We start from the raw sequence: 57671 nt of genomic DNA on the forward strand, positions 1-57671 counted from the left end.
CGGCACCAGTCGCTAAAACGCACCGGACGCTAAAACGTTAGGTAAGGCGCTAAACCCCACCCAGTGGGGCTGGTGCTAGTCGAGTGCGACCACCAGCCCACCACTGGGCAGGTCTTTAGATGCTCTTTTAAGCATCACGTGCAGGCCGCGCTTACTTTAGACACTGCGCACTGCTGTATATGATGAGAAAGATGATTAGTGACGATCTCTCTGCGCTCGCGTATACGCCCTTCACGCTTGCAGCTGCCCCCGCTACTCCCCGGAATATCACCATTCCGGTGGGGGTCGTCACTACCCTCTTGAGTCTTGTCTGCTGGGCAATCTTTATTCGCGGCATTGTCAACCTGGTGGAAATGATAAAGCTGGGGCAGCCAGACCATACTCGCACGGATCACCCTTGGCGGCGTCTCTGGAACCTACTTAAAGAGTTCCTTGCCCACACCAGGCTTGTTCGCAAACGCCGCACTGTTGCTGTTTCGCACTGGTTTGTGATGGTTGGCTTCATCGTGGGGGCTTTCATTCTCCTTGAGGCCTACATTCAAATGTTTGACCCGGCCGGCGGTTGGCCTGGTATCCATGACCAGCGAGGCTTCCGCGGACTGGTTGAGTTTATTGGTATTACCACTGTTATTGGTGGCCTCTACCTCACTCTTACCCGTATCCATAACAATCCCCACCGGGGCAAAAATAGGCATTCGTCACGCTTCTACCGCTCCAATATGGGAGCCGGCTACTTTGTGGATGCTGTGGTTATCCTTGAGGGCCTTGGCATGCTTGCGGTTAAAGCCGGCCAAATTGCCACCTACCCCGCTTTAGGCGGCGGGGACCCGCACGTTGACTGGATCACCTATAAGGTTGCGCAGTCTCTCCCCGCCAGCCCCACTATGGTGTGCATTCTTGCGGCAGTAAAACTGCTTATCGCTATGCTGTGGCTACTGTTGGTTGGCGTCAACCTGAACTGGGGTGTGGCGTGGCATCGCCTGGGCGCGTTCTTCAATATTTACTTCAAACGTGAATCTGACGGCCGCACCGCGCTGCGTGATATTCACCCCATGCAGAGTGGGGGTACTGTCCTTACCTTTGACAACATCGATCCGGAGAAGGATCTCCTGGGTGCAGGGCGTATTCAGGACTTCACGTGGAAAGACTGGCTCGATTTTTCTGTCTGTACAGAATGCGGTCGCTGCCAGGATCTGTGCCCGGCGTGGAATGCGGGAAAGTCGCTTAACCCGAAGCTCATTATTACTGGGCTGCGTGACGTTGCCCAGGACAGTGCCCCCTACCTGCAGGCTGCCCGTAAAGAAGGCCTTGTTGATTCTGACACCGGCCGTATTGCTGACGATGCTTTCCCACGGCTTGTCGATCTTCTTCCCGCTAAACCTGCGAAAAAACGCGCCCACCAGCGTGCGGAACTAGAACGACTCTCCCACCCCCTGGTGGGCATCAACCCTCACCATGCGGATGCTCAACGTCACCCGGAGCGTATTGGCCTCCTCGATGAAGAGGATCTATGGGCGTGTACTACGTGCGGTGCCTGTGTTGACCAGTGCCCACTCGACATTGAAATTGTCGACCATGTTGAGGATATGCGCCGCCACCAAGTATTGGCCGCCGACAATTATCCCCCGGAGCTCGCCAGTCTCTTCAAGAACCTCCAAAGTAAAGGCAACCCGTGGGGCCAGTCCCCCACTGCCCGGGAAACCTGGATCGACGAGCTGGAGGAAGAGACCGGGTGGCGTGTTCCTGTCTGGGGCAAGGATGTGCATGACTTCGCTGCCGAGGGAATGGAGTACATCTTCTGGGTTGGCTGCGCCGGCGCCTACGAGGATCGCGCTAAAGAAGCCACCAAGGCCACTGCCCTGCTTCTTCACCTGGGGGGCGTGAAATTCTGTGTCCTGGGTAATCAGGAAGCCTGTACGGGGGATTCCGCCCGGCGCGCCGGTAATGAATTCCTCTTCCAGGAGATGGCTAACCGCAATATGGAGCTTCTGGATTCTGTGTTTGGCGATAGCCCTAACCGGAAGATTATTGCTACCTGCGCGCACTGTTTTAACACTCTTAGTAATGAGTATTCCCGCCCCTACACGGTTATTCACCATTCGGTGGTGTTGAACCAGCTGGTGAACCGGCATCGTCTTATCCCCACAACCCCGGTGGAGGGGATAACCACCTACCATGATCCCTGCTATCTGGCGCGTCATAATCACTTCTATAGTCAGCCGCGGGAATTGGTGGAGTCCACTGGTACCCAGGTGACGGAGATGGACCATACTCGTGAGCAGGCCTTCTGTTGTGGCGCGGGCGGGGCCCACTTCTGGATGGAGGAGAAGCCCGGTACACGCATTAACCTCATGCGGGTGGATGAAGCCCTCAGCACGGAGGCCACTACTATTGCTACCTCCTGCCCGTTCTGTGCGGTCATGTTGTCTGACGGTGTGAAGCAGCGCATGACGACGTCGCAGAGTCGGCTGGTGAAGGCGCGGGCGGGGAATACTCGTGTAGCAGATATTTCTATTCTTCTGCTGGAATCTATCCGCCGTGGCGATAAGCTCCCGCAGCCACTGGCTCCTATTCCGGTGGGGGATATTGATCTTACAGCGGAGGCTAATGGTTTTAGCCATACTGCGTCCGTACCGGCTGAGGAAGCAGAAACTGTTAAGGACTACACCGCTACACTGCATGAAAATGAAGTGGAGGAAAACCGTGCAGCAGCCGCCGAGCAGGAGGCTGTGGACGATGTTCTTGCCGAGTTGGAGGAAGAGGCTGTTATTGACGATGCGTCCCTTATTGATGCGGGCGCGTTGACGATTTCCCTGCAAACTGTGGGGCTTCCCCTGCTTGGCTTGATAGAGCGTAGTGATAGTGTCCCCACTGCGCAGGCTCCTGGCCCTGAACCGGTCATAGTACTTCCGAGTTCTTTGGCTACCTATGAGGCTGAAGAGCAGCAGATAGAAAAAGAGCGGAAGGCGGAGAAGGAGAAGCTGGCGCAGCGTAAGGAACGCATTGAGCGTGCCGGCGAGTCTGCTCCCGCTACGGGTAAGCCGTTGGAGGGTAAACCCTCCGTGGGTAAATCCGCAGCAGGTAGTGGCAGTGCTGCTTCCACTGGCGATGCTGTCCTAGGCACAACTCTAGACGCTGGTCTAGATACTGCTCTAGGCACTGCCGTAGATGCTGCCCTGCCGCACGACGAGCAAGGGGACACAGCCGGTAAGGCTAGTACTCCCGGCGAGGTTGACCTGGAGGTACCAGGTTTGGCACTGCTGGGTATGTTGGCCCGTGCAGATGAGATACCTCCCGCTTTACCCCCTATGGTTGCTGTCACTAAAACGATTGTTGCGAAAGCTACTCAGGCCGCGCAGCCCGTCCATATTAATGATGACAACACTGACAATGACGATAACGGCGACGTTGTAGCGGCTTCCGCTTCACCTACCGGTGTGGCTATTCGCCCGGGGGTTTCTGCTCCGCAGGACTTTTCCGCGTTGTCGTAGATTCCTCATATTTTTCGTATGAGCTATCTCTCACCAGCATGAACCAGTAGAAGGCATTCCGCCCCACGGGTGTAGTCTTGCTTTTTATAAAGACCTTGAATAGTAAACAGAAGAGATAACAATGAGCCCTCGCCGCCTCTGCCAGTCGACAAAACTGGAGAATGTCACGTATGACATCCGCGGCCCTGTCCTAGACCGCGCTAATGACCTTGAATCTCAAGGTACTAAAATTCTTAAACTCAATATCGGTAACCCCGGCAAGTTTGGTTTTCTAGCACTCCGGAATGTTACCGACTATATGGGGGAGACGCTTGACGCCGCCGTCGGTTACAGTGATTCGCACGGCACTGTTCAAGCCCGTCAGGCTATTATTAACCGCTATGCCGCTATCCCTGGTTTCCCCACTATTGATATCAATAGTGTCTATACGGGGAATGGTGCTTCTGAGCTAATCACTATGGCGTTGCAGGCGCTGTGCGATCCGGGCGACGAAGTTCTTATTCCGGCACCCGACTATCCTTTGTGGACGGCGTCTACTGCTTTTGCGGGCGGCACCCCCGTCCATTACCTGCTGGATGAGGATAATGACTGGAACCCCAGTTTGGAGGATATTGAGGCCAAGATTACGGATAGAACTAAAGCTATCGTCATCATTGACCCGAATAACCCCACTGGCGCAGTTTTTTCGAAGGAGATTCTGGAGGGTATTGCCGACATTGCCCGGCGCCATGATCTTCTTATCTTCTCCGACGAGATTTATGACCTTATCCTCTACACTGACGCACCCCACTACAGTATCGCGGCACTAGCCCCTGACCTGCTCGTATTCACGTTTAACGGGCTTTCTAAAGGCTATCGTTCATGCGGTTATCGCGCTGGCTGGGTTGTGATTACCGGGCCGAAAGACCACGCCAAGGATTATCTTGCCGGTTTCCATCTGCTTGCGTCTATGCGCCTGTGCTCCAACGTTCCGGGGCAGTACGCCATTGTTGCGGCATTAGAGGGTAAGCAGGATATTCAACTGTTAACCACCTCGGGTGGGCGCCTGTACGAACAACGCCAAACTACTGTGGATACTCTGAACGCTATTCCCGGTGTTTCTGTTATGCCGCCCAAGGGATCCCTGTACGCGTTCCCACGGTTCGATCCCGACCTCTACCCCATTGCCGATGATGAAAAGTTTGCGCTATCTCTCCTGGAGAATGAGCACATTCTTATGACGCAGGGTACCGCATTCAACTACCCCACTCCCGACCACATGCGTATTGTGATGCTGCCGGAGGTGCCAGTGTTGAAAGAAGCCATTGAGCGTTTAGGGAATTTCCTGTCCACCTATCGTGGTTAATGCTCTCGCACTGTGAGCGCTACTAGGTACTACTGAGCGCTACTGAGTACTACTGAGCTATGGGGGAACAGGCGGGGAAGATAACGACATAAAAAGTGGGCTACCGAGATTACATGAATCTCGGTAGCCCACGTGGGGAAAGTGACAAATTATAAGGAAGTGTCAGAGGCAATCATTTAGGCTTTGTTGTCGGCCTTATTGTCTTTGCCTTTGCCACCCTTCTTCTTATTGACACCAGCGTAGATGCCGTAGCCAATGCCGCCAGCTACAACGAGGCAGGCAATAACGATGCCGGTGATAGCACCGCCGGAGAGACCGTCCTTACTGTCCTCCTCCTTGTAGGGATCCTCATCGAGAACCTCCATGCCGGAAGCGTCAGTGGAGCGAGCTGCGGACTTATCGCCCTTCTTGGCGTCCTTCTTGTTGCCCTTCTTGGCGTCCTTCTTCTTATCGCTCTTCTTCTTGTCCTTGCTGGCCTTCTTATCGTTAGCCTTGGCAGGGCCACCGGCACCGCCGGCAGCGTTAACAGCGAGGAGAGTGCCCTTACCGGAGAGAGCCTGGCAGTGCAGCTGAATGTGCTGGGTACCAATAACCTGGGTACCAACAACGTTCTTCATGGTGACGAAGTTCTCGGGGTTGTTGAACTGACCAGCAGCACCTTCCACGGCGGGGTGGACAGTGCCAATCTTGCCGGACTTAGCGGCCTTCATCTTCATAACGATGGTAGGAACGGCCCAGTGAGCGTCCTTGCCGTTGACATCAACGTCGAAGCCGGACATCACGAGGGTCTTACCACCAACGAGGGAGATCTTCGGGGTGCCGATGAGGCGAGCACCCGAGCCCTCAAGGCTGGCGGTAACGAAGGAGGCAGGATCATCAATGGTGAGACGCATAACGACGTTCTCAGCACTCTTAATAACTGCGATAGATTCCTTACCGGGGATCATCTCCGGCTTGTAGTCGACGCGTACCTCGTACTCCTGGCCGGCCTTCACGGAATCGGGGGCGGTAACCGTCATGGTGTCGGTCTTGCCACGAGTCTGGTTGAAGTTCATGGGGGCACCGTTGGTACGGCAGCTGGACTTAATGGTCTTGTTTACGGTAGCGGCTGAGGCAGTGGCTACTGTGAGCGGGGACAAGCCGAGGCTCATGCCTACGGCAGCAGCGAGGGCCAAAGCCTTCTTGGTGATCGTTGAAGTTGACATGCCATTGATTTTACGTAGGTAGAGACAACATGTCCCTGCTATTGCACGTCATCTAGCAGGAAAAATGAGATCTTGCCCACGCAAACCCTATTTTTGGTCTATTATCCAAAAGGATCGCCATTATAGAGTTTGTTGCTCATTCTTTCTTCATAATTCACTCTTTTTTCATGTAACCGCTCTGAACTGCAAGAATTCGCAATATGGTGAAAAAGCTGTCTGATTTGTTCACATGAGGAATTTTTATAACGTCAATAAAAATTTCTATTAATGGTCAATTGTCAAGGGTTTGTGAAAAGCACTACATCTGCCAATTTTGCATTTTTTATTGCCATATACCTCCCCCATACTCCCATTTATGAGGTAACCCTTATTATATTTTCAGTGATCCGCACAACATTCCCCCCGCCTTGTACGATAGAAAGTATCGTATGAGCACAATCAAAGGACACACGCGACATGACATTTGAGGTACTCACTCCGGCCCAAATTGCTGCCGGACACAAAGCCGACCACATTCTCGACACCGTCAAAGCCAGGCCCATCGACTGGAACAACATCGAAGACCCCAAAGACAAAGAAGTATGGGATAAACTCACCGAAAACTTCTGGCTCCCCGAAAAAGTACCACTCTCCAACGATGTAAAGTCCTACAATAATCTCCCCGAAGCGGAGAAGAAGGTCATGCAGAACACCTACGGCATGCTCACCCTTCTGGACACCATCCAGTCCACCGTAGGTGCCACCGCCATGGTGGGCGATGCCCTCACCCCCCACGAGGAAGCCGTCTACTCCAACATTGTGTTCATGGAGTCCGTACACGCTAAGTCCTACTCCTCCATCTTCTCTACCCTCTGCTCCAAGGAAGAAAACGACGCTATCTTCGAGTGGACTGAAAATAATGAGCTGGTGCAGAACCTGGCCCGCATCCAGATGAACTTCTACACCGACATCGACCCCATCAAACGCAAAATTGCCGGCACCATGCTAGAGGGATACCTCTTTTACACTGGCTTCTTCACCCCCTTCTACATGGGCTCCCGCAACAAACTCCCCAACACTGCCGACCTCCTGGGCCTCATCTTCCGCGACGAGCGCGTCCACTGCTACTACACCGGCTACAAGTACCAAAAGATGCTGGAACGCGTCTCCGCCGAAGAACGAGCACACTACAAGGAGATGACATTCGACTACCTCCTTGAACTCACCGCTACAGAGGAAGCCTTCCTCCACGAGCTTTACGACGAGGTCGAGTGGTCCGAACTGGCCATCTCCTACAGCCATTTCAACGCCAACACCACCCTGAAATACCTTGGCTACGAACCTCTCTACCCGAAAGACGTATGCCACGTAGACGCAGGCGTGATGGGCTACATTGCCTCCGACAACATGGAAAACCACGACTTCTTCTCCGGCTCCGGCTCCACCTACATTGTGGGCGAGGTGGAAAACACCACTGATGACGACTGGGACTTCTAGCCAGCAGCCACCCTCGCTTTCAGCCGTCCAATAACTCTGCACTTCCGCATGTCGTGTGCACTAAGAATGGATGCAAGAATAGTTCAAAAATAGTGCAAAAAGAGGGGATCCCGGGAAGTATGACGCTTCCCGGGATCCCCCTTTAGGGCCTCTCTCTATGTAGCCCTTATCTATATGGCGGCTCTAGCTATGAGCACTACGCTATCCACGCCCATCAGTTATGCACTTTATCCATGGGGCAGGGGAAGGACTCATGCACAGTTTCTGGCGCAAGTCCCTTCGTACCCTTGGGGAAAGTGGCCTCCAGTTTGGTGTACACCTGCACACCATACCCACATTGCTGCAGGTCAGAGAGTTTAACAACAACGGGGACGCGATGGTTCTTCCCTTCCGCGCAAGACGGGTTGCAGTCATTAATCACCGCAATACCATTGCCGGTAGCAACCTGCTTACCCCAATCTTGCCAAGAGATTTCTGTTAGGCGGAATGCGCCGGTAGCGCACCCCAGGTAAATCTCGGAGGGGCCGCTGGGGCCTTCCGTGTCTACACAGTTAAGGAAACCAGTAGCACGTACCAGCACTAACGTATCTTCCGGGGTAGCGCCCTGCACCGCATACACTTGGCCACTCTTCCGGTTGAACGTGAGAGTAGCGGGGGTTGTCGATACTTTATTCGGGGCGAACTTCACCGTAACAGCATCGTCGGGAACAAGGCCGGATAGTGTCTTGGGGGTACTCACAACACTACTTCCCGCGTCCCGGGCAATAACCTGGTAAAGCCCATGGTAGAGGGGTCCGTCCAAGCCTGGAACAGTGAGCAGGAGGAGCGCCGCGCGGGACGGCTGTACATCCGGAATAGCTTGGGAGAGAACACCCTCCAACCCGTCCGGGTCCTTCGGCCAAGAGGACAATGCAGCCACGTTAATAGTGGTGCCAGCAATGTCTACCTGCTGAACGCCACGCTTAGTGTAACCGCGTCCCATACCGAAAAGCTTTGGGCTGCCAGCTTTTTCCCACTTCTTCTGGGCTTCTTGGCTATCAAAAGCCAGTTCCCCATCAGAGACCTGCATCTCCACACTACTGGCATCCATAATGGTGCGCTGATTAGTGGTGACGTTATAGATAATGCCGTCTTTATTAAAGTGACGAACCACCTGACGCCGGTGCAACAGTAAGGTCTGGTCCGGGAGTTTCTGCACGTTGACGGCATCATGCCGGGCTTCCGCACCAGCGTTACGCAGCATTGTTTGCGCTTCTGCACGCGGCAACGTTGGAGTATCGGGCACAACCTGCCCCACCCCAACAAGTACCGCCACAGCAGCCGCGGCGGCCGCAATGCCACCGTAGAAACCGCCACGGACGCGACGTCGGCTATCCCGCTTTTCACGCTCAGCAGCCATACTGATAATAATGTGGTGCGATGTTGCGGCGTCTGGTGCGTTGGCTTCATCGTCCAGCACGCGCTGCACCTCAGGTGCCTCAACCGTCATGGAGCTAGAGCCAGCACTGGACGTATCCACAGAAGTAGGCGGCTGTGCAACACCAGCAAGCCCACTATCCTGATGCCCCAGTGCATAGGCACTGTTCTTGCCAAGATTTAGAGCGCCCTGGTGAATATCAATGGGCTCGCCAACAAACTCATCTTCTGAATTACCCTGTGCACTAGCATCGGAACCCGCACTGGCGCCGTCAAGATCAGCGCCGTCAAGATCAGCGCCGGCAAGGTTAACAGAGGTACGACCGGCGATAATATCGTCAAGAAGCTCCATATTGGGCTGCTCGAGGGCACCCTCAGTAACAGTTTCAGAAGGGATAGGGTTAGCTGCGATTAGGCGACGCCACGTTTCTGGATCCGCTTCGTGAAGGGGACGGAAGCGAAGTGGCGCATGGTGTTTCTTCGGGTGAAACATAATTATTGCTCCTCCACAGTGTGTAGTGCTTCCGCGAACCGAGTACGGGCACGATGGAGACGGACACGGGCGGCGGCCGGAGTTACCTGCAATGCGGATGCCAGCTCCACAGTAGTGAGGCCTTCCCACGCGGCAAGGAGAAGAACGTCCCGATCAGAATCGGATAATAAATCTAGGGCTGCTTTAACCCGGGAGCCCTCCGCCACCCCCTCAGCGACGTCAATAGCACTGGCACCGTGCGCGACACTGCTGGGATCCATGATAGTTTCATGGTCCAGACGCCGCGCAGACGTACGAAAGTACTCATTGACAACGTTGTGGGCAACTCCGAAAAACCACGGTAGTGGATCTTCGTGGAGATGCGGCGGAATAGTGTCTCGGGTTTGCCAGACTCGCGTCATAATTACGGACAGTAAATCCTCAACATCATTGCTGGGGATACGGCGGCGCAAATATGCCACGACAGGCTGGTAGGACTGCTGATAAGCAGCTCTAAACCATTCCTCTGTTAGCGTGTCACTCATATGTCTAGTCTACGATCGGAACCTTACGGTTGCGGATACCTTCGCCCTATGTATGTGCCACACAATAAAATTGTTACAGAAGAACGGAAAACAGTGCCGGAAACAGCACCAGAAACACTGCCATGCTTCTACCGCTGCACTTCTATAGCGGCGTGACGGAGCCTTCCTCATCGACGCTAAAATTCTTCCATGCTTGTGACGGGGTGGGGCCGCGCTGCCCCTGATATTTCGACCCCAGTACGGAGGAACCATAGGGATGTGTGGAGGGTGAACTTAAACGGAATACGCACAATTGCCCTACCTTCATGTTGGGGTAGAGCTTAATGGGCAGGTTGGAAACATTGGAGAGTTCCAGGGTGATGTGCCCAGAGAAGCCGGGGTCAATGAACCCTGCAGTGGAGTGCGTCATAAGGCCCAGGCGACCAAGGGAACTCTTCCCCTCCAGCCGACCGGCCAGCTTATCGCTGAGGCTGACGATTTCTTTAGTGGAACCCAGAACGAATTCGCCAGGGTGCAGAATGAAGGAGTCTCCTTCAGTAACTTCTACCAGCGTTGTGAGGTCGGGTTGGGGAACCGCCGGATCGATGTGGGTGTAGCGGGTGGAGTTGAAAACGCGGAAGAGTCCGTCGAGCCGTACATCAATGCTGGAGGGTTGTATGAGGGCTGCATCGTAGGGCTCGAGGGAGAGGTCGCCCGAGCTGATAACTGCGCACAAATCTACGTCTGAAAGAAGCACGTTCCTAGCCTAACCTATCTGCAGAATATTAAAGACGCTGTGGCCAACAATAGCTTTGTGAAAAGGCGGAATTTACTAAAGTGGTCATAATGTAGTTTCCGGAAGAATAGTAGAGGCTGCTAGTCTGGGGGAAGCACTTCTCTGCCGATGTAGTTCAATGGTAGAACATCAGCTTCCCAAGCTGAATACGCGGGTTCGATTCCCGTCATCGGCTCCATTCACGTTTCTGTGGCCGTGCTACGTCTTCCCATGTTCGGGCCGCAGGTTCATACTTAATTTCACAATCGCTATTGTGTCATTCCAGTAATAAGTGCAGCTAGTCCATATACACAGATAGGATTGAGCAGAATGCAGCCCGCACAACGGTTAAGCCAGAACGGTAAGTATGCATTAGCTGCATTCCAGCTTATTCTTATTGCCGCGGCCATGGTGGTGTTCTTCCCCTTCAACGCGGAGAACCCCGGCTACCATATTGACTTCGACGTCTACTGGACCGGTACTCGTTTCTTCCTCAACGGTGGCTATATCTACGGCAAAATTCCTCTTCTGCACCATGGCACTAGCCTGCCTTTTACATATCCGCCAGTAGCACTGTTGGTCTTTGTACCCTTCGCTATTCTCCCGTACCAGCTCAGTTCCATTCTGTTTAGTTTGGTTTCTCTTCTCGCTCTGTATGTGGTGGCGCGCTACACTTTTACAGCTGTCCGCAGCTATGGTGTGATGGTTGAGGATAAGCCCTGGCACAATGTTTTTCTGTGGGTCGCCATTATTGTGGCCCTGTTTACTGCGCCAGTTCGCTTCACTTTTCTTTTTGGGCAGATCAATCTTCTGCTGATGATGCTGGTCACTATTGACTGCTGTACATCTCGCCGTCGCTGGTGGACGGGAATGCTGGTGGGGTTGACCATCTCCATCAAGCTCACCCCCATGGTGTTCCTCCTGTATTTTGTCTGCCGCCGCGACTGGAAATCTGTGGGAATGACACTCGGTTCTTTCCTGGTGTACAACCTTTTTGCGCTTCTTGTTATGCCTAGTACAACACGGTTGTACTGGACGAAGATTATTCGAGATAGTGAACGCATTGGTGCTTACCACTACTGCAGAAACCAGTCTATTAACGGGGCGCTTGCCCGCTTCGGGCTGCATGATTCCTCCCGCAGCACAGTGTGGTTTATTGTTGCTCTTATTGTGGGATTACTCATCGCTGTTATTGTGTGGCAGCTTGTGAAAGCCCAACAGTATTTCGCTGCTCTTATGCTGAACGGTATTGCTGCTAACCTCTGCTCCCCCATTTCCTGGGACCATCACTGGACATGGATTGTGCCGCTTGTCATTCTGTTGGGTGTGTGGGCATGGAAGAAAATCCCCACTTCCTCTACCCAGTGGGTATGGTGGACGCTTACCGGCCTCGGTGCGCTTATTCTTTTCACTGACCCGTTAAGGTTCCTCCCGATGAATGGCGATAAGGAACTATCCTGGACCCCCATCCAGCACTTTTTTGGAGAGTCCTACACTCTGTGGAGTCTCCTGACTATCATTGCCCTACTTGCTGTACGGCCCTTCTCTCGGCTTACCAATACGCCCCGTACCATCAAAAAAACATCCGAAAAAGCGCCTGTGTTACTACAGTAAAACTATGCGTTTTGGAAAAACCTCGCTTCGGTTACTACGCTCTTCCCGCCGCCGCATAAGAACTGGCACCGTCAGCACTCGTACTGCAAACATCTACACTGCGCATATCTACACTGCGGCCATTTGTACGGCAGCTATCTGCATTGCCACTATCTGTGGCGTCGGCCTCACCGGGTGTACGCACCATGATGATGCCCCGTCCTCCTCTACTAATGCTGCAACAAAAAACATTCCCGATAGCGTCAACATCACCTGCGAGCACTTCAACGCACTGAAACCAGAAGAGCAGAAAAAAGCTGCTGATACACTACTCAATAGCTACAATTCAGCCGGAAAACTAGCATCTGACCAGGCGCAATCTCACCAAGATTTTCATCTTGAAGGAAAACTTTCCGCATCGTCGCAGACGGAATCTCCCTCTTTCCTCAACCTCGCACGGCATACGTGTGCCCTCCCCGACAATAAGAGTGTTCGGCTGCTTACAGCGATGGGTTTCAACTAGGGTTCACATATTTTCTATAGAATCGGGCTTAGACAGTTCCGGACGATTCTCGTAAAGGAGACCCTTCATGACTGCCACAGACCGTGTTGTTCTTATTGCCTATGATGGTTCCCGCCAGGCAAAACGAGCAGTATCCATTGTCTCCACATTCATTCACGAGGAACGCGTCATCCTCCTCACCGCCTGGCAGGCTGTACAGATGCAGGCCACGCGTGCTTCCAGTATGGGTGGTTTAGTCCAGCCGGATTGGAACTCCGAAAAAATGGTGGAGGATCCCGGCCTTACAGACGCCCGGAATTTCGCCTTTGAAGGCGAAAAACTCGCCCGGGAAAACGGCATTACCCATACTGAAAGTTACCTGGTGGAATACACCACCAGCGTGTGGAATGCCATCACCAAGGCTGCTGACGAACTTGATGCTGATCTTATTGTCACTGGCACGCATGGCCGTACTGGATTCCAGGAACTCATGCACCCCTCCGTGGCGGATCGCGTGTTGAAACACGGGCACCGCCCAGTCCTTATTGTTCCGCCCGAAGCATAGGAATGAAGCAGGTAAAGCAGGAATACTGAAGCATAAGGAATACTACGGTACGACATGTCGCAAAGAGCACTACGCTCCGTTAATGGTGCCCTGGGTTGGGTCACACTGTGGTGTATTGCTATTACCTCAGCACTCCTCTGGCCACTTTTCACAAACGGATACCTGCTGACGCGTGGCGGAGTATCCACACCGCACTCCTACATCACTCCCTCCGCACTGGGAATTGGCGATACCCTGTCATGCTCAGTTCCCCAAGACACGTTTATTGCTATCGTTTCCCACTTCATGGATGGCGGCCTGGCAGTAAAAATTCTTCTCTTCCTCGCTCTTATCTTCGCAGGTTTAGGCGCCGCCGGATTGGGGTGGTATTTTCTTTTCCCCGCCACACGTGGCCAAGCCCTCACCCAGGGACTTGCGGCCGCCACCTTCGGCATCTGGAACCCCTTCGTGGTAGAGCGTCTCCTGCAAGGACACTGGTCACTTCTTTTGTGTTACGGTGCGCTCCCCTGGATAGCCCTTACCGGAACAATGGTGATGTCCACCGGCCACTACACACGCCTCACTGCCTGGGCCGCATTAACCGCATCAATGGCACTAGCCGGGTTTACCCCCACTGGAGCCATTATGGGCATCCTCTTTGCCCTACTTTCAGTGGGGCTTCCGAAACGTCCCATTGATGTTTCTGAACTACGCCTAGCCATTGACCACACCTCCACCCCGCTAAAGTATTGGCAGTGACTCCTTACCATACTGGGGATCGATCTACTCGTTATTCTCCCCTGGCTCTACCCCACTATTTTGCATGTCGTAAAGTATGGTTCCGCCTCGTTTGCGAGCAGCGCCGATATTCCTACCTATGCCGCTCGCGGAGAGGGGCCCCTAGGGTCCCTCAGTACCTTCTTTTCTCTCCTGGGACTGGGCGGTATCTGGAATGCGGATGCTGTCCCCGCCAGCCGCTCCACGTTTTTTGTTTTTATTGCGCTTGTTATCCAGCTTGTACTACTCAGCATTGGAATATGGCGTTTCCGCAGATCCAAGACACGCCACCTGGTATATATGTGGGTGGGGGCCGGCATTCTAGGACTCCTAATTATCACATTCTTCTCCTACCCCGTTGGCCTGCACGCCGCCGAGTGGCTTGCAGAACATATTCCGGGGACGGAACTTTTCCGCGACGCCCACAAATGGATGGCGCTTATTATGCCCATCTATGCGGTCCTGGTAAGTTCCTGCGCCCGCGCCATCTACGAATTCAGCTACCGGCACACCCTCTTCGGGAAGCGCATTGATGCCCGCACCACCACAGCATTACTGTGCGTCCTCATTATTCTTCTGCTACCGGACGCACCCATCGCAACCGGACAGCATCTGCAGCCCGTTTCCTACTCTTCGTCCTGGAATGAGATCCTCAAAGCAGTCCACGATAGTGACGGCGACATGATGGTGCTCCCCAGTGGGCATACACGTATTTTTGAGGGCGGCAACAACCGCCCAGTACACGATCCCGCACCTTATCTTGTTCCCGTTGAGGTTTTAACAAGTAATGCGCGCCCGCTAGAGGCAGACTACTCCACCGAGGAAAAGACTAACCCGTCAGACGATACGCAGGAGCAGGACAATTCCTCTGCTCCGCAGGCTTCACCCATTACGCCAGTTACACCTGTTTCGTCTCCCTCATCTACGTCAACGACGTCACCGCCCTCGCCTGCCCATGAAGAAACGCGTGCAGACCAGGTTAACCAGGCTCTTTTAGAGGGCGCGCCAGCAGAAACCCTAGCTGCTCTGGGAGTGCGCTGGGTACTTATTGAGCACACTGTTGCGCCCGCAGTCCCAGACACTTTTGAATTCCGCAATGCGCTACGCGGTTTGGAACCACTGGTGACGGCACCGGACCTTACTCTTTACCGAGTACCCGGCACTGTAAGCCACAGTTATGCGCCAACGCATTGGGAGTGGTCACTAGCTTTTACCGCCCACGTTATCTGGCTTCTGCTGATCGTGGTGAGCTATGTGGCCATGTTCTGGCTTATTATCAAAGACCGTAAACACGCCAACAGCAGCAGAACACTATAACGCACTGGGCAGCCAGTGCGCCCGTTAGTTAATACTGGCAGGGTGTGGCGGCGGGAAAGCGTGCGGGAAGTACTTCGACGCTTTCTGTCGAATATCTTCCGGAGTGTAGATGTAAGGTAGCTTTTCCACTTTCCTGACGTTAGGGAGCGTCGCTTTTATTGTTGACACTTGGTACGGCACCCACGAGGAGATCGTGAAGAAAACAGTGTATCCACTCTGATTGGGAAGGAAGTAGGGGTTATAGAGTTTTGCCCCCCTGGCTCGGAATAAGAGTGTACCGATTAGTCCAGTTAATAAGGTCCTTCGAGTACCGCAGATAAATGTTGTCCCCACTGCCAAGAGTAAGCAACATGAAACGCTTAATACGAGGATTCCATTGCACAGACATTTCGGATGCTCTACCAGGGATAACAGGATATGCTGCAGACGGATCCCCCTGGACCCAGTCCTCTCCATCCCAGTATTCCCAGGAGTCTAGATCCTCAAAATCCTCAATGCGGACACGGGAAATATAACCGTCCCCCATGCGGCCACTAGGGGTACCGAATTCGTAGACATACTTCCCGTACTTCACAAAAGCACCCATTTGGAAGTTCTTAAAGCCGTCCTTGTTCGTCCGGTGAATACTGGTGGGAAGCCAGGTAGTGCCATAGTCGTAGGACTTATAGATATGGGAGAAGTTAGTTACCCACTGCCCCGGATTTCCCCAACTACGGACAGACATGAAGTCAATATACTGAACTCCGTTGATGGACAGTGCCGCGGTGGGAATCTTCGATAGTTCATTGTGTTTACCATGTCCACAATCAACAATTTCTTCGGCCTTATTTTCAAAACCAGTAAAGAATTTGGTGGTGCGAACATTGTAGGGATTACGAGTATCTGCCCACGCTAAAGCCGACCCGCGGAAACGGCTGAAGGGACCAAAGTGCCCAGGACCATAGTTATCACCGAATGCGATAAGGGTACGGCCATCACCAGTACTCCAGGTAATTCCTAGATCGGAGCTCCAAATACCAGCATCGCGGGAAACACTATTAGCAGCCCCAACTCCAACAAGTGGTTTGCCCACAACTTGTGCATCTCGAGATCTGATAATAGGGGCACTGGTATGGGGTCCCAGAGTAAGAGTGATATGCGCACGCGAGATACTTTGACGCGCTACTTTGACAGGTTTAGGGATAAGTTCTTTTCCCGCACGAGGAGGGAGATAGACGATGTGAAGGGGATCGAATTTGGAGAGATCCCGATGGAAGAGACGGTCGGGGAAAATGAGCCCTTTCAGGCGGTGGATAGCATTCGGAATATCTGAATGCTTCTTACCATTGTGGTTCTTACCATCATCGGGTTTTTCTGGGTGCTCATGGCGTTCTCGTTCACGCTGCGCAATTTCTGTGGCGCTCGGGTATCCAGCTTGGGCAGCGGTAACGGGGTCCTCAATGATGAGGGGTGGTTCAAGGGTTTCTGCGGCAGAAGCAGGAGTGGTGGGGGCAAAGAAAAACCCGGATATAAGTGTGACAGTGAGAGCGGCAGCGATGCTTGTACTGCCGATGCTCTGTGAGCGCACGATATTCTCCTTATGAGCGGTACAACCGTCTGTACTGTAGCGCCTATATTGTAGCGATAGTGCCCTCCACTACATCAGTAGTGGAGGGCACTATTTTCTTACTATGTATCGTTCTCAGGGGTAAACCCTAGAGACTCAACACATGTAACTAGTTCTTGGCGTCGGCAATACGCTGCTTGAGAGCCTCGTACTCGTCGAGAACTTCCTGCGGAACCTTCGGGCCGAGTTTCTTGAACCAGGCATCGAGGTCGGGAAGCTCGCGCTCCCAGTCAGCCTTGTGAACAGCGAGGGCAGCCTTAACGTCATCCTCAGTGTAGCCTTCGAGGCCGGTGAGGTCGAGATCCTCAACGCGGGCGGTCTGGCCGACGATGGTGTTGTCAGCTTCGACGCGGCCTTCAAGACGGTCAACGATCCACTTGAGGACACGGCTGTTGTCGCCGAATCCTGGCCAGAGGAACTTGCCATCGTCATTCTTGCGGAACCAGTTGACGTAGAAGATCTTGGGCATCTTGTCGCCGCCCTTTTCTCCCATGTCAATCCAGTGCTGGAGGTAGTCGCCAACGTTGTAGCCGATGAAGGGGATCATGGCCATGGGGTCGCGGCGGATGGAGCCAACCTTGCCCTCAGCAGCAGCGGTCTGGCCGGAGGAGAGGGTGGCGCCAATGTAAACGCCGTGGTTCCAGCTGTATGCTTCGGAAACCAGCGGAACGGTGTCGGGGCGACGGCCACCGAAGAGCATGGCGGAAACCGGAACGCCCTTGGGGTCGTTGAACTCTGCAGCGGTAACTGGGCACTGGGTAATCGGCACAGTGTAGCGGGAGTTCGGGTGAGCGGCGGTAACGTCGGAAGCAGGGGTCCAGTCGTTGCCGTGCCAGTCGGTGAGGTGTGCCGGCGGCTCGCTCATGTCTTCCCACCAGACGTCGCCGTCATCGGTGAGGGCAACGTTGGTGAAGATGCAGTTGCCGGGCTCCATGGAACGCATGGCGTTCGGGTTGGAGTCGTAGTTGGTGCCGGGGGCAACACCGAAGAAGCCGTTCTCGGGGTTGACGGCGTAGAGGCGGCCATCTTCACCGAAGCGCATCCAGGAAATGTCATCGCCAACGACCTCAGCCTTCCAGCCGGGGATGGTCGGCTGCAGCATGGCGAGGTTGGTCTTGCCACATGCAGACGGGAAGGCGGCGCAGATGTAGTAGGCCTTGCCTTCGGGGGAGGTGAGCTTCAGGATGAGCATGTGCTCAGCCATCCAGCCTTCGTCACGAGCCATGACAGAGGCGATACGGAGGGCGTAGCACTTCTTGCCGAGGAGGGCGTTTCCGCCGTAACCGGAGCCGAAGGACCAGATTTCGCGGGTCTCGGGGAAGTGGGTGATGTACTTGGTCTCGTTGCAGGGCCAGGCGACGTCTTTCTGGCCGGGGGCGAGAGGTGCGCCAACGGAGTGGACGCCACGAACGAATTCGCCGTCTTTGCCGATCTTGGCAAGAGCAGCTTCACCCATGCGAGTCATGATACGCATGGAGACAACGACGTAAGCGGAGTCAGAGATTTCAATACCGAGCTTAGGATCGTCGGCACCAAGGGGACCCATGCAGAAGGGGATGACGTACATGGTACGGCCCTTCATACAGCCCTTGTAGTGCTCGAGCATTTCTTTACGCATTGCATTGGGCTCAGCCCAGTGGTTGGTGGGGCCAGCGCCATCTTCGGTCTCAGAGCAGATGAAGGTGCGGGATTCAACACGAGCAACGTCAGCAGGATCGGAGAGAGCCAGGAAGGAGTTCGGCTTCTTCTCGGGGTTCAGCTGGGTGAAAGTGCCACCGTCAACGAGTTGTTTGGTTAGACGGTCCCATTCTTCCTGGGATCCGTCGCAGAAAACGACATGGTCGGGGGTCATAACCTCGGCCCACTGGGCGACGAAGTCAATGATTTTTTCATTCTCAGTGGGGATGGTTCCCTCGAAACCTGGAATGGTCTTTGCAGTCATCTGTCACTCCTACAAGTAATTGATGTCATGTTCCATGTTAGTAACGAATGACGATGAGAGCACATCTTCCTTGAGTGATTTGGAGGTAACATTCCCCCCTCAATGTGATTTAAAATACATATTTTCGTGACGGCTTCATATAAGTGCAGTTAGGTATTCCTATAAAAAGCACGTCAAACGCTACTTAATCGATACTCTACGCATCTAGCGTCGGAGGGTACGGAAGCTGCCAACGCTGATTAGTTCCGTCAAAACAAATGTTTTGCAGGTGGTCCACAATGCCATCCGCGTCCTCATCGCTGAAGACAAGCATGCCATCTTCATAACCCAGGGTTGCGCAGTGGTTTTCATCTATCTCTATGGCAAAACAAAGCTTCCCAAGTTCCATATACATTTCACCCGGACGTAATGCATCGATATCCCCATGGGTAATGGGACGTATAATTTCGTCCCCATTAGAGGCATACGAGGTAACACCTACCTCCCCCGTTGGATCAATAAGTCCTACTCCTACAGTTTGCGTAGGACCAGTCGTCATCTCACCCGGATTGAAGAATGTGATATCTGGCTCATACTCGTTGTCATAGTCCCAACACACCGCTTCATCGGTAATATATTCGCCGGTTTGCGGATCGATGGGGGCGTTCATGGGGATAGGAACCCACTCGTTTCCCATCGCATCGGTGACGACAAAGGCAGACCCAAGCCATGGGTCAAAAGGAATCTCGAAATCGGTCATGACGCTCTCCGCTCTACTTTCTGTTGGGAAATACTGCTGCTATTAGCCGCCGCACACGGGCGGGGCCACTGATGAAACTTGTACTTGATGGGAAATTAACTGGGGACTTAACGAAAACCACTGGACTCATAAAAGGTTCCCTTCCACTGGCTCAGCTACCTCTTCATGAGATTCTTCGACAGAACTACACGAAGCTGGACTACACGAAACTGGGTTAGAAGCTGCCGGGCTAGGAGCTGCCGGACTAGAAGATTGTGGTTGCTGATTCTGCTTGAGGATAAGCGCGACACGACGCGGAACAACCCGGTCAGCTGGAAACCCCTGACTCCGTAGCTCGTCAAAGGGGATACTGGCGAAAAACCAGTGCGCCATAAGCTCTTCCACACGCCGATTCATATCACCACGGATTCCGCTCACCAGCAGATTCCGTATTTTTTCCTGGTGTTGCCGGTACCGCAGCATAGCCACAATTCCCATAAACATGAATCCCACAACAACAGCTGCCAGGATCCACCAGGAACCATGCACATTCACCCCGGAATAGTCCAAGACAAGAACAACGCCGCGTACCACACCAAGACCCGCCGCAAGCGACAGGACTGCTGGGGCCACAACATCAAGCGCAATGTTAGGAACACTTTTCACCATGTCCTGCTGACTGCGGGAGACATCATCAACAGCCCGCACAAGATCCTGGGCTATAGCATTCCGCAACCGTGGCGGAACACTATCCCTAATACCCAGCTGCAATAGCGGAATAGTGTCGTAGGCGCGCTCCTTCCACTGCTCCATCGGCTGATTCTCGGATGGCAGTGCCTCCTGAATCCACCGATCAATCGCAGTTCGCACCTGCACCCGCTGAACACTGAGATTCTCATCGCGTTTCTTGCGGTAATCTTTTTCCACTTGAGTACACGTTTGTACCCACGCATCACTACCCATTTGTCCTCCGCAACATCAGTTCCAATGTTTCTGTTTGGAAACCACTTCCTGCTGCCGCATTCATCGCAAGAAGAACACTTCTCTCCGTGGATAGTTCGCGTGCACACCGCAAAGCCAAAGTATGAGCAGCTATCTCTGGATCCGACCAGTCAACAGGGGCGAGGACAAGCGGAACCGGGTAATCCTGCGGAAGCGGCGGCGCTATCCCCACCTGCACCACAAGATCCGGCCACTCCCCCACACGTTGCCGTGGCGACAATGCGCTCTTACCGCCTGACTGCCACAAGCCATACACACCAGCTTTAAACGTTGCCGCCGGAATGCACTGCGCCGATAAAGACGACGCCGGGGACATGACAGGGGTATCGCCGCGATAGCCAGAAACGACCTCAGTAGGTTGTTGTGCAGCCAATTCCCGCACAAGATGCTTCTGCAGATACTGGGCTACTACCACAACCGGAGGACGCGTCTTGGAACCATTCGTAGGGGGAGTTACTCCAAAACCATCGCCAGTAACAGCGATAAGCGCTGGTCGTGTACAGACAGACCGGAGAGCACCCGCCCATCCCGTAGCACACTCGTCATTGGTAATACCCGGCCACGACTGCAGCGCTAACAAGAGCGCACGCGCCAAAGGGCGAGCCGGCAGTGGAACCTGAGCAGGACCATACTGCTGTGCACTGGTAGATCGCATAGCCTGAGCAGACCGTGAAGCCTGAGCAGACTGTGAGGGGTATGAAGACCGCGTAGACATGTGCCCTCCTTTCGTGTGCACTAGTGTGCCTAATAGCGCGACAGTATTGGAGAGCTACTTTTGCTCATTATTAGGAAATAAGCAGGTCAGAGTACATAAATATAGGAAAAAAGATTTTTAAAAATTATTTTCTCCACCCCCATTAACCCCCTTACAACCCCACAAACACCCGCATATATAAGGGAAACGATCCTGTGAATCAGTGACATATCCGCAGCAAAAAGTGACATTTTCCGTCAAACAAGGAACGATGAGAAGGTGACTATGCGCCCAGACTCTAACTCCTCTACGCGCAACGCGCGCTGGAATGATCCTGCATACCGGGAAGCACTCGCCGCTGAAAAACGCGCCCACAACGCCAAACGCGACTCCTCCTCCCGGCTCTACCCCCGGGTGACGGCTTTCCGTGCCCGCAAGGGCGCTATTTCCGATGCCAAACAAGCCATCTGGGACGAGTATTTCCCCCAATTAGGAAAAGACGTCTGCGATGACCGCCTAAGCACCACCGACATTGACACGTGGTTTGGACGCACCGCCCCCACCGTCCTGGAAATTGGCTTCGGCACTGGCACCTCCACCAGCACCATGGCGAAAAACGAACCGGACATCAACGTCCTAGCGCTAGAAGTGTACAAGCCCGGCATGGCACAACTCCTGGCCCGCATGGTGCGAGAAGACATCCCTAACATTCGTCTGCTCCGCGGCGACGCCGTCGACATCATGGAAAGTATGCTCCCCAGCAACTACCTAGACGGCGTGCGCGTCTTTTTCCCCGACCCCTGGCCGAAAGCCCGCCACCACAAGCGTCGCCTCCTGCAACCTGGTACTTTCGAACTGATCGCCAGTGTTATGCGCCCCGGCGGTATCCTGCATGTTGCAACCGACCATGCTGAATATGCTGAATTTATAGAAGAAACCGGCGACGCTTGCCGCTACCTTATCCGGCGGCATGAGGGGCTTGCCACCCCCGCCCCCATGAGCCTGCAGCGCCCCACGACTAAATTTGAGGGGAAAGGTTTACGCGAAGGGCGCGCTATCCACGAGTTCATCTGGCAACGCCCGGAAGGAGACCCACATGACCAGTAACAGCACGCCTGCACGTGCACTTCTCATCTGGGACGCACCCAATATGGACATGGGTCTTTCCGCCATTGTGAGAGGCCGCCCCAACAGTTACCAGCGCCCCCGCTTCGACGCCGCCGGCCTATGGCTCCTCCAACAAGGCGCCGCAGTAGCCGCCGAAGAAAACTGCGACCCCGAGAACATCATCTGTGAAGCTACACTTTTCACCAACGTTAACGAGTCCAACATTGAGGGCATTCACTCCTGGATAGACGCCCTCCGCAACATAGGCTTCTCTGTTTTCGCCAAACCCAAAGAAACCGCCGATAGCGACGTTGACGAGGACATGCTCCGGCACCTCTCCACCCGTCTTGCTGAGGGCAACCTCAAACTTGTTGTTATTGCCTCCGCTGACGGCCGCAACTTCCAGGCCACCCTAGATGACCTCGCTGCGCAAGGAATACGCGCTATTGTGCTGGGCTTCGCGGAAGAATGCACATGGGCGATGGAAGACCCTAACCTTACCTTCGTTGACGTGGAAGAAATAGAAGGACTCTTCCAACATCCACTCCCCCGCATGGATCTTGAGCATCTCCCCAGCGGTGGCGCCTGGCTACAACCCTTCCGTCCCCTCCGCGCGCTCCTCCACCGCGCCACTGACCGCAGCGACTCCATCGTCCCCGATGACGACAAGCAGCACACTAGCCAAAGCAGTACCGATCCTCACACTAAGCACAATGATGAGAACACTGATGAGCGCAGTGATGAGCACCCCGAGGAGGCACTGAATGTTTAGCAAATGGGGCGAATTTGTGCAGCGCCACCGGGTGCTTGTACTTATCATCATGGTCGTGCTGGTTGCGGCACTTGGAGTTGTGGGACAGAAACTCCCCGACTACCTCAGCCAATCCGGATGGTTCGACCCTGCCAGCGACTCCATTACCGCCGCGGACACAGAAGAACACACATTTGGGCGCGACAATTCCGCCGACGTCGTCGTCATGTATGACGCACCCGCCGGAAAAACCGTTGACGATAAAGACTTTGCCAACACCGTCCAAAACCACCTGGACCAGCTAAAAAAAGACAACCCCACATACGTTGACGGCATTGCCAGCTACTGGAACACGCACCAGAGCATGCTGGTGACCAAGGACAAAAAACATGCCATGGCCTCCATCCGCCTGAAAGGCTGGGGCAATGACATCCTGAAAAACTACCGAAAGATTGAAGACCAGGTTCCCGTTAAGGGCGTCTCCCAACATATTGCCGGCCAAACCCCCGTCTCTGGGGCATTGGACACCGGCATGGCCAAGGACATTAAACGCTCCGAACTGATGGGTCTTCCGATTGTCGGTATTCTCCTCATCATTGTGTTCGGTGGCGTGTTGGCAGCCCTCCTGCCGTTGCTTGTGGGTGGCCTCTCCATTATTGGCTCCACCGGCATTCTCACTCTTATCAGTATGACGACGGAGGTCAACGCCTTCGCACAGTCCTGCGTTACCCTCATTGGCCTAGGCCTGGCCATTGACTACGCCCTCTTTATTGTGAGCCGCTTCCGCGAAGAAATGGCAGAGGGCTTCGACACTAGAACCGCCGTCACCCGAACTATTGCCACAGCGGGCAGAACTGTCACATTTTCAGCCATTATGGTGGGAGTTTCCCTCTCCTCCATGCTGATCTTCCCGCAGGCCTTCCTTAAATCCGTTGCCTACGGCACCATTTCTGCGGTGCTGCAGGCCGCCGTTTTCTCCCTCACCATTCTCCCCATCTTGCTGAGCTACCTGGGGAAGCACATTGACGCCCTCCACATTGGCAGGCGGAAGAAAGAACCCACCCCGCTGGAGCTCTATAACGGTTTCTGGGGACGCATCTCCGGCAATGCGATGAAACACCCCGCCGCCACCATTGTGCCCATTGTCCTCATTATGTTGGGGTTGGCTCTCCCCATGGGGAATCTTCAATTTGGTGGCGTGAACGAAACGTATCTGCCGCCCGATAACAAGACTCGCCTGGCGCAGGAAGCATTCGATAAAGAGTTTCCAGAGATGCGCACCAACCCGGTGAAAGTGGTTATTACTGGTTCCACGGGTGTGCAAACCGGCGCTATCTTAGCGGAGATTAACCAGGTCAAGGGCCTCACCGGCGACTTCCACGTTGTGAAACAAACACCTGTGGATAAAGACGGCAAAGCCATCACCGTCCTCCACTCCGGCGTTGTTGACATGAAAAACAACTCGAAAGTAGTGGGCGACATCCGCGACAAACTGGACATGCTCTACTCCGGCGGCGGCACCAGCCAATTCGCCGGCACCAACATGGACGGCTCCCACGCCTACGTAGGCGGTAACCCCGCCCTGGAGAAAGACTCCATTGACGCCCTGCTGAAGCATTTACCAGGCATGGCCATATACATGCTGGTGGCTATTACCATCCTCATGTTCCTCACCTTCGGATCACTAGTATTGCCCATTAAGGCAATCCTTATGACCCTCCTCTCCATGGCCTCCACCCTGGGTATCCTCACCCTCATCTTTATTGACGGGGTGGGCGCCGACGCCCTCAACTTCACCCCCGGCCCCATGATGAGCGCCGTCCTCGTCCTTATCGTGGCTATCCTGTTCGGCCTATCTACCGACTATGAAGTGTTCCTGGTCTCCCGCATGGTGGAGGCGCACGCCGCCGGACACAGTACCCAAGAGTCGATTCGCTTCGGCACGGCCTCCACCGGCCGCATCATTACCGCCGCAGCCACCATCATGATTGTGGTGACGGGCGTCTTCGGATTCTCCGAAATCGTCATGATGAAATACATTGCCTTCGGCATGGTAATCGCCCTCTTCCTGGACGCCACCATTGTGCGTATGCTGCTGGTTCCGGCCGTCATGCGGGTACTGGGTGACGATAACTGGTGGGCTCCCGCAGGCATGAAACGGGTACAGCACAAGATTGGTTTGAAGGAATCCGAACTAGACGACTCCACCCTGTCCCTTGTGAACTTCGCTACCGGCACCGAGCTTGCAGCGGTTAGTGCAACCAGTGCGGACGCGAACGCGGAACGTTCTGCCCGACGCATTAAAGATCCCACCCTACTGCAGGATATTTCGACGGATACGGGCTTTAGCGAACCCCGCACTTTTACTGCCCAGCAGATAGCCGACCACGTATCGGCCGACGACCAAGCACCTGCCAGCGCCGATAATGGCACCGTAGCCAGCCCTACAGATGGCGAGAATGCTACCGTCACCACGGATAATCGTACGGACACTACGAACAATGCGGGTACGGGTAATACAGGTACGGGTAAAAAGCATAAGAAATCACATGGTTTCTTCGGCCGCCGTCGTGCCCGTAAAGATGCTGAACAGCGACAGGCCGTCGAGGATATTCGCCGCTCCCAGCGGGAAGCCCAAATGCGTGCACAGCGGGAAGCCCAGGCAGCAGCCCAAGCAGCAGCGCTCGATGCGGCGACATCGAACCCCTATGAGGATTTCAACACCGGCGAGAATACAGCCGATGATACGGCGATTAGATCCCGCATGGACGACAATTACGGTGAGCTTTTCCAACATACGGATACGCAACGCCAGTCCTACCACACGGACGAGTATGAAACCGTTGACACATCTCGCCCGGGGCTACATCCCGTTTCTCGCCCAACGGCGCGAGCACGTAGACTGGATAACCACGTGAGTAACCGCAGTGGCCACACTAGCCGCCTGCATACTCTTACTCCGCATACTGAAAACACGACTCCCCACAGTCGTACTCATAACACTGCTCAAGCAGACAAGACGGATACGCCCTCCAGTAAAACCACACACAAGAAGAACAACAGCAGTAACAGTGGCAGCTGGGTTGACTCCCGTAATGAAGGACAACCCATCACCACAGAAGAACTTATGCGACGCCTACGAGAGGATAACGAAAACTGACGGAAAAGGAACTCCCTGACATTAACGACATCAGGGCACCCTACGTCCCCTCCTTGCACACGAGCAAGCATGGGACGCAATCCGCAGTACCTGAAAAAGCAGTACCTAAAAAAACAATATCCACTAGCACCGTCGCTAATATTTCTGACGACGTTCTAGCAGAGAGTCCCCTCAGTAGCACTACCAGCAACGCTGCCAACAATACTGCCACCAACACTGCCGATGACGTCCTAGAAGATGATTCTACTGACCCCGGAACGTTCTATGTTGAGACAGTGACAGACGAAGACGGCTCCACCCATGTCACTGGACCAGCAAAGAAAAAATCCAAAAAACACCGCCCTTCAAAAATAAAGAAGTTCTGTAAGGGCGTGAAGAGCACGTGGAATGCTATTCCACGCTGGATCCGCTCCTTCATTATGCTGGCCATTCTGGCTGCTATCCTCTTCGTTCTCTACGAACGCACACCCTTCTTGAAAGATGCGTTTGTCGCTATCCGCACCGCGAACTATTGGTGGCTGGCGGCATGTATAGCTGCCGCGATGGCCTCCATGCTGTCGTTTGCGGCGGTCCAGTGGACGCTGCTGCGGGCGGCCGGCGTGCACTCCCCCTTCTGGAAAAATACCGCCATTGTTTTCGCCTCGAATGCACTCTCCGGCTCCATACCGGGTGGCCCCGTCCTGGGAACAGCACTAACCTACCGGGAAACCCGAAAACTTGGGGCCAGCACTGTGGTGGCCACCTGGCAGTTGGTTGTTTCGGGTGTTCTGGCTGGCGTGGGCCTAACCATTCTGGGGTTAGGTGGCTGTATTTTTGTTGGCACCACCTCCAACCCGTATCTTTTATCGGCGGCACTAGTTGCCCTCATTGCGGTACTGGCAATACTGCAGTGGGCCATGCATAATCCCAAACTTATCGAGGGCCGTATTCGCCCCATTGTTGCGTGGGTGCAGAAGAAACGCCATAAGGATCCGCAGCCTGCCCTGGATAAACTGCACTCCACGATGGAGCAGATGGATGCAGTGGAACTATCCCAGAAAGAATTACTGAAGTCTTTCGGCTGGTCTTTCTTTAACTGGATAGCAGACGTAGCCTGCATGGGGTTTGCCGCCTATGCGGTGGGAGCGCACCCCAGTGTGGGTGGTATGGCCATCGCCTATGTATCCGGCAAGATTATTGGTACCGCGCCCGTCACCCCCGGTGGTGTGGGTACCGTTGACGGCACTCTTGTGTGGGCTTTGACGTTGGGTGGTTTAACTGCCGCTAACTCCCTGGCAACAGTGCTGGTGTATCGCCTTGTCAGTTTTGCTCTGATGGTGCTTATTGGCTGGATACTGGTGTTTGTTCTTTTCCGCGGGTCGGAGAAAACATCCTCCCTGGAACTCGACGATGCGGCTGCGGGCACTTCCACGAACGACACCAAAAATGACGCTAAAGACGATGCTGCAGACAACACTGCGGACGATACTGCAGCTAAAAAAGCAGCCGCTACGGGCAAAACAAGCCACACTACAGACGATGCTGCACACTGCCAATAAGCAGTGCTAAACAACACGCATTACTTTTTAGATGCGGAGACAACACCGGTGGCGGCGAAAGCACGCAACTGTTGCATGGTGCCACCAAACTTGTTGGTGTCAACGTTTTGGGCTTGAATCCCATCAATTCTAGTTTGTGACGAGTACTGCCAGAACGTCCACGTTTTCCAGCCGCCAGGCAGTGGCAGTGTGGGGCTTTGCTTGCCGTTGTAGTCGGCAATCCAGAGGGGGAAGCTGGTGAAGTCGGAGGTGTTCCCCATCTGGTTCATCAAGAAAGAACGGTAACTGTAGATGATGGGTTTGCGACCTATCCGGTTGTAAGTTTCCTGAAGGAATGTGCGCACCCACTTATTCAACTGGGCAGCTGTAAGACCTTTTGCTTCCTCAATATCCAGCACGGGGGGCAGGGAGGCGCCGCCTTTTACCTTGATAACATCGGCAAACATGCGGGCTTGGGCGGCGGCATCGGTGGACACGTCGGCATAGTGATAGCCGCCCATGAGCACCCCGTTGCCCTGCGCGGCCATCGCGTCGTTAACGTAGTACTCGTTCTTGTAGTGAGTGCCTTCCGTCGCCTTCACAAAAACATACGCGTAGCCGGCTTTTTGCACGCGCTTGAAGTCCACGTCTGCCCCATTGGGGTGCTGCCAGGAGGCAATATCAATACCGTTGGGCATTTGTGCGTAGGGAACATTGGGTTGGGTGGTGACGGGGACCGGCTGCGCCACTCGGACTGGGGTGGTCGCGCTACTGAGTGTGTTAGCCCAGGCGGATGCGGGGGCGGGGGCAAGGGTGAAGTGACCGAGACTGACACCGGAGGTGACGGGAGCTACCAGGAGAGTGGTGGAGAGTCCAAGGGTAGCTAACACGGGAACCAATCGCGTTCTCATAATTATCAATAGTAACTTTTGCCCCTGCATTATCACAGTTTATTTCTCATTTGATTACCCTGGCTACATGAACATTCCCAATAGCACAGCCAACAACACCGCCAGCAACACTAGCGATACTGCCAGCGGCAGCCGCTCCGGCCTTACTTTGGAGGGGCAAGACCTCTCCATTCGCCCCGCCGACGACCTTTTCCACCACGTCAACGGCACCTGGCTGGCCACCCACGAGATTCCCGCCGACCGCGCTCTCGACGGCGCTTTCATCCAACTCCGAGAGGACTCCGATGCCCGCGTCCGCAGCATTATTGATGACGCCGACACACACTCCCGCATTGGCGCCCTCTACCGCTCCTTCATGGACACTGAGCGGCTTAACTCTCTTGGTCTTACCCCGCTAGAACCCGACCTCGCACTACTTTCCACCGTTACTGACCACCGCAGCATGGCTCTCGCCCTCGCCGAACTGCAGCGTGTGGGCATTGGTGGGCTCCTGGGTGTCTTCGTTGACCAGGACGCAAAAGACCCCAGCCGCTACGTTGTGTACCTCAGCCAATCCGGGCTTTCCCTGCCCGACGAGGCCTACTACCGGGAACCCCAGCACGCTGATACTCTCGCCGCCTTCCACGACCACGTTGCCACCATGCTGGAACAGACGCAGCTCCTCCGCCGCGTTCCCCTCACCAGCGACCTCACCCCAGCAGCTGCCGCGGACGCCATCGTCGCCCTAGAAACCGCCATCGCCAAGCACCACCTGGATGCGGCCAGCAACCGGGAAGCGGAACTCCGCTACAACCCCACCACCTTCGCCAGCATTGCCGCCACCGCAGACTACGACGGCTACCCCGTGGCCGAATGGTTCAGTGCAGTAGCCGCACCCCACGCCAGCGACTACACCGGCACCGTCATTGTGCGCCAGCCCGAATTCCTAGCCGGTGCCAGCACCGTATGGGCGGACACTCCCCTCCCCACACTGGCCGCCTGGGCTGTGTGGCATATTCTTAACGCCCGCGCAGCACTGCTTACGGAAGATATTTCGCGGGCGAACTTTGCGTTCTTCGGGACGAAACTCTCCGGCACGGAAAAGCAGCGGGAACGCTGGAAGCGTGGTGTTTCCCTCACCAGTTCCCTCCTAGGTGAAGACATTGGCCGCGTCTATGTGGAACGCCACTTCCCACCGGCCTATAAGGAATCCATTACCCAGCTGGTGAAGAATCTGCTGGAGGCCTACCGCGTCTCCATTCGTGACCTGGACTGGATGACTCCCGCTACCCGCCAGAAAGCCCTGGATAAGCTGGATAAGTTCACTATTAAAGTGGGTTACCCGGATAAGTGGCGCGACTACAGTTCCGTCCACCTGGATCCTGCTGACCTGGTGGGTAACTGCCGCACGATGACGCGTTTCCTTGACGACTACGAGTGGGCAAAACTAGGCAAGCCGGTGGACCGCACCGAATGGTTCATGAATCCGCAGACGGTAAACGCCTACTTCAACCCGGTGATGAACGAAATCGTTTTCCCGGCAGCTATTTTGCAGCCGCCTTTCTTCGACGCGGAAGCAGACGACGCCGCTAACTATGGTGGTATTGGGGCTGTTATTGGCCACGAGATTGGCCACGGTTTCGACGACCAAGGCTCCAAATACAATGGTGACGGCTGCCTGGACAATTGGTGGACTGACGACGACCGGGCCGCCTTCACCGAACGCACCAAGCTCCTTGTGGACCAGTACAATGCCCTCACCCCCACTGGCCTGGACCCGCAGGTGTACCACGTAAACGGTGCCCTCACCTTGGGGGAGAACATTGGCGACCTGGGCGGACTCTCCATTGCGCTACTGGCCTACGAGCTGGCTCTGAAAGCACAGGGTATTGATGATGTTGCTGACGCTCCCGTCCTGGACGGTATGACGGGCTTGCAGCGTGTTTTCTACAACTGGGCTACCGTGTGGCGCACCAAGATCCGCAAAGAGCAGGCCATTACCTATCTGTCCGTGGATCCGCACTCGCCTGCGGAATTCCGCTGCAACCAGATTGTTCGCAACATTCCGCAGTTCTATGAGGCATTCCAGGTGCAGCCGGATGACGGCATGTGGCTGGCGGAAAACCAGCGGGTACGTATCTGGCGCTAGTAGGCGCCCCTCATAGGCATGACGCCCGGGCGTTTAAAACACTGGCGCCCGGGTGTCTAGTAAGCACTGCCCTAGTAAGCACTGTAGGCGCCCGGCGCCCAGTCTCCCATGCCGTCATTTTTCGAGAGGACTCCCCGCGAGTTGACGACGCGCACAACGTCGCCGAGCAGCCAGTGCTCAAAGAACCAGCGGCCATTATCCATGGACACGTTGAGGCAGCCATGCGATGAGTCGTAGTGCCCCTGCGCTGCCATGGACCAGGGGGCGGCGTGGAGGAAGATGCCGGAGTAGGTCATTCGCAGCGCGTATTCCACGTCGGTGCGGTAGCCTTCGGGCGCGGTGACCGGCACACCATAGGTGGAGGAGTCCATGATGATGTGTCGGTGTTTATCCCCAATGTAGTAGGTGCCGTTGGGGGTTTCGTGCCCGGGTTTGCCCATGGAGGTGGGGACGTGGCGGATAACTTTGCCGTCGGAGTAGACGGTAATCATGTGGCTTTTATCGTCGGCGACGGCAACGTGGCGGGCACCAATGTGGAAGGTGCGGACGCTGTCACCTACTTTTACCCGCACGGTGGTGTGTTGGGGCCAGAAGGAGGTGGGGCGCCAGCGTAGTTGGGTGGGGCTCCACCAGCGGAAGTAGCCGCGGATATCGTAGTGCTCTTTCTTAGAGTTAAAAACGTCTACGGAAACGAATCGTTCTATACGCCCAGGATTTTTGGGCGGCTGGTTAAAGGTGATGATAATCGGCTGCCCCACGCCCACGGTGGTGTTTTGAACGGGGTTGATGGTGGCGGGCTTAAAGTTGGCTCGTTCTATGCGGGGTGGTTCTGGCTCCGGTGTTCCCGGGTGGGGGAAGGGGAAGTCAATGGCGTTGGCGGCGGTTGCTGAGCCCAGTGCAAGAGCTACTGCACCAGCTAGGGCCGCCACGGTGCGGTATGTCACAGTACGGTGTGTCACGGTACGGCGTGTGTTCATTGTCATGATGTGAGTAATCCTTGCATGGTTACGTGTTGCGTAGTTAATACGTGGTTAATACTTATATTCCCCAATATAGCGTTGCCCCTAAATATAGCGATCGCCGGTTCCGCGAGGGGGGATGGCGAAACCGGCGATCTTTGGCGTTGGCTTACAGAGTCAAATTGGGGGGTGCGCGACTCTGCAATCAGCTATCGGCTCAAGCAACAAGTGCGATCCGCAACGCCACGGATTTACCTTAACAGACAATACGACGCCACGGGCAACTTCCTGAAAATTTACTCACTATAGGAGAACACCAGGTGGCACCGCTAATCACGGGACAGATACGGGGCAGACGCGGCCCAATGCACAGGCAGAGACCAGGGCATTCCTTGAGATTACTTGGAGCCGTGTGGCTTACGCACCACCATGAGGGGAACAGGGGCTAGCCGCAGCAATGCCCGTGATGTTGATCCCAATAACATGCCGGTAAAACCACCGCGGCCGTGGGATCCTACAACGATCATGCGGGCACCGTCGCCGAGTTCCGCCAATGCGGCTTCGGGGGATTCCCGCCGAATGACAATTTCGGGGGTAGTGCCGTGGTAGTCTCCCTTGCACTCCTCCAATTCCTGCTGGACAAGTTTCCGCTGTTCTTCCTTGGCTTGCTCCCAATCTATGTCGGAGAGGTTCACTCCGGCGAGGGAGGAGGACACGGCACGGTCCAGCCACGCATTCACAGCAACAAGGTTGGCTCCGTAGGCTTCTGCCTCCGTATAGGCCGCTTGCACTGCCAGCGCGGAAATGTCGGATCCGTCCGCACCCACCACAATGCGGTTATTCTTGGCGCTTAAATCCATGTTTTCGCGCACAATAACCACGGTGCCGTGGGCGTGGTGAACCAGGGAGGAGGATACCGACCCCAGGAGAGCACCAGCGAAACCACCTAGCCCGCGGGAACCAATGACCACCATTTCTGCTTTCTTCGACAATTCCAGCAGCATGGTGATGGGGTTGCCCTCATGAATCTCCTGCATGATGTCAATATCCGCATCAACTTTTCGGATCTCGTTCACAGCCTCGTCCACAAAAGTCTGTGCTTGCCCCTCCAACTCGTCAAACACTGCGGTTGACGGCACCATGCCTTCTGCATAGAGGAATTGGGGGACAACATAGGCGGCTGCCAGCAGAATGGGCAGCTTGCGGACGTGAGCTTCCTGCGCCGCCCACTGCACCGCCAGCTTTGACGGGTCGGAACCATCTACACCTACAACAATGCCTACGGTTTCATCACTCATGACGCTGCTCCTTCCGGGATCAGTGCGGCAGTACTGCGCACAGTAATACGGCCTAGCTATGCCCTTCATTCTAGAGGGCTTGGGGACCTAAAAAGGCTTAAATGAGAACGAATGACAAGCAAATTGCTGTACTCACGTACACTGCAGCTATGGGCACTCCACACCACCCCACCCCACATCGACCGCTCCCCCTCCGTGACGGTGTGGACCCAGTCTGTTTCCGTCTCCCCCAGCATTTACCACCCGAGTGGGAGGGACGCCCCGCCGTCGATATTCTTTTAGAACGCTTCGACCGCTCCCGCGATTGTCTTGCCGCACAGCTTGCCGCCGGCACCATTGTTGACGATGACGGCCACCGCATTACCTCCCACACGCCCGCCCGTGGTGGTCTTGCCCTCTGGTCCTACCGGCCACTGCCTGCCAGTGAGCCCACAGTTCCCCTCACCATGCCGGTGCTCTACCGCGACGATGACATTCTTGTTATCGACAAGCCGCACTTTCTTCCCACTATTCCGCGTGGCCGCTACGTTACCCACACTGCCCTCGTCCAGTTACGCCGCCAGCTGGCTGCCGCCGGGGATACGGAGGCGGCGGCCCTCATTACTCCGGCGCATCGGCTCGACCGGCTTACCGCTGGTGTTCTCCTTTTTACGGTGCGGAAGGAGGTACGGGGGCTCTATCAGACGCTTTTCACCCGGGGACTTACCCACAAAACCTATTTCGCTATTGCGCCACTCCCCCAGCCCCCGTTTTCTAGCTCGCCCCCGTTTTCTAGCTCTCCGTCTGCGCGCTCTCACTCTTCGTCTCTTCGCCCCCACCCCGCACGGCAGCAGGACGCTGCACTCCCCTTACTCGATGGCCAACCCGTCGAGGTACATAGCCGCATTGTGGTGTCGCGCAACCGTCTTGACTGCTATGAGGAACCCGGTGAACCCAATGCCCACACCACTGTGGAACTGGTGGATAGCCGTGGCGCATACGGTCTTTACCGGCTTACACCACACACTGGGAAAACACACCAACTACGAGTACACATGAATAGTTTGGGGCTCGGTTTAGTGGGCGATCCCCTCTACCCAGTTGTGCTGGACGATGGCCCCGACCACCCCGAGGACCCACAACGCACTCTGCAACTCTTGTCTGCAGAATTAAATTTTCCTCAGCCTCACCAGACAAGCAACGCCGCACGCTGCACATATCGCAGTAAGCGCACATTGCAATGGCCAGACGGCACCCCCACGATTCAGTTTCACTACTAGACTGGGGAACGAGCCTTTTATTAGTGACCGTTAACACGTCAAACAATAGGGCTTATAAATATGACGCTTTCCCCACTCCCTTAAGGGGAGAGAGGCACACTAGTGGTCTTTAGAAAACACCATATTACGCAACAAATAAAGAAAGAGGATCCACCATGGTAGACAGGGTGGAGGTATTCGTCGATACCTCATATTTACTAGCTAGTTTTTACAATTCCTGGACTACTGGCGCTCGAGCCCAATTAGAAATAGACTTACCAGCCGTCACCGACCACCTTAATACGATAGTTAGCAACAAACTCCACCTGCCCGTCCACCGTCAACTCTGGTATGACGGTATCCCCGACTCCGGCCCCCACCGCTACCAGCGCACCCTCCGCCACATTGACGGTGTGCAACTGCGCGCCGGACAACTTATTGAGTGGGGCGACCGCCGCACCCAAAAAGCAGTTGATACTCGCCTTGTAGCCGACATGGTTCTACGCTCCATTCGCGGACTGGTCAGTGACATTGTGCTGGTCTCCGGCGATGCAGACATGATCCCCGGTGTGGAGGCCGCCATCGACCATGGGGTACGCGTGCACCTTATTGGCTTCGGCTGGGACTCCATCTCCAACTCCCTCCGCTCCGCCTGCGACACCGTCACCGTACTGGATCCGCGCGAGGATTTCGCCGACTGCATGCACATTGACGTACTGGATCCCTTCCACACTGACAACACCAGTGAGCACAGTGACCTGGCCACAGATGGCCAGACTAACGGCCCGGCTGATAGCGGGACTGGCAACCACTCTGAGCAGGGAAACTCCGACATATCTAGCCCCGTCAGCTCTAGTGACGCTGCTAACACCACCGGCAGCACTGCTGGCAATACCGGTGAAGGTACTGCCGCGGATATGCCTGGTGACATGGCTCATTCTTCGACGGCTACCCACCCCTATGCAAGCACCGGCGATACTGCAGACGAGGACGAGAACACTGATGGTGCCAATGTTCTAGAACATGGTGTTCCTCTTGTACCGCCGGTCTTATCCCCCGGCAAATTTGGGCACCACGGGGTTCGTCGCCGCCTACGTATCCAGCACGCCACTATTGACGACACAGCGAGCACCACCACCGACAGCGTCACCAACAGCACCACTGACACCGCCGCCAACAGCGGTACCACCAGTACCGACGCCACTACCGATGCCAGCACCGATGTTAGTGCTACTGATAAGTCCGTCAACAGTTTCGCTGACGATAGTGCCATCAGCACTACTGATAGTGCCGATAGTTCTCTCCCCGCAGATACTTCCTTGCAATCCTCTCAATCCTCGCACGAGGACACTATGTCGGGAGCGACTGCGGATCTTGATGACGACGATGATGTCACCTCCACTGCGGCAGTTGAGGCTGCCAACAAGGCGAAAGCCAACAATGCTACGCCTGAAACAAGTGCTCAGCCTGACGCTGCACCCGATACCCCCGTGGATGCGGAACCTGCCAGCGAGCCAGTTCACCGTCCCTCCCCCGGCATGATGGCACAAAAACGTCGCCCGCCCCAGCGGTCCCGCTATGTTCCCCTCCCCTACGACGAAGTGTGGGAGAGCGCCGGGAACCAGACTCCTTTTGATATTGGGCAACAGTACGCCATCTGGTGGTACAACAATGCTGCTACTTTAGATCAGCGTGGTAGTGCCCATATTCTGACGGGTGGCGGTCTGCCGGCAGAAATCGACCGGCCATTGCTACAGTTTGCCTGCCAGATACTGGATGCCTACACGTTAAGTGATGCTCAGCGTGTTAACCTGCGTGATGGGTTCCACATGGGTATTCGCGGCATCATCATGGGTGGATAAGAAAAACCAGCTATAGACCAAGAGAGCAAGCGGTGCCCCGCCGGGATAGGAGCGGGGCACCGTATGCATTTCTCAGGAGAGAGTTACTAACACCTAACTCGAGTGGGAGGGCATGGTATGGTGCGAGGCCATGACACGCCCCCCTCCCACGGTTAGAACTTGAGGGGTGACTTTACCGGGTAGAGGGTGTTCATACCCTCCTTGGTAGCCCAGGAAGCGCCCCAATGCTGTCCGGTACGCTTATCGGACTTGTTGTTAACAAAGAACCAGTCGGCCTGTGCGAACCTCTTATTGAGTTCGACAACCACGTAGCCGTGCTTAGAGCACTGGCTCCACTGTACGTGCTGGTTGGCGAGCTTGATGGCATCATCGACGGTGGTGAAAAGACGGTCACCTTCGGGGATACGAACGTGCGTCTTGTCGTAGATAATATCATCGACGTTAGCTGCCGTGATGGAAGGTCCAACAAATTCAACAGCCACTTTGCGGCCGTTCATATTGCCGTCGAACTTCTCGTAGATGTGGTTGGCGAACGACATGTGAATATCGCCGGTAACTGCCACCACGTTCTTAATGTTGTGCTGGGCAATCATGGTGGTCAGGCGGTAGCGGTCCCACTGGTAGCCGTCCCACTGGTCCGAGTTGAAGATAACGCCGTGCGGCGGGTTGCCGGTCTTTTCGGCCAGGAAGTCCGCAATGTCGGGGTTCAGTGGCGGAATCTGTAGCGGGGCCATCATGACCGGGTTTCCGATAACCTTCCACAGGCAGGGGCTGTTCTTGACGTTGTCGCGCAGCCACTTCATCTGTTTCTGGCCACCGATGGTGTGGTTCGGGTCGTCCTGCTTGAACCAGTTCTGCTTGGTGCGGTAGTTGCGCAGGTCCAGGGCGCTGAGGTCCATGAGCTTGCCCCAACGGAAGTAGCGGTAGAGGTGCTGGCCGTCGGTGAGGCTGTTGACGCGGGTGGGCATCCACTCGAAGTAGGCTTTTTCGGAGGCGTGCTTACGCTCGTGCCAATTGCCTTCTTTACCCTCAGTGTGGTTGACGGCGCCTTCTAGGTAAGCATTGTCGGCGGACTCGTGGTCATCCCACACGGTGATGAAGGGGTACATGGCCTGGCAGCGCTGCAGATCCGGGTCGGTCTTGGTGTTGGCGTGGCGGCCACGGTAGCGGTTGAGGGTCATGGTTTCGCCGTCGTACTCATGGCGGCGAACACGGCCGTAAGCGCCGGTGTACTCGTTGGTCTTGTATTCGTAGAACCAGTCGCCCAGGTGGACGATGAAGTCCAGGTCGCCACGGTCGGCGAGGAAACGATACGTGGAGTAGTAGCCAGCTTCCCAGTTGGAGCAGGAAAGGAAGGCGAAGCGAACGCGTTCCGGCATGGAAGCGTTGGAGGGGGCAGTCTTGGTGGCGCCCACGGGGGACACGGCGCCCTTGGCGGGGCCGTCGAGAACAATGAAACGGTAGAGGTAGCGAGTATTGGGACGCAGACCGGTGGCGTCAACCTTCACGGTGAAGTCGCGTTCGGGGCCGGTAGTTACTTCGCCGGAGCGAATAACGCGGCCAAAGCGGCGGGAGCGGCCCACCTGCGGGGAGACTTCCCACTTCACACGGACGGGCGTACCACGCATAGAACCGGGGGTCCAGGTGGGTTTCTGGGTGACGCGAGTCCACAGGATAACGGCATTCGGCAGGGGGTCGCCGGAGGTGATGCCGTGGACAAAGACATCTGTGGAGTACGGTGAGGTCGCTTTCTGTGGAGCGTTTCCGTCCGGAGTGTCCTTGACCTTACGGAATTTGTCCGTCAGTGAGCCAGCATTGGCGGATGTGGCGGAGGCAGTGGGGAGGACGGCGGCGGAGGCACCAATGGCGATGCCGGCGGCGGAAGCCTTCAATACACTGCGGCGTGAGAGAGCCTTATCGGGTAGTTGACGATCCGAGGTATTCTCGTTCTTCTCCGAAGAATGCATTTCTTGTGTTCCCATAGCTGCCATTCTAGGACACTTCATGAGCGGTGAAATTAATCGATACAGCATTCTCAGCAGGTATTGTCTCAGTATTCACGCGGTAAACGGAAGAATTAACTATATATACACTTTATAGACACATACTATTAAGACGGGATTAGCGGTCCGTGGGCACTACAAGATCTTTGCTGAATGGCATCGCCTTGCTGAATGGCATCATTGCACGAAATTACTGTGCAGAACTGCCCGGCGCAGGACCGTCCGCTGCAGAACTGCCCGGCGCGGAACTATCTTCAGAGGGAATTATAGATAGAATAGCTTGTACAACAATAGGTTTCACTTCATCAAGGCTCTGACCTGCCTCTAGTGCACGAAATCCCACTGCCAGCTGCGCCATCGTGAGATTCATATAAATATCCCCATGCCCCGGAGCTAGCTGTTCCCATACTTCCTGTAGGTGCACGTTAACGCGCTTATGGACATCAACAACATCCACACCGGCGCGCGTAAAGGAACAACGATTATCAATCGTGGCATTGACGTGCGGATTCCGTCCCCCCTGGTTTTCTGCACTGACTACCACATTGCGCATCCATCCATGGTCGGAGGCAACTGCCTGTTCTAGATTGACGCTCACCCATGCCGCTAGCCATTCGCGCGGATCATCAATACCTTCTGTTGCTGCTGTGACGGCTGACATCCAGCCCGGCATGTAGCGTTCAATAACCAAGCGGCGGAGGTCATTAACGGAGGTGACGTAGCGGTAGATACTGTTCCGGGCAATGCCGGCCCGTTTGGCGATGGCGGCAGCTGTGAGATCAGTACCGGGCTCGTTGCGAAGAATTTCTTCAGTCACATCAACCAGCGCTGTTTGCACATTTTCACGGTGTTCTTTCACCGTTTTAGCCGTGATCCGTGGCATAGTAGCCGACCTCCTGTTCCATCTATTCTAGCGGTACTCTTGACAGCGTCGACAACACTACGGACAATGTTAGAGACACCATGTCTCTAACATCTGGCGGGTAACACTATGGCAACCACACCTACTACTACAGCTGACACCACAGCTGCCGCATCTGCTGCTGAACCCATTAAACACAAATGGGCTATGCTCGCTGTCCTTGCCCTGGGACTTTCCCTCATTGTGCTTGACGGCACCATCGTGAACGTCTCACTCCCCACCATCATCAAGACCCTCCACCTAGACCTCTCCCAAGCACAATGGGTAAGCGCCCTCTACACCGTGGTCGTCGCCTCTCTTCTCCTTGAAATCGGTAGTGTCGCAGACCGTATCGGACGCCGCTCCACTTTCGTTATTGGTCTTATCATCTTTATTGTGGCCTCTATCCTGGCCGGCATATCCACTAACGGCAGCGCCCTCATTGCCTCCCGCGCCCTACAAGGCGTTGGCGCCGCCTTCGTCATGCCCTCCACCCTCTCCAACGTGCACGCCAACTTTACCGGCAAAGACCGCACCATTGCCTTCGGAGTGTGGGGCGCCACCATCTCCGCCATGGCCGCCATTGGCCCCCTCATCGGCGGTGCCATTACCTCCTACACAAGCTGGCGCTGGATCTTCTTCATCAACATACCGTTCGGCATCCTCATCCTCATCGGCGCCTTCCTCACCGTCCCCAACACCAAAGACACAGGAGCTAGCACCGCCACCGGAGCCGGCACCGCATCATCCTCTCCCCGTAAGCACGATGTCCTGGGGTTTATTCTTTCCGCCCTATCCGTCGGACTTATCGTGTTCTCCATTATTGAAGGCCCCAAACTGGGCTGGTGGAACCACAAGGACACCTTAAAAATGTGGGGTCACTCGCTTTTTGCCGACTCCTCAATAAGTTCAGTTCCCTTCACCCTGCTGATGGGCATTCTGCTTCTCATTGGTTTCATCACATGGGAACTACACCAACTAAAAAGACAGCACTACGTCCTCCTCAATCCCCATCTTTTCCAGAATCCCTCCTTCGCCTGGGGTAACCTCACTGCCCTGGTGGTAGCCATTGGCCAATTCTCGCTGGTGTTCCTTATCCCCATGTTCGTCATTAACGATATGGGGAAATCTCCCCTCACTGCCGGCTGGGTACTAGCCGCTATGGCTCTTGGTGCCATGGTGTCGGGTGGATTAGCCCGGCACGTTACCGCCATTATTCCCCCCACGGGCGTCGTCATGATGGGCCTCGCCCTAGAAGTAATCGGGGTAGCCACGCTTGCCGGAACGCTGCACACGTCACAAAACCTATGGGTGATGGCACTGATACTGGTTATCTACGGCGTGGGCTTGGGCTTCGCTTCGGCACAGTTAACGTCCACAGTGATGGCGGATGTTCCCGTGGAACACTCCGGCATGGGCTCCGCTACCCAGTCCACCGTGCGTCAGTTGGGTAGCGCCTCCGGTATTGCCCTAGGTGGCTCCGTCCTGGCAACTACATTGAGTAACCATCTGCCCGGCCTGGTGGCCCCGTTGGGTTTACCTCAGCAGATGACTGTTCCCCTTGTGGAGGCCACTATTAATTCTGGTGGCGCAAACCTCCACGGCCTTTCTATGCCGCCATTGTCTGACGTTCTGCGGGAAGGCTACTGCGACGCTATCTCTACCTCCATGTGGGTGTCGATGGCGTTCCTAGCAATAGGTTTACTATCGTCACTGCGGTTGTGGTGGGTCACTAAACAAGCGGCTAAAAACACCTCAGTTAAAGGTGAAGAGACCAGCGATAGCCCCCAGCGCGAGACCGCCTAGTACTGTTCCCAGCAGATATGCGACCGCCTGCCACGTGTGATGATGTCGCAGCATCGTCACCAGTTCCACGTTCAGTGTGGACAGTGTCGTAAGGGCCCCGCAAAACCCTACTCCCCATAAGGAATACGCCTGGCTACTCATCACCCCTGCGGAGAACGCAGCTGCGAAAAGCCCCAGGAGGAAACTTCCCACTAGGTTCGCAATAAGGATACCGACGGAATACGTGGGCGTGTGGTGTCCTGCGCCGGAACGCATTTGTCGAATAGCAAGAAAACCACGGTCAAGGAGAAAGCGGAGGAATACGCCCAGCGCACCGCCTCCCATCACAAGAAGGACAGTCACTCTCATCACTTCGATTCCGAAGCGTGAGACTTATAGGCCCTAGATGTACACAGTATGGCCACTGCTGCAGACCCTATACCCAGGAGCATGTTGAGGATTATCTGCAGCACACCCATCCAGGGGGCACCGTTCTCCATTAACGTAAGACTGTCCACTATGACAGTGGACAAGGTGGTGAAGCCACCCATCATGCCGGTGCCAAGAAATGCCACTACAGTGGGGTGACGTTTCAACTGGTGGGACGCTACCTCAGTGAGAACACCGAGAATAGCGGACCCCACCATGTTAATAACCAGGACAGACCAAATAATACCGTGGACGTTACCCGGCCAGGCCGTTGTGACAGCCCAGCGGAGAATCGCCCCCACAGCACCACCCACTGCTACCGCCAGCCCTGTAGCGAGAAACGCCAGTACTGTTCGAATAGCTGTTTTTTGGGTAGTGCCAGAAGGTATCTGTTGTGAAGATGGTATGTGCCCGGTCATAAAGAGAACTATTACCCGCGATTCTTGTTAGGAGCAGGCTTCGTAGGAGTGGACGTGGACGTCTTCTTAAGAAGAGACTTCACCCATCCCCAGAAATTAACAGTGTTATGCGTACGCACTGGTACCGGCTTACCCGTCCACAGTGTGTAAAGCTTATTCTTAGCGGATTTATCCGTAATACGGATAACGGTCCCGTGGCGGTTTGCACGACGACTACCGTCCTTACGCAGTGTGGCTATCTTGCCACGTCCTGCCCATTTACCGTTAAGGCTAGATGCTTCCGCCACAAGAGTACCGCGGCTGGAGTCTTTACCCCAGGTGTGGAGTTTATCGGTGAAAAGGTAGTAATGGCCGTTGAGCTTCGTCAGAGAAGGCCCCTCAGAGCCCTCCACAGCATTGCGGTTGACCAGCTGCCAACCACCCGTTCCCATGTGGTTATTGCGCCAGATTTCATTATGCGCACCATCACGTTTGATGGTGATGTAGTAGGAGCCGTCATCATCGTGGAAAGCGGATCCATCGATGCGGTCAATGGAGGGAAGAGGGAAGTTGATCTGCTGGGCACGGCCAGGACGGAAGGTGATCTTGGGGAGACGCTCATTGTATTCAAAGGGACCGTCGTAGTGAAGCTCATTCACCTTTACCAGGTAAGGAACCATCTTGTCCTGGTAGGGCCGACCGTGGAAGAGGCCAAAGTAGCCGGCGGAGAACATGATATATACCTGGCCATTATTATCGCGGAACCATTCTGGGGCCAAAATATCGGTACCGTAGCGTGCCCCTGGGCTGAGGGCGATGCCTGGATACTTCTTGCCACCGAATTTAAGTCCCTCGGGGAAGGACCAGGTTTTACCGTCTTTGGAGACACCGATCATGGGCCAGAATTTGCCGTCGTGGCGGTTCCAGCCGGAAAGCATCCAGAAGGCACCATCGTGGTACATAATGCTGGGGTCGCCCAATGTGTGGTGGATGGGGCCCAAGGTGGAGGTGTCGTCGTTAGGGTTGGTGGGACTGGCGTCCTTATAGGCAACACCAAGTTCATCGAAGCGTTTGCCGTCGGTGGACAGGTAGAGGGTGTCGGAGTGGTCGCCATCGCTGGTGAAGAAGGCTCCCATGAGGACTTCATGAGACATGAAATCGTCGTAGCTGACTGATCGATCGTAGGCGGGGGCAGCATTGGCCGCTAGAGGGGCTGCAGTTCCCACCGCAAGGGTGAGGGCGAGAGTGGCAATAGCTCCGCGTCCTAGTCGGCTGCGGTGGTGGTGTGTGTCGCGGCGAAATGCCATGGTGGAGGAACCTTTCTTATTATGAGGGGTAAAAGTGGTGGCGTCAGTTAGGTGCGTGGACGAGAGAAAGGACAAAAGACACGTCTAATCGTCCCGTGCCTTGTTAACGAAGCGTGAGTAGTGCAGCTGTTCAACAACTTCAATGGTGCCGGTGGGGCCACCACGATGCTTACCGATAATGATTTCGGCTTCTCCCGCATGCACATCATTGGGATCGAATACTGCAGGACGGTGGAGGAGGAGCACAACGTCGGCGTCCTGTTCCAACGACCCGGATTCGCGGAGGTCGGAGACTTGCGGACGCTTACCATTACGGTTCTCGGAGTTACGGTTAAGCTGCGAGATGGCGATAACGGGTACTTCCAGTTCTTTGGCAAGGAGTTTGAGTTGGCGGGAAAATTCCGCAACCTCTTGTTGGCGGCTTTCTACTTTTTTCCCGGAGCTCATCAACTGGAGGTAGTCCACCACAATAAGGTCCAGGCCATGTTGTTGTTTAAGACGGCGTGCCTTAGCCCGGATTTCCATCATGGTGATGCTGGGTGAGTCGTCAATATAGAGGGGTTTATCCGCTATCTCGGACATACATTTGACCAGGCTATCCCAGTCGGATCCGTCCATATTTCCCTTGCGTATTTTGTCGAACAGAATATTAGCTTCTGCAGATAGCAGACGCATTGTTAGTTCCGTGCGCCCCATTTCGAGGGAGAAGATAATGGACGTCTTATCCTGCCGGAGGGAACAGCTGCGCATAATATCCAGTGCCAGAGTGGATTTACCCATACCTGGGCGAGCCGCAATGATAATCATTTGGCCGGGCCGAAGTCCGTTAAGCGTATTGTCCAGGTCTAAGAAACCAGTGAGAATACCCAGCGCCTTACCGTCACTGTTGGCAATGTTATCAATCTCTTCCATGGTGGGGACAAGAACCTCGTCGAGGGACTTGTAGTCTTCCGTACGGCGCTGTTCAGTGACGGAGTAGATTTCCGCTTGGGCGCGGTTTACCATCTCCTCTACTTCCATGCCCTCGGTGGCGGCGTAGCCGTAGGAGGTAATGCGCATGCCCGCGTCAATAAGGCGGCGGAGGAGAGCCTTTTCGGCAACAATCTGGGCGTAGTAGGGGCCACTAGCTGGGGATGGTACGGACTCGATGAGTGTGTGGAGGTAGGGGCGCCCCCCAATACGTTCCAGCTCACCGTCTTTTTCCAATTGATCGGCGACGGTGACGGCGTCGGCAGGCTCTTCATTGGAGGAGAGCTTGATGATGGCGTCATAGATACGTCCGTGGGCGGGTGTGTAGAAGTCCTCTGCACGCACAATTTGGTGCATCAGCGGGGGGAGGTCTTTGGAGAGCAGCATCGCTCCCAGGACTGCTTTTTCAGCAGCTTGGTCGTTGGGGGGTTGTACGTCGGCGAGGGATTCACTGGAACCAGTAGTGCTGCCGGAAGTGACGGCGTAGGGGTCGTCATAGGGCGGCGCGAAGGCGTCACCAAAAGGTCCAGTATTACTCGGCATAGCGCATATTCCTCGTGTTTATCACTGCTGTGTACTGCCTTTTACTCTAGGTGGTCGGTGGGTCAAAGTCAGTACCGGTGGAGTGTCATTATTGTGGATAGGTCTGTGGATAAGTAGTGCAGTTATACCCAATGCCCTTGTCGCATTTGGGGATAATTTGTGGATAACTGTGGAATTATGTGGATTAATTTTTTATTAGAGCAGGTCAATATCTATTTTTATCTGTGGATAAAACTTTTCTCAAAAGTGCTCTTGTCCCTCTATTAAAAACCATTTCTGCCACGTTATCCACAAGCAGGCCTGGGGAATAACCCCCTTGACATAAGAAACAGCCATCGGCTAACTGCGAGCTTTGTCCAGAAGCGTAAAGCAGTAGGCCGATGGCTGAAATGCTGTTGTCTGAAGTTATGGGATGGGTAGAGTACCTACGTACTACTACTCGGCGGTGACGGTGACGTTAACGGTAGCCGTGACCTTATCGGAGAGCGCTACAGCAATGTCGTAGGTTCCCACGGCCTTAATCTGACCCTTGGTCAGTTCAACGGCGTGCCGGTCAATCTTAGGACCGTCAGCTTTTTCAATTGCGGTGACGATGTCGGCGGCGGTGACGGAGCCGAAGAGCTTGCCGTTCTCGGCGGACTTCACAGCGACCGTAACATCGGTAAGAGCTTCCAGGGCTTCCTTGACCTCGCGGGCGTGCTCAGCATCGCGAATAATACGATCCTGCTGAGCGCGCTGGATAGCGGCGATCTGCTTTTCGGCACCGCTGGTGGCGACAATGGCCTTATTGCGGGGAAGCAGGAAGTTCCTTGCGTAACCATCCTTGACCTCGACGATATCGCCGGGGGCACCAAGGTGGTCAACGGCAGTGGTGAGGATCAGCTTCATTGATCTTCTACTTTCTTCGTTGATAAATCTGTGTGCTGTCTGCCGGTTTAGAACGGGGGTTCATCCGTTCCGCCACCGAAGTTAGACTGCGGAGCGGAACCCCACGGGTCATCAGACGGAGCGGACTGGTTGGCAGAGCCACCACCGAAGGAATTATTAGAGCCACCTCCACGGTTCGCTTTCGTCACCTTAGCGGTGGCGTAGCGAAGAGAGGGACCGATTTCATCGACATCAAGCTCGATAACGCTGCGCTTCTCACCCTCGCGGGTTTCATAGGAGCGCTGACGCAGACGGCCTTGCACAATAACGCGAGAGCCACGAGTGAGCGACTCTGCCACATGCTCGGCGGCGTCACGCCAGATACTGCAGCGTAGGAACAGCGCGTCGCCATCCTCCCATTGACTTGTCTGAGAGTTGTAGCGACGTGGCGTAGAAGCCACGGTGAAGTTAGCCACGGCAGCACCCGACGGGGTGAAACGTAGCTCAGGATCTGCGGTGAGGTTTCCCACCACCGTGATCGTAGTTTCGCCAGCCATAATTCCTCCTGCGGTGATATGCGTTAGTCAGCAGCCAAAGGCTTACTGATCAGCGCGCAGCACCTTGGTGCGTAGAACGCTTTCATTCAGGGTGAGCAGGCGGTCGAGTTCCTGGACCGTTGCCGGTTCGCAGTTCATTTCGACTACCGCATAGATGCCTTCAGAGTTCTTCTTGATCTCGTAGGCAAGACGGCGCTTACCCCACACATCAACCTTGTCAACCTTGCCGCCTTCTTCACGGACTACGTTCAGTAACGTATCCAGGGACGGGGCAATGGTGCGCTCGTCGAGAGTGGGATCAAAAATGACCATCAATTCGTAGTGACGCACGGACCTCATCACCTCCTATGGACTAATGGAAATCGGCCACGGCGGTTCCGTGGCAGGAGGGTTCGTTGCGTCTGCAACTGCACCAGTCTAGCAGGAAAAACAGTTCTCCTCCTAACGGCTAGCGCCACAACACCCCATTGTCCCTATTATCGGATTCAGGAGACTTCGGAGTGCTCCGCGAAGGCCCGAACGGATTCCGCATTCCCGGGATATCCGGCAAAAGCGGACTGCGGCTCTGCGTCTTAGGATGATTCTCCTTACCAGAGTGATCCTTCTTAGGCTTGTGCTTTGACGAGGACTTCGACTCCTTCTTTGTAGACGTGTCCGTAGTTGTTGTGTCGCCACCATAGTAGGACTCCGGACGTCCAGCCTGCCCCGCAATAGCCCCAGGAGTGGGGAAATAAGTGAACTGCTGGTTCTGCAAGGCTCCATTCATGGTGTACTGCCAAATATCTGATGGTAATGTGGACCCCCACACGGCAGCCCCACCACTCGTTTCCAGAGCAGTACCATTCTGGGTACCCACCCACACAGCGGTAGAAGCCTGCGGAGTGTAGCCCACCATCCAGGCATCACGGTTTTTACCCGTACTACCCAGCTGCACCGTACCGGTCTTAGAAGCGGAGGGGCGTCCTCCCGCTAGACCGTGACCATTGGAGTAGCTTGCAATGGGCTCAAGTGCCGAGGTGACGTTATCTGCCACCACTTCCTTTACACGGCGCTCTCCAGAGTTGTCGTCATGCTTGTACACACTGCGTCCACTACCACCGTTCGCGACGGCTTCTTTCACGAAGAAAGGTTCGTGGTAAATACCGCGGGCGGCAAAAGTGGCATAGGCAGAGGCCATATCGAAGGGACGCACCGGGTAGGCGCCCAACGTAATACCACCTTCGACAGTGCCATCTTCATTTTGAAGAGTTTTCCCATAACCGGGAATTTCTCGCGGAATACCCGCTTTATAGGCCATGGCCTGTACGTCTCGTGACCCATTCTTCAGGTCCATCATCAGTCGGTAATAACTGGTGTTCAGGGACATCACCGTGGCTGACGCAATAGTGCAGGTACCGCAGGACATATCCTCCGAGTTTTCAATAACCACCTTGCCCATCTGGTAAGGGGCGGAGGAATACATTTTGCTCAGCGGAATATCCTGGTTCAACGCTGCTGCCAGCGTAAACACCTTAAATGAGGAGCCCGTCATTTGCGGGGCGTAAGCGTAGTCAAAGTCACCGGCTCGGGCGCCCCCGTAGTAGGCCAATACTCCACCGGTTTGGGGATCAATAGTGACCGCGGCGGCCCGCATTTGCTTCGGCTGATTTTGCAGAGTTTGCGTTACTGCCTCAATGGCAGCATTCTGCGCATCCATAGAAATGGTGGTAACAATGCGCAGGCCCTGTGAGGTGACGTCCTGTTCAGTGAAGCCATGCTCGGCAAGCTCCCGCATAATCTGTGCTTTAATAAGCCCATTCGGGCCAGAGAGACGCTCGTCAATACGCAGACTCTTATTTTCTGGAATAGTCTTCGGGAAGTCCATGGTGGCCACTTCGCTAGCGGACAACCATCCTTCATTCAGCATGCCGCGTACCACATACTTCCAGCGGGTCTTAGACGCTACCGGGTTCACCCGCGGATCCAGATTAGAGGGCTGCTGGATAAGACCCGCCAACATAGCGGATTCGGCAGGGGTGAGATCCTGCACATGCTTATTGAAATATGCCTGGGAAGCAGTCTCTACACCATAAGCACCACGGCCAAAGTAAATAGTGTTCAGGTAGGCCGTCATGATCTCATCTTTAGACCACTGGTTGGACATCTTCATAGAGACGACAAGTTCTTTGAACTTACGCCAGTAACTGTGCTGATTACCCACCAGCGCATTCTTGACATACTGCTGGGTAATAGTGGAGCCACCGCCATTATCGCTGCGATGCGTCACTTGGCCGACAGCAGCGCGCCCAAAACCAGTAAAGGAAAAGCCTTTATTGGTCATGAATTCGCGGTCTTCGGCGGCCATTGTGGCATGGCGGAGATGGTCGGGGATTTGCTTCGCGTCTACCTCGCGACGGTTACCGGCCTCGGGGATAATGTCCCCCAAAACAGTTTTACCGTCGCTTGCTACCAGGGTGACGCGCTGCGCGGTAGGGATATCGCCCGGCGCGGGTACCTTGACGAAAAGGTACATAAGGACAAAGAAAATAACGCAGGCCACAATGAGTGCCAGCAGAATAATGCCGATCCATTTGAAGATACTGCCGACAATAGATTTGGGGCTTCGTTCTTTAAGGGGGACCTTCTTTTTAGCCTTAGCTTTACTAGCTTTACTGACCTTGGGTTTAGTAGTTTTGGGGGCTTTACTAGTTTCAGTCTTGCGCTTGTCTTGGTTCGTGCTGCGGAGAGTGTCCTGACGCTTGTTTGCGCGGTTGACAGGACGCTGAGATGCGCGTTTGGACGACTGCTGCGAAGTGCGCTGTGATGACTGTCGCGACGTTGATGACACTGATGTAGCGGTTCGGTGGCTGGTCCGTGCTCCATCCGTTGTGCGCGTGGTGTTATTGGCAAGCAGGGAAGTTTTGCCCTGCCAGGAAGCTCGGGTATCGCTAGGATCCCCCGAGTTCCGGGGAGCGCTGTGTCGTCCCATACGATGTGCCCTCTCTTGCGGCGAACGTTATACAACTTTCCATCTTATAGGCACTTTCCACTCTGCACGATTCCTAAATGCGACGTCAACGGGGGTCAATGGGGGGAAAAGTTGCTCACACTAATATTTTGACGCTTCTCGTTTTTCTCTTGTTTGGGAAAACCTTGTATAAAAACTTCACAAAAACCATTGTTGAAGATATATCGGTTCGATATAATAAAAATCATCTTTGGGGCATTTTCCCTGCTCCTGCTAATGTTTCTGAGTGGTAGCGACCACTTTATCTGCGGAAAGGAGACCACAGTGCTCGACATTGCAGTACTCGGACTCCTCGATGTAGAGCCCATGCACGGCTACCAAATCCGTAAAGTGCTTACTGAAATGTCAGGCACCGTCCGCGGATTCTCCTACGGTTCGCTCTATCCAGTACTGAACAGGCTCGAGGAAAACGGCTTCATTGAGTCTCCTGTGGAAGACCCCGCCGCCCACACACGCCGCAAGGCCAAAAAGGTATATCGGCTTACTGACGCTGGTCACCGGCATTTCCTGGAACTATTAAGCGACATTAATCCCACCTCTTTTACCGATGAAGACTTCGGCGTCCGCCTAGCTTTTTTCGATAAAACACCAGCAGACGCACGCCGTCGCCTGTTGGAGGGACGCCGCCGACTCCTGGAAGAACGACGCGACCACCTCATGAGTCTGATACACGGCAGGGCCATACCATCTACCAACCCCCACAACACGCTGTCCCCCTACAGCCAAGGGTTGAACGAGCTGACCCTAGAATCCACACAACGTGAAATCTCCTGGGTCAACTCACTCATTCAAGCAGAAGAAGACGACGCCTAACAGCACCGTTCCGCCTTTTCTTGGATGATCCACCGTGAACAGGAGTAGTACCCGCTACCCCACCGCTAGGAGTTAAAAGTGACTGACAACAAGATTCGCGTCGCCATCGTCGGTGTTGGCAACTGTGCATCGTCCCTCGTACAAGGCGTGGAATTCTACAAGGACGCCAAACCCACCGACCGCGTCCCCGGCCTCATGCACGTCGTATTCGGCAAATACCACGTTCACGACATTGAATGGTCCGCCGCCTTCGACATTGACAAAGACAAAGTAGGCCTCGACCTAGCCGACGCCATTTGGGCCGGCCAGAACTGCACCATCAAATTCTGCGACGTCCCCCAGACCGGCGTAAAAGTCCAGCGTGGACACACCTACGACGGCTTCGGCAAGTACTACCGCACCGTCACCGAGGAATCCCCAGAAGAACCCGTCGATGTTGTCCAGGTCCTCAAAGACACCAAGACTGACGTCCTCGTCTCCTACCTCCCCGTAGGCTCCGAAAAAGCTGACAAGTTCTACGCCCAGTGCGCCATCGACGCCGGTGTTGCCTTCGTCAACGCCCTCCCCGTCTTTATCGCCTCCGACCCCGAGTGGGCCAAGAAGTTCACTGACGCTGGCGTACCGATCGTCGGCGACGACATCAAGTCCCAGGTGGGCGCCACCATCACCCACCGCGTTATCGCCCGCCTCTTCGAGGAACGCGGCGTTCGCCTGGACCGCACCTCCCAGCTGAACGTGGGCGGCAACATGGACTTCATGAACATGCTGGAACGCGACCGCCTCGAATCCAAGAAGGTCTCCAAGACCCGCGCCGTCACCTCCATCGTCCCCCACGAGATGGCCGACCGCGACGTTCACATTGGCCCCTCCGACCACGTCGCCTGGCTGGATGACCGCAAGTGGGCCTATGTCCGCTTGGAAGGCACCACCTTCGGTGAGGTTCCGCTGAACCTTGAATACAAGCTGGAAGTATGGGACTCCCCCAACTCCGCCGGCATCATTATCGATGCTCTGCGCGCCGCCAAGATCGCTAAAGACCGCGGCATCAGTGGCCCCGTCTGGGCTCCTGCCTCCTACTTCATGAAGTCCCCGCCGCGCCAGCTGCCCGATGATCGTGCTCGCCGCGCCGTGGAAGACTTCATTGAAAAGGGCGAAGAATGGCCGGCCGACCTCACTGAGGCCTCCGTCTGGCATGCCGGTGAAGATCCCGCTGAATGGAAGGCCTAAAACGGCTAGCTTTCCTTCACTAAGAACACCAAGAAGGAACGTCACACCCACTACTAAAGTGGGACAATAATATGGGTGGTGCGGGTGAGATATTCTCACCCGCACCACTCATTTAGTTAGGGCCGTTTTAGTACGATAGTGCCAGCTTGAGGAAGGCAACTTTGGCTTTCCAGGTGGCGTTAGCTTCGATCATGGTTGGCATTTGCTTTTTGACCATTGCCGCAACAATAGCTAGCGGAGAATCGCTAAGAACATAGTGAATGTGGCGGGCAATAGTATTACCCTGCTTGTCTTTATCTGCTCCCGGGGGAATCAGGACAAACCAGTGACGGTTGCCGGCCTGTGCTTTTAACACGTTCTCAAAGAAATAGATTTCGTTGTCGCCAACATGCAGTCGCTTGGCCAGCGTGTATTCTCCTTTACCGAGAATAGTGTGGTTGCGTCCCATCTCCGTCATGGTGGTGGGAGTGAAGCTCAGGTAGAAGACTTCCCCGGTGCTCTTGCTTTTCTTGAAGTCGGCGCGGGCTTGGTCTTCGCTCATATGCTTTTTCTGGGCTTTTGCCTGGAAAAGTTGCGCTACGTTCGGGCAGCTGGACTCGGCGAGAAAATCTAGTGTCTCCCATCCCTGTGATGTTATCCAGGGGCCAAAATCTGTGGCATGAACAGCAGGGTGGCCACCGTAGGTGCTCATTTTGCCGTTATTGGCAGCGTTATTGATGTCGTCAACGTGGTGGCGGAGTTGGGCAATCTGTGCTGCCGTTAATGTGGGGAGGGAATTGTCAGCGGGTGTGGTGGGCGCTGCGATGGCGGGGGTAGCAACTATGCCAACGGTGAGGGCTGCTGCTACCAGGCTGGTGGTAATGCGATGGTGTCGCATGTATAACTCCTTTACTAGTGAGGGTGATTCATAATTTGTTTCTTATGTATTCATACAAATCAATAGCTTAGGCTTACCTAAATTAATCACTAGTAAGGAGATAATGCAACCCGCACTATGTGCACCTTTATGTACTACAACTGGGAAATGCGCAGGAAGAGAAGGAAAAGAAGCGTTAAGAAAAGCGTCAATATTTAGCGCTCAAGAATTTTTGCGAACACCATGGTAGAGACAGCAATGCCGGGGTGAGAGCAATCTCACCCCGGCATTGCTGTATTTACCGATGTGACGGTTACTGTACACGCCATTACGTTTTTCAACAAGCTCTACAGTACCCAATGAGACGTACTATACAGATATTCATAATAGTGTTATAAGTAACACAAGCTCACCATCCCGCTATCCCACCATGCCAGCCCCGTCCAGCCCTGGCTCCCCATATACGAAGAACGACCCCGGTTAAGGGGCCGTTCTTCAGTGGGAGTAGCTTGTGTACATCTACTTACGTACGTGTTAGTTAGTTTAATGCAGTGGTTCTACCCCTGCACCCCTTTTATGAAACCTTTGACAATTTTTTCAAAGCCACCAAAAAAGAGCACGTCACCACACGGTTTATTCAGCTTATTTAGCTTATTTAGCTGCACACACCAGCTGTACACACTAGCTACGCAGTGTGAACTGTGAGGGGCGCTTCGGGATATTGCGCAGGTTAGAGCGGGCCATAGACATAACTTCGCCCAGGCCACCACCCAGTACTTGCTTAGACATTGCGGTAGCAAAACCTTGCATCTGCCCAAGCGTAATCTTCGGAGGCATAGACAAGGCGTTGGGGTCTGTCACGACATCAATAACGCACGGGCCGGGACGCTCCATCTCCGTGGTGAAAACACTCTCCAACTTAGTGGGGTCTTCCACTCGCACAGAACGAATACCGAGTGCCTTACCCACTGCCGCATAGTCCACAGCCTGGGAGTCGGTAGCGAAGTCCGGCAGACCAGCCACCAGCATTTCCAGCTTTACCATGCCCAGTGAGGAGTTATTGAACACGACCACCTTTACCGGCAGGTTGTAGTTCTTAATGGTGATGAGGTCACCCATCAGCATGGAGAGGCCACCGTCACCACACATGGCAATCACGGGGCGATCGGGGCGATACGCACCCACACCAATAGCGTGCGGCAGCGCATTGGCCATGGAACCGTGCAGGAAGGAGCCGATAACGCGGCGTTTTCCGTTGGGGGTGATGTAGCGGGCTGCCCACACGTTACACATGCCGGTGTCAACGGTGAACACTGCATCATCGGGGGCAGCTTCGTCGAGTTTCACCGCCGCATATTCGGGGTGAATGGGCTTCGCCTTGGTGACGTCGCGCGTGTAGGCACCCACAACTTTGCTCATGCGATGCTGCTGACGCTTCAGCATATCGTCAAGGAAAGTCCGGTTCGTCTTGTTTTTCACCAGCGGGTTAAGGAGGGCGAGCGTCTCCGCCACATCACCGTGGATAGCGTAATCCAGGCGGGTGCGGCGGCCCAGGCGGCCAGCATCAATATCGATTTGTGCTGTCTGCACATTCTCGGGGAGGAACTGCTGGTAGGGGAAGTCCGTACCCACAAGAATCAGCAGATCGGAGCCCTCCATAGCGTCTTGGCAAGCACCGTAACCGAGCAGGCCAGACATGCCCACATCGTAGGGGTTATCCCACTGAATAACTTCCTTACCACGCAGGGAGTGCCCCACCGGAGCCTTGGCTAGTTCCGCCAATTCCATAATGGGGTCGTGGGCGCCGCGGGCACCGGCACCTACGAAGAGAGTCACTTTACCGGCGCGGTTAATGGCGTCAGCCAACCCCTGTACGTCCTCCATATTGGGGACGACGCGGGCGGGGCGAGGGCTGGTGATGGTATCGGGAAGATTACCGGATACCTCCATGTCGGCAATATCGCCGGGGAGGGTCAATACAGCAACACCGTGGTTAGAGAGGGCCTGCTGAATAGCGGAGCGGGTAACGCGCGGTACTTGCTCACTAGAGGAAATCATCTCCGAGAACACAGAGCATTCGTCGAAGATGCGATCGGGGTGAGTCTCTTGGAAGAACCCAGTACCAATCTGGGAGGTGGGAATATGGGACGCGATGGCGAGAACCGGCAAGTGGGATCGGTTAGCATCGTAGAGACCATTAATAAGGTGGAGGTTTCCGGGGCCACAGGAGCCGGCACAGACAGCGAGCTGGCCGGTAATTTCGGCTTCAGCAGCAGCTGCGAAAGCGGCAGTTTCCTCGTGACGAACATGGATCCAGCGAATTTTCTTAGAGCGTCGGACAGCATCAACAACGGGGTTCAGGGAGTCACCCACGATGCCGTAAATGTGACGGACACCGGCCCCTTCCAGCTGGTGAACGAGATGTTCTGCAACTGATGCCATTATTCTTCTTCCTGCTACCTCGAGAGAGTATTGCGAGTATTAAGCCTTCACTGGGCTTCAACCATAAAGCCACGGCAAAATATTCCCGCCACTTCTAACGTTTAATTCACCATTGTGGTAATAGCAAGCATTATCAGTGGTGTTACTCACACAAGCAGCCTATTTCAGCCGGTAGTACCACACCGCCAAGACGGCCAACACCACTGCCGCAACCAGAAAAATAACGATAGACGCCACCAATGCGGCACCCGACGCCTCCACGCACGCCATCACTAACGTGAACAACGCCAGAATGGTAATAGTGCCAACGAGCCCCATCGCCACTTCAAGACGCTGCATGGTGCCACGTTTCCGCCGCCCCGGATCAGCCACACGACTACGGCGTCCACGCTGTGCTTCCTCACCAGATGTTTCCTTATCAGATATTTTTCCATCAGATGTATGTTCTGTGCGCGCCATAGCCGCCGCCTCCTTCTAGGCTTTCACCCCGCCAGAGGTAAGACCGGCAATAATCTTCCGCTGGAAGATAAGCACCATAATGACCAGTGGAACTGTCACAATAGCACCCGCCGCCATTACCGTCGCATAGGGGTAGTCGAACGCATTACCGCCGGTGAAACGGGCAATAGCCACCGTCACCGGCTCCGTGTGAACCGTGGATAGTTGCTGCGCCAACAGAAACTCATTCCACGCCATAATGAACGCCAAAATAGCAGTAGTGAAAATAGCCGGAGTAGCCAACGGCAACATAATCGTGCGGAAGGCCTTACCCCGGGAACAACCATCTACACGGGCCGCCTCTTCCAGCTCCCACGGTAGTTCATCAATGAAACTGGTGAGAGTAAAGATTGTGAGCGGCAGTGCGAAAGAAATATTGGGAATGATAAGAGCCCAATAGGAGCCCCGCATACCCATATCGGTAAACAACTGAAAAAGCGGTGTGACCAAAGCAATTGAGGGGAACATAGAAGCGCCCATAATAATGCCCAACACCACATATTTCCCTCGGAAGTTGTAGCGCGACAACGCATAGGCGGCGAAAATACCGACCGCCACCGCAATGACCGTAGTAACGGCAGAAATAATGAGGCTGTTGCCGATAGCCCGCAGGAAATTATTACCGAACTCGGTGGAAAGAGCCTCCCGGAAGTTATCCCACGTTAGGTGGCTTGGCCACGGGTTAGTGGAGAAGGTGTAGTCCTTATCCCGGAAAGCTGTCACCAGCATCCAGTAGAAAGGCAGCAGACCCCACAGCACAATAATGATGGCCCAAATGTAGGTACCAACAGACCCGGCGTGGGGGCGACGATTGCGTTTTTGCGCGTGCTTATGTTTAGCCATCACTTACTCCTCCTCCGCCACGACGGGCTCCGCTTGGTGCGCAACCTTACTTCCTAATGATTTCACAAAGCACAAGGCAATAAGGAAGATCAGGAGGAATATCAACGTTGACAATGCCGACGCTGCGTTCACATGATCCTGCCGGATAGCGGCCACCACCAGCTGTGACAGTGTAGCTGTGGGAGAATCCGGGTTGGAGCCCACCATAATGTAGGGAAGGTCATACATGCGCAGGGCATCTAGCATACGGAAAAGAACCGCCACAATAATGCTGTTCTTCGCCAACGGCAAAGTGATGCGTGTAAACCGCTGCCAGGCGTTAGCCCCATCCATCCGGGCCGCCTCGTAAAGATCCTTGGGGATCATTTGCAGTCCCGCCAGAATGAGCAACGCCATAAACGGGGTTGTTTTCCACACGTCCGCCAAAATGATGGAGAAGCGGGCCGCCCACGGATCTGTTTGCCAGGCGACATGCGCATGGAAGATCGAGTTCACAATGCCCTGCTCGGAGAACAGGAATGCCCACAGTTTTGCGGTGATGGCAGTGGGGATAGCCCACGGAACAAGCACTGCGGCACGCAGCAGGCCACGGCCATGAAAATCCTTCGCCATAACGAGTGCCATACCGATACCGAGGATAGTTTCCAGCAGCACCGTCACCAGGGTGAAGAAAAGCGTGTTGCCGAAAGCGGGCCAGAAGTTATTAGCAAGCGTACCGGGTGGGCAGCCCACAGATCCGTGGCCAGTGGGACAAGACTGGGTGAGCCAGTAACCGTAGTTGCGGAAGCCCACAAAGCCACCCGGATAGAAGAAACCATCTTGCTGGTTAAGCACCGGATCCGATTTGAAGGAAAGGACAATACCGCTTATCAGCGGGTAAAGAATAATGACGCCGATAAGAACAAGGGCAGGCGTCAGAAGGAGCGCTACTTTGCCGCGGTGGGACGGGCGCTTGTGCTGTTTCTCGCTCATTAGTGTTCTGCCACCTCGATCGCACTCGTCATATCTTTCGTGGCTTGGACAACTGTTTTACGCCCGGAAAGCGCCGCATAAACATTATCCTGAATAGCCTTCGAGATAGCCGGATAGAAAGGACTTACCGGGCGCGGCACCGCATTCTCCAACGAAGTTTTAAGAATCGGTAGATACGGGTGCTCTTTAATGAGGTCCTTATCGTCATAGATGGAGGTAAGGACCGGCGGGAAAGAATTTTGTGCGAAACCGAGCTGATTCTCGCGGTTTTCCACAAAAGCAATGAAGTCCCGGGCCGTGGCCTTGTGCTCCGAATACACGTTAATGGCATTGTTGTAACCACCCAACGTGGAGGCACCTACCCCATCTTTACCCACCAGGGGCGCTACTGCGAACTTCCCCTTCACCTTAGAATCATCGGAGGTACCGGCGTTTTCGTACATGTAGGGCCAGTTGATGGCGAAGAGAGCCTCACCGTTGACGAAAGCCAGGTTTGTTTCTTCCTCGGTGAAGGACACAACACGCTTGGGGAACACCCCATCCTTATATGCATCAACCAGGGTCTGTATACCCTCGCGAGCAGGATCGGACGTGACTGTGGGGGTAAAACCATCCGCCCCCACAATTTGGCCACCCCACCCATTAATGAACATGGACGTGTTGACGGTGAGCCCCTCATACTGCTTCAACTGGCTCACAAGACAGTCCAGCTTATGCCGGGTAGCGATAGCACAATCCTGGGTGAGTTCCCGCCACGTATGCGGCGGATGCTTAATAAGATCACTGCGGTAGAAAAGAAGCTGCCCATTAGTGTTTTGGGGGGCAGCGTAAACAGTGCCCGCATAGGTGGCGGACTCCACGGTGGCGGGCAGAAGATGCGTCATATCAACAGCCATATCCCCCGTGAGGGGCTGCAACCACTGG

Annotated in this window: 45 protein-coding genes, 1 tRNA gene and 1 pseudogene (1 of these 47 running past the window's edge); 19 read left to right on the forward strand and 28 right to left on the reverse strand. The window is 54.9% G+C overall.

Annotation, left to right across the window (positions count from 1 at the left end):
- The first annotated feature begins 191 nt into the window (after positions 1-191).
- Together QZV76_RS04645 and QZV76_RS04650 are read left to right on the forward strand one after the other, a co-directional pair.
- Positions 192-3491, forward strand: coding sequence for a (Fe-S)-binding protein (locus QZV76_RS04645; protein WP_290598667.1), 3300 nt, complete (start codon positions 192-194; stop codon positions 3489-3491).
- A gap of 121 nt (positions 3492-3612) precedes the next feature.
- Positions 3613-4836 carry a pyridoxal phosphate-dependent aminotransferase gene (locus QZV76_RS04650; protein ID WP_290598668.1) on the forward strand — a complete coding sequence of 408 codons (1224 nt, stop codon included), beginning with the start codon at positions 3613-3615 and terminating at the stop codon, positions 4834-4836.
- A gap of 176 nt (positions 4837-5012) precedes the next feature.
- On the opposite strand, the gene QZV76_RS04655 is transcribed toward QZV76_RS04650, so the two are convergent.
- Entirely contained in the window at positions 5013-6041 is a 1029-nt protein-coding gene (locus QZV76_RS04655; RefSeq protein ID WP_290598669.1) for a hypothetical protein, read from the reverse strand.
- A gap of 456 nt (positions 6042-6497) precedes the next feature.
- Between QZV76_RS04655 and nrdF the strand changes: the two genes are divergently transcribed.
- Positions 6498-7517 carry a class 1b ribonucleoside-diphosphate reductase subunit beta gene (gene nrdF / locus QZV76_RS04660; RefSeq protein WP_290598670.1) on the forward strand — a complete coding sequence of 340 codons (1020 nt, stop codon included), beginning with the start codon at positions 6498-6500 and terminating at the stop codon, positions 7515-7517.
- A gap of 214 nt (positions 7518-7731) precedes the next feature.
- Here the strand turns inward: nrdF and QZV76_RS04665 are convergent, their stop codons facing one another.
- From QZV76_RS04665 to dcd, 3 genes are all read right to left on the reverse strand, one after another.
- Positions 7732-9426 (reverse strand): hypothetical protein, encoded by a 1695-nt coding sequence (locus QZV76_RS04665; RefSeq protein WP_290598671.1) that lies wholly within the window; start codon positions 9424-9426, stop codon positions 7732-7734.
- A 2-nt stretch (positions 9427-9428) separates the two neighbouring features.
- Positions 9429-9950 (reverse strand): sigma-70 family RNA polymerase sigma factor, encoded by a 522-nt coding sequence (locus tag QZV76_RS04670; protein ID WP_290598672.1) that lies wholly within the window; start codon positions 9948-9950, stop codon positions 9429-9431.
- Positions 9951-10092: 142 nt separating this feature from the next.
- Complete coding sequence (gene dcd, locus QZV76_RS04675) at positions 10093-10686, reverse strand: dCTP deaminase (protein WP_290598673.1); 594 nt, start codon at positions 10684-10686, stop codon at positions 10093-10095.
- A 143-nt stretch (positions 10687-10829) separates the two neighbouring features.
- Here dcd and QZV76_RS04680 point away from each other — a divergent pair.
- The 6 genes from QZV76_RS04680 (at position 10830) to QZV76_RS04705 (ending at position 15437) form a co-directional block, all read left to right on the forward strand.
- Positions 10830-10903, forward strand: a tRNA-Gly gene (locus QZV76_RS04680).
- Between the two features lie 131 nt (positions 10904-11034).
- Entirely contained in the window at positions 11035-12318 is a 1284-nt protein-coding gene (locus QZV76_RS04685; RefSeq protein ID WP_290598674.1) for a glycosyltransferase 87 family protein, read from the forward strand.
- A gap of 4 nt (positions 12319-12322) precedes the next feature.
- Positions 12323-12820, forward strand: a complete 498-nt coding sequence (locus tag QZV76_RS04690; RefSeq protein ID WP_290598675.1) for a hypothetical protein — start codon at positions 12323-12325, stop codon at positions 12818-12820.
- A 67-nt stretch (positions 12821-12887) separates the two neighbouring features.
- Positions 12888-13364, forward strand: a complete 477-nt coding sequence (locus QZV76_RS04695) for a universal stress protein (protein ID WP_290598676.1) — start codon at positions 12888-12890, stop codon at positions 13362-13364.
- A gap of 54 nt (positions 13365-13418) precedes the next feature.
- A complete protein-coding gene (locus QZV76_RS04700; RefSeq protein ID WP_290598677.1) occupies positions 13419-14102 on the forward strand; it encodes a hypothetical protein in 684 nt (227 codons plus the stop codon).
- Positions 14103-14162: 60 nt separating this feature from the next.
- Complete coding sequence (locus QZV76_RS04705) at positions 14163-15437, forward strand: hypothetical protein (protein ID WP_290598678.1); 1275 nt, start codon at positions 14163-14165, stop codon at positions 15435-15437.
- A gap of 238 nt (positions 15438-15675) precedes the next feature.
- Here QZV76_RS04705 and QZV76_RS04710 read toward each other — a convergent pair whose 3' ends face one another.
- The 5 genes from QZV76_RS04710 to QZV76_RS04730 all read right to left on the reverse strand — a co-directional run bounded on the left by QZV76_RS04710 (position 15676) and on the right by QZV76_RS04730 (position 21420).
- Positions 15676-17004, reverse strand: coding sequence for a DUF4185 domain-containing protein (locus tag QZV76_RS04710; protein ID WP_290598679.1), 1329 nt, complete (start codon positions 17002-17004; stop codon positions 15676-15678).
- 148 nt (positions 17005-17152) lie between these two features.
- Positions 17153-18985: a phosphoenolpyruvate carboxykinase (GTP) gene (locus tag QZV76_RS04715; protein ID WP_290598680.1), complete on the reverse strand. Its 1833-nt coding sequence runs from the start codon at positions 18983-18985 to the stop codon at positions 17153-17155.
- 196 nt (positions 18986-19181) lie between these two features.
- Positions 19182-19724 (reverse strand): hypothetical protein, encoded by a 543-nt coding sequence (locus QZV76_RS04720; protein WP_290598681.1) that lies wholly within the window; start codon positions 19722-19724, stop codon positions 19182-19184.
- 126 nt (positions 19725-19850) lie between these two features.
- Positions 19851-20666 (reverse strand): hypothetical protein, encoded by an 816-nt coding sequence (locus QZV76_RS04725; protein ID WP_290598683.1) that lies wholly within the window; start codon positions 20664-20666, stop codon positions 19851-19853.
- Positions 20659-21420, reverse strand: a complete 762-nt coding sequence (locus QZV76_RS04730; RefSeq protein WP_290598684.1) for a hypothetical protein — start codon at positions 21418-21420, stop codon at positions 20659-20661. Before QZV76_RS04730 ends, QZV76_RS04725 begins: the two co-directional genes overlap by 8 nt.
- A 264-nt stretch (positions 21421-21684) precedes the next feature.
- Here QZV76_RS04730 and trmB point away from each other — a divergent pair, with 264 nt between their 5' ends.
- Genes trmB through QZV76_RS04750 form a run of 4 tightly spaced genes read left to right on the forward strand, consistent with a single transcriptional unit; the run spans position 21685 to position 27955 of the window.
- The gene (gene trmB, locus QZV76_RS04735) at positions 21685-22506 is read left to right on the forward strand and encodes a tRNA (guanosine(46)-N7)-methyltransferase TrmB (protein WP_290598747.1); all 822 of its coding nucleotides are present in this window, start codon (positions 21685-21687) and stop codon (positions 22504-22506) included.
- Complete coding sequence (locus QZV76_RS04740) at positions 22496-23278, forward strand: NYN domain-containing protein (RefSeq protein ID WP_290598685.1); 783 nt, start codon at positions 22496-22498, stop codon at positions 23276-23278. The genes trmB and QZV76_RS04740 overlap by 11 nt, the downstream gene beginning before the upstream one ends.
- Entirely contained in the window at positions 23271-26417 is a 3147-nt protein-coding gene (locus QZV76_RS04745; protein WP_290598687.1) for an MMPL family transporter, read from the forward strand. The genes QZV76_RS04740 and QZV76_RS04745 overlap by 8 nt, the downstream gene beginning before the upstream one ends.
- Before the next feature lie 53 nt (positions 26418-26470).
- The gene (locus tag QZV76_RS04750) at positions 26471-27955 is read left to right on the forward strand and encodes a YbhN family protein (protein ID WP_290598689.1); all 1485 of its coding nucleotides are present in this window, start codon (positions 26471-26473) and stop codon (positions 27953-27955) included.
- 20 nt (positions 27956-27975) lie between these two features.
- Here the strand turns inward: QZV76_RS04750 and QZV76_RS04755 are convergent, their stop codons facing one another.
- Complete coding sequence (locus QZV76_RS04755; RefSeq protein ID WP_290598692.1) at positions 27976-28845, reverse strand: glycoside hydrolase family 25 protein; 870 nt, start codon at positions 28843-28845, stop codon at positions 27976-27978.
- Between the two features lie 67 nt (positions 28846-28912).
- Here QZV76_RS04755 and QZV76_RS04760 point away from each other — a divergent pair, with 67 nt between their 5' ends.
- On the forward strand, positions 28913-30973 hold the full coding sequence (locus QZV76_RS04760) for a M13-type metalloendopeptidase (RefSeq protein ID WP_290598693.1): 2061 nt from the start codon (positions 28913-28915) through the stop codon (positions 30971-30973).
- Positions 30974-31044: 71 nt separating this feature from the next.
- On the opposite strand, the gene QZV76_RS04765 is transcribed toward QZV76_RS04760, so the two are convergent.
- Positions 31045-31956 carry a L,D-transpeptidase gene (locus QZV76_RS04765; protein ID WP_290598694.1) on the reverse strand — a complete coding sequence of 304 codons (912 nt, stop codon included), beginning with the start codon at positions 31954-31956 and terminating at the stop codon, positions 31045-31047.
- Between the two features lie 374 nt (positions 31957-32330).
- Positions 32331-33230, reverse strand: a complete 900-nt coding sequence (locus QZV76_RS04770) for a universal stress protein (RefSeq protein WP_290598695.1) — start codon at positions 33228-33230, stop codon at positions 32331-32333.
- A gap of 149 nt (positions 33231-33379) precedes the next feature.
- On the opposite strand from QZV76_RS04770, the gene QZV76_RS04775 reads away from it, so the two are divergent.
- On the forward strand, positions 33380-34489 hold the full coding sequence (locus QZV76_RS04775; RefSeq protein ID WP_290598697.1) for a pseudouridine synthase: 1110 nt from the start codon (positions 33380-33382) through the stop codon (positions 34487-34489).
- Between the two features lie 155 nt (positions 34490-34644).
- Complete coding sequence (locus tag QZV76_RS04780) at positions 34645-36330, forward strand: NYN domain-containing protein (RefSeq protein ID WP_290598698.1); 1686 nt, start codon at positions 34645-34647, stop codon at positions 36328-36330.
- 152 nt (positions 36331-36482) lie between these two features.
- On the opposite strand, the gene QZV76_RS04785 is transcribed toward QZV76_RS04780, so the two are convergent.
- Both QZV76_RS04785 and QZV76_RS04790 read right to left on the reverse strand, forming a co-directional pair.
- Complete coding sequence (locus tag QZV76_RS04785; protein WP_290598699.1) at positions 36483-38336, reverse strand: alkaline phosphatase D family protein; 1854 nt, start codon at positions 38334-38336, stop codon at positions 36483-36485.
- 187 nt (positions 38337-38523) lie between these two features.
- Positions 38524-39216 (reverse strand): TetR/AcrR family transcriptional regulator, encoded by a 693-nt coding sequence (locus QZV76_RS04790; protein WP_290598700.1) that lies wholly within the window; start codon positions 39214-39216, stop codon positions 38524-38526.
- A gap of 108 nt (positions 39217-39324) precedes the next feature.
- Here QZV76_RS04790 and QZV76_RS04795 point away from each other — a divergent pair, with 108 nt between their 5' ends.
- Positions 39325-41040: an MFS transporter gene (locus tag QZV76_RS04795; RefSeq protein ID WP_290598701.1), complete on the forward strand. Its 1716-nt coding sequence runs from the start codon at positions 39325-39327 to the stop codon at positions 41038-41040.
- On the opposite strand, the gene QZV76_RS04800 is transcribed toward QZV76_RS04795, so the two are convergent.
- From QZV76_RS04800 to QZV76_RS04835, 8 genes are all read right to left on the reverse strand, one after another.
- On the reverse strand, positions 40990-41388 hold the full coding sequence (locus QZV76_RS04800) for a CrcB family protein (RefSeq protein WP_290598702.1): 399 nt from the start codon (positions 41386-41388) through the stop codon (positions 40990-40992). The genes QZV76_RS04795 and QZV76_RS04800 overlap by 51 nt on opposite strands.
- A complete protein-coding gene (locus tag QZV76_RS04805; protein ID WP_290598703.1) occupies positions 41388-41867 on the reverse strand; it encodes a CrcB family protein in 480 nt (159 codons plus the stop codon). Before QZV76_RS04805 ends, QZV76_RS04800 begins: the two co-directional genes overlap by 1 nt.
- An 11-nt stretch (positions 41868-41878) precedes the next feature.
- Positions 41879-43153 carry a hypothetical protein gene (locus QZV76_RS04810; RefSeq protein ID WP_290598705.1) on the reverse strand — a complete coding sequence of 425 codons (1275 nt, stop codon included), beginning with the start codon at positions 43151-43153 and terminating at the stop codon, positions 41879-41881.
- Positions 43154-43237: 84 nt separating this feature from the next.
- Positions 43238-44665, reverse strand: coding sequence for a replicative DNA helicase (gene dnaB, locus QZV76_RS04815; RefSeq protein ID WP_290598706.1), 1428 nt, complete (start codon positions 44663-44665; stop codon positions 43238-43240).
- Between the two features lie 435 nt (positions 44666-45100).
- On the reverse strand, positions 45101-45553 hold the full coding sequence (gene rplI / locus QZV76_RS04820) for a 50S ribosomal protein L9 (RefSeq protein ID WP_290598708.1): 453 nt from the start codon (positions 45551-45553) through the stop codon (positions 45101-45103).
- A gap of 47 nt (positions 45554-45600) precedes the next feature.
- Positions 45601-46089 (reverse strand): single-stranded DNA-binding protein, encoded by a 489-nt coding sequence (locus QZV76_RS04825; protein WP_290598710.1) that lies wholly within the window; start codon positions 46087-46089, stop codon positions 45601-45603.
- 42 nt (positions 46090-46131) lie between these two features.
- Positions 46132-46419 (reverse strand): 30S ribosomal protein S6, encoded by a 288-nt coding sequence (rpsF, locus tag QZV76_RS04830; protein ID WP_290598711.1) that lies wholly within the window; start codon positions 46417-46419, stop codon positions 46132-46134.
- Positions 46420-46537: 118 nt separating this feature from the next.
- Positions 46538-49057, reverse strand: a complete 2520-nt coding sequence (locus tag QZV76_RS04835; protein WP_290598713.1) for a transglycosylase domain-containing protein — start codon at positions 49055-49057, stop codon at positions 46538-46540.
- Positions 49058-49360: 303 nt separating this feature from the next.
- Between QZV76_RS04835 and QZV76_RS04840 the strand changes: the two genes are divergently transcribed.
- Both QZV76_RS04840 and QZV76_RS04845 read left to right on the forward strand, forming a co-directional pair.
- On the forward strand, positions 49361-49909 hold the full coding sequence (locus QZV76_RS04840; RefSeq protein ID WP_290598714.1) for a PadR family transcriptional regulator: 549 nt from the start codon (positions 49361-49363) through the stop codon (positions 49907-49909).
- A 78-nt stretch (positions 49910-49987) separates the two neighbouring features.
- Positions 49988-51052 (forward strand): annotated as a pseudogene (locus QZV76_RS04845) (inositol-3-phosphate synthase); the annotation flags it as partial.
- A 211-nt stretch (positions 51053-51263) separates the two neighbouring features.
- Here QZV76_RS04845 and QZV76_RS04850 read toward each other — a convergent pair.
- The 6 genes from QZV76_RS04850 to QZV76_RS04875 form a co-directional block, all read right to left on the reverse strand.
- Positions 51264-52013: a hypothetical protein gene (locus QZV76_RS04850; RefSeq protein ID WP_290598715.1), complete on the reverse strand. Its 750-nt coding sequence runs from the start codon at positions 52011-52013 to the stop codon at positions 51264-51266.
- 660 nt (positions 52014-52673) lie between these two features.
- Entirely contained in the window at positions 52674-54434 is a 1761-nt protein-coding gene (locus tag QZV76_RS04855; protein ID WP_290598717.1) for a pyruvate dehydrogenase, read from the reverse strand.
- Positions 54435-54593: 159 nt separating this feature from the next.
- Complete coding sequence (locus tag QZV76_RS04860; RefSeq protein ID WP_290598719.1) at positions 54594-54893, reverse strand: hypothetical protein; 300 nt, start codon at positions 54891-54893, stop codon at positions 54594-54596.
- A 15-nt stretch (positions 54894-54908) separates the two neighbouring features.
- Positions 54909-55775, reverse strand: a complete 867-nt coding sequence (locus QZV76_RS04865) for a carbohydrate ABC transporter permease (protein WP_290598721.1) — start codon at positions 55773-55775, stop codon at positions 54909-54911.
- 3 nt (positions 55776-55778) lie between these two features.
- The gene (locus QZV76_RS04870) at positions 55779-56747 is read right to left on the reverse strand and encodes a sugar ABC transporter permease (RefSeq protein ID WP_290598722.1); all 969 of its coding nucleotides are present in this window, start codon (positions 56745-56747) and stop codon (positions 55779-55781) included.
- On the reverse strand, positions 56747-57671 hold the 3' portion of the coding sequence (locus QZV76_RS04875; RefSeq protein WP_290598723.1) for an ABC transporter substrate-binding protein. It continues 365 nt past the right edge of the window; the window shows 925 of its 1290 coding nt (coding positions 366-1290); its start codon lies beyond the right edge, outside the window; its stop codon occupies positions 56747-56749. The genes QZV76_RS04870 and QZV76_RS04875 overlap by 1 nt, the downstream gene beginning before the upstream one ends.

It is taken from the genome of Lawsonella sp. (genome assembly GCF_011525565.1).
Lineage (GTDB): Bacteria > Actinomycetota > Actinomycetes > Mycobacteriales > Mycobacteriaceae > Lawsonella > Lawsonella clevelandensis_A.

Coding starts and splice junctions, on each gene's coding strand:
- nrdF (WP_290598670.1), top strand. CDS start 6,498: ATGACATTTGAGGTACTCACTCCGGCCCAAATTGCTGCCGGACACAAA.
- QZV76_RS04745 (WP_290598687.1), top strand. CDS start 23,271: ATGTTTAGCAAATGGGGCGAATTTGTGCAGCGCCACCGGGTGCTTGTA.
- QZV76_RS04795 (WP_290598701.1), top strand. CDS start 39,325: ATGGCAACCACACCTACTACTACAGCTGACACCACAGCTGCCGCATCT.
- QZV76_RS04645 (WP_290598667.1), top strand. CDS start 192: ATGATTAGTGACGATCTCTCTGCGCTCGCGTATACGCCCTTCACGCTT.
- QZV76_RS04760 (WP_290598693.1), top strand. CDS start 28,913: ATGAACATTCCCAATAGCACAGCCAACAACACCGCCAGCAACACTAGC.
- QZV76_RS04865 (WP_290598721.1), bottom strand. CDS start 55,775: ATGGCTAAACATAAGCACGCGCAAAAACGCAATCGTCGCCCCCACGCC.
- trmB (WP_290598747.1), top strand. CDS start 21,685: ATGCGCCCAGACTCTAACTCCTCTACGCGCAACGCGCGCTGGAATGAT.
- QZV76_RS04770 (WP_290598695.1), bottom strand. CDS start 33,230: ATGAGTGATGAAACCGTAGGCATTGTTGTAGGTGTAGATGGTTCCGAC.
- QZV76_RS04720 (WP_290598681.1), bottom strand. CDS start 19,724: ATGACCGATTTCGAGATTCCTTTTGACCCATGGCTTGGGTCTGCCTTT.
- QZV76_RS04780 (WP_290598698.1), top strand. CDS start 34,645: ATGGTAGACAGGGTGGAGGTATTCGTCGATACCTCATATTTACTAGCT.
- dnaB (WP_290598706.1), bottom strand. CDS start 44,665: ATGCCGAGTAATACTGGACCTTTTGGTGACGCCTTCGCGCCGCCCTAT.
- QZV76_RS04835 (WP_290598713.1), bottom strand. CDS start 49,057: ATGGGACGACACAGCGCTCCCCGGAACTCGGGGGATCCTAGCGATACC.
- QZV76_RS04715 (WP_290598680.1), bottom strand. CDS start 18,985: ATGACTGCAAAGACCATTCCAGGTTTCGAGGGAACCATCCCCACTGAG.
- QZV76_RS04670 (WP_290598672.1), bottom strand. CDS start 9,950: ATGAGTGACACGCTAACAGAGGAATGGTTTAGAGCTGCTTATCAGCAG.
- QZV76_RS04805 (WP_290598703.1), bottom strand. CDS start 41,867: ATGACCGGGCACATACCATCTTCACAACAGATACCTTCTGGCACTACC.
- QZV76_RS04855 (WP_290598717.1), bottom strand. CDS start 54,434: ATGGCATCAGTTGCAGAACATCTCGTTCACCAGCTGGAAGGGGCCGGT.
- QZV76_RS04665 (WP_290598671.1), bottom strand. CDS start 9,426: ATGTTTCACCCGAAGAAACACCATGCGCCACTTCGCTTCCGTCCCCTT.
- QZV76_RS04755 (WP_290598692.1), bottom strand. CDS start 28,845: ATGAGAACGCGATTGGTTCCCGTGTTAGCTACCCTTGGACTCTCCACC.
- QZV76_RS04810 (WP_290598705.1), bottom strand. CDS start 43,153: ATGGCATTTCGCCGCGACACACACCACCACCGCAGCCGACTAGGACGC.
- QZV76_RS04655 (WP_290598669.1), bottom strand. CDS start 6,041: ATGTCAACTTCAACGATCACCAAGAAGGCTTTGGCCCTCGCTGCTGCC.
- QZV76_RS04870 (WP_290598722.1), bottom strand. CDS start 56,747: ATGAGCGAGAAACAGCACAAGCGCCCGTCCCACCGCGGCAAAGTAGCG.
- QZV76_RS04850 (WP_290598715.1), bottom strand. CDS start 52,013: ATGCGACACCATCGCATTACCACCAGCCTGGTAGCAGCAGCCCTCACC.
- QZV76_RS04650 (WP_290598668.1), top strand. CDS start 3,613: ATGAGCCCTCGCCGCCTCTGCCAGTCGACAAAACTGGAGAATGTCACG.
- QZV76_RS04740 (WP_290598685.1), top strand. CDS start 22,496: ATGACCAGTAACAGCACGCCTGCACGTGCACTTCTCATCTGGGACGCA.
- QZV76_RS04725 (WP_290598683.1), bottom strand. CDS start 20,666: ATGGGTAGTGATGCGTGGGTACAAACGTGTACTCAAGTGGAAAAAGAT.
- QZV76_RS04695 (WP_290598676.1), top strand. CDS start 12,888: ATGACTGCCACAGACCGTGTTGTTCTTATTGCCTATGATGGTTCCCGC.
- rplI (WP_290598708.1), bottom strand. CDS start 45,553: ATGAAGCTGATCCTCACCACTGCCGTTGACCACCTTGGTGCCCCCGGC.
- QZV76_RS04730 (WP_290598684.1), bottom strand. CDS start 21,420: ATGTCTACGCGGTCTTCATACCCCTCACAGTCTGCTCAGGCTTCACGG.
- QZV76_RS04690 (WP_290598675.1), top strand. CDS start 12,323: ATGCGTTTTGGAAAAACCTCGCTTCGGTTACTACGCTCTTCCCGCCGC.
- QZV76_RS04775 (WP_290598697.1), top strand. CDS start 33,380: ATGGGCACTCCACACCACCCCACCCCACATCGACCGCTCCCCCTCCGT.
- QZV76_RS04790 (WP_290598700.1), bottom strand. CDS start 39,216: ATGCCACGGATCACGGCTAAAACGGTGAAAGAACACCGTGAAAATGTG.
- QZV76_RS04765 (WP_290598694.1), bottom strand. CDS start 31,956: ATGACAATGAACACACGCCGTACCGTGACACACCGTACTGTGACATAC.
- QZV76_RS04685 (WP_290598674.1), top strand. CDS start 11,035: ATGCAGCCCGCACAACGGTTAAGCCAGAACGGTAAGTATGCATTAGCT.
- QZV76_RS04800 (WP_290598702.1), bottom strand. CDS start 41,388: ATGAGAGTGACTGTCCTTCTTGTGATGGGAGGCGGTGCGCTGGGCGTA.
- QZV76_RS04700 (WP_290598677.1), top strand. CDS start 13,419: ATGTCGCAAAGAGCACTACGCTCCGTTAATGGTGCCCTGGGTTGGGTC.
- QZV76_RS04860 (WP_290598719.1), bottom strand. CDS start 54,893: ATGGCGCGCACAGAACATACATCTGATGGAAAAATATCTGATAAGGAA.
- QZV76_RS04825 (WP_290598710.1), bottom strand. CDS start 46,089: ATGGCTGGCGAAACTACGATCACGGTGGTGGGAAACCTCACCGCAGAT.
- QZV76_RS04785 (WP_290598699.1), bottom strand. CDS start 38,336: ATGAAGTGTCCTAGAATGGCAGCTATGGGAACACAAGAAATGCATTCT.